The following is a 52,136-nucleotide window of genomic DNA, read 5'->3' as shown; positions in this document are numbered from 1 at the left end:
TGACTGCTGTAGATAAAGCTAAGTTAGTCCCCATGCCCCATGCCCCATGCCCAATGCCCAATAACTACAAAAATTGTATGAAATATTCCCTCGTGGCGAATGCTGCGCAAGCCCGTCAGACAAAACAGCGATTTGCTAAACCAGATGAACAACTATCTTATGAGTTGGGTAAAGCCGTTCAGGAATTACCGCCGCTATATACAAGATTGTTAGCGGGAACGATCAGCTTGATAGTATTTGGGGCGATCGCATGGGCAAATTTTTCGGAAATTGATGAAGTCGCGATCGCGCCAGGGGAATTAATAGCATCTACTCAAGTGCGTCCAGTCACATCTTTAGGTGGTGGGACAATAGTGAGAATCAAGGTTAAAGAAGGCGATCGCGTCACCAAAAATCAAGTCTTAATTCAACGCGATCCCGATTTGAAGCAAACTGATGTCAATCGCCTGGCTAAAGCTACTAAATTGATTCAGGAAGACTTACAGCGTTTAGATGCGGAACGGGTGGGAGTAAAAAGTACTGGTACTAAACTCCAAGATGAACTGTTAAACTCCCGTTTGGCTGATTATCAAGCACGCCAAGCTACAGCCGAAGCCGAAGCCAATCGCCAACAAGCGATCGCGAATCAGGCCAAAGTGCGACTAACAAGATTACAAGAAAATTTAGTCAATGCTAAAAGCGCTTTTGTGAACGCCAAAACTAATCTCGCTAACGCCCAAAGCATTAGTGCGAAAATGCAAAACAATTTGGAAATTGCTGAAAAAAGAGAACAAAGTTTACGTACCCTTGTATCTCCTGGTGCTGTACCTAGAGTTGATTATCTAGAAGCACAAGAAAGATTAAATCGAGCTATTACAGACATCACCAGATCTAAAGATGAAATCACAAATGCTCAAAATAAAATTATTGAAGTTCAAGACAGAATTACATCTTTAGAAAAAGATATTGCAGCCCAAGTTCAAGAAATTCGCCAAGCCCAAGAAGCCTATCAAGCTGCACGCAATCAAGCGCAACGTGTCGCATCAGAACGGCAAACGGAAATCCTCACCCAAATCAACAAGCGTAAAGAAGAATTAGCTAATGTTTCCGGTCAATTAGAGCAAGCTAAAAAGCAGGAAGACGAAGAAACAATTAAATCTCCTTTTGCCGGGACAATTTATAAAATCAAAGCTACAAAAGGCCCTGTACAAGCTGGTGAAGAATTACTTTCTATTTTGCCAGAAGGGGAAGAAATGCTGCTAGAAGTTAAAGTCCTCAATCGCGATATTGGATTTATTCGTCGGGGGATGAAAGCTAAGGTAAAAATGGCAACTTTCCCATTTCAAGAATTTGGCGTAATTAATGGTGAAGTTGTTCACGTTAGCCCCAATGCCATTACAGATAAAGATTTAGGCTTAGTATTTCCTACTAGGATAAAGTTAAATAAACACTCAATTAATTTCCGTGGGCAAGAAGTTCCTTTAACTCCTGGTATGACAGCAAATGGCGAAATTGTTACTCGGAAGAAATCAGTTTTGACCTTTATTATGGAGCCAGTGACGCGCCGATTTAGCGAAGCATTTTCTGTGAGATAGAGGAATGCAATTCACGTAGGGGCATGGCAATGCCATGCCCTCTTGAATTAGCTAACAGTATTAAGCAGCATTAATATCTAGCTCCCATGCTCTGCGTGGGAGCGTAGATTTATGAGGCTCTGCCTCAATTTATCAGAGACGAGGCGGAGCCTCGCAATCCGCATTTCCAGCCAGAGGCTGGAAACGAGATAGAGAAAGTTTTTTAGCTTAATTTGATACAGGTGGGCAATGCCATGCCCTCTTAAATTAGCTAACAGTATTAAGCAGCATTAATATCTAGCTCCCATGCTCTGCGTGGGAGCGCAGATTTATGAGGCTCTGCCTCAATTTATCAGAGACGAGGCGGAGCCTCGCAATCCGCATTTCCAGCCAGAGGCTGGAAACGAGATAGAGAAAGGTTTTTAGCTTAATTTGATACAGGTGGGCAATGCCATGCCCTCTTAAATTAGCTAACAGTATTAAGCAGCATTAATTATCAGAAAATTATTGCGGAAATCATTGTAAGACAGAGTTAGAACACCATTAGTTTCACCTTGTCTTGTCACACCCCAAGGATTATAGAGAGTTAAAGTTCCATTTGTGGTGTCAGCACTAATAATAGTGTACTCATGTCCGCCAACAATATTTAATCCTGGATTAGAAATAGTATCGGCTGTCATTGCTTTTCCAGTAGTTAACATAGTAGCTATTTGCGACAAACTTAGAAAAGCGCCCGAACGAGTTCCTGTATTACTCCAACTTGTATCAGCATAGTAACCCCCACTGATACCAGTAAGAGATGGCATTACCCGATAACCCCAACCGCCCTCAATGCTGCCATAACTGTTAGCATTAGAATCACGTTGAGATAGCCCAGATTCAGCAAATTGAGCATAAGCTTTTTCTGCTAAAGCTACCCACAAGCCTAGATTGAGATTGTCGTATTTAGCAAATCTTTGTCCGGTGTAGCCCTCACCTGAGACATTGGTTGGTAACCAGCGATCGACGGTGACATAATCACTAGCTGTAGTAACTTTACCATTGTATTGACCGTAGAATCTGACTGTAAAAGTCCCGTCACCATTGTCAATAAACATATTTGTAATTGCCGATGGTTGCTGGCGTGCTGTTGCGCCTAAAGAAGCTAAGAAGTAACAGTCACCTAAGAAACCTTGCTTAACATCTTGGTAGTTGAATGTACCATCGCTACCAAATAAACTACCTGAAGCTTGCTGATAAGTCATTGTAAATCCAGTTGGTGCGGTTGGGCGATCGCCTCCTAAAAACCACTTATCAATTAGCCGATCCATTTGCGTGGCGCTGCTACCAGCATACAAGTTACCTAATGCGCTACCCTTGTAATTTTTATTTGCAACATCACTATTAATAACTTTGTTAGATAACACACGTACATGATCGTCTATATTGAAGCGGCTAGATTCACTGACAATTTTCCGCAAATCCTGTAGTTCATTGCTATCAATTAAACCGCCATCTCTCGCATCACGAAAGATATCAATCATATCTTGGCGGCTTAATTTATTATCAGCTGCACGCAGTCGCGTCAGATCGATTATTTGTTTATCTATGAGATTTTGGCTAAACCAATCACTAGTAATCTGAATTGTAAATTCACGTTCAACTACATCACTTTTAGCACCTGATTTATCGTAAGCTAATGCCGAGAGGCTATATTTTCCATTCGCTAGGTTTAAATTACTCAACGATAAGCTGTAGTTGAAACTTCCCAAGCGATTGTCATTAGTTGAAGGTGTGAAACTCACAACATCCACAACATCAACAAAAGTTCCATCGGATTTCTTAATGCGGAAATCTACGCGAGAGATATCTGTAACACCGTTAGCATCATAAACTAAGCCACTATTAATGCTGAGAGTATCTGTAGGTTTAAGGCTGATATTATTGAGGTTGAATTGTAATTGAGTAGGTGCGATGTTATTGGTGAAGCTAAATTCACGTTCAACTAAATTACTTTTAGCGCCTGATTTATCGTAAGCTAATGCCGAAAGGTTATATTTTCCATTTGCTAAGGTTAAATTACTCAACGATAAGCTGTAGTTGAAACTTCCCAAGCGATTTTCATTAGTTGAAGGTGTGAAATTTACAACATCCACAACATCCACAAAAGTTCCATCGGATTTCTTAATACGGAAATCTACGCGAGAGATATCTGTGACACCGTTAGCATCATAGACTGAGCCACCATTAATGCTGAGAGTATCTGTAGGTTTAAGGCTGATATTATTGAGGTTGAATTGTAATTGAGTAGGTGCGATGTTATTGGTGAAGCTAAATTCACGTTCAACTAAATTACTTTTAGCGCCTGATTTATCGTAAGCTAATGCCGAAAGGCTATATTTTCCATTTGCTAAGGTTAAATTACTCAACGATAAGCTGTAGTTGAAACTTCCCAAGCGATTTTCATTAGTTGAAGGTGTGAAATTTACAACATCCACAACATCCACAAAAGTTCCATCGGATTTCTTAATACGGAAATCTACGCGAGAGATATCTGTGACACCGTTAGCATCATAGACTGAGCCACCATTAATGCTGAGAGTATCTGTAGATTTAAGGTTAGTATTATTTAGGTTGAATTGTAATTGAGTAGGTGCGATGTTATTGCTGAAGCTAAATGTCTGTTCAACTAAATTACTTTTAGCGCCTGATTTATCGTAAGCTAATGCCGAAAGGCTGTATTTTCCATTTGCTAAGGTTAAATTACTCAACGATAGGCTGTAGTTGAAACTTCCCCAACGATTGTCAGTAGTTGAAGGTGTGAAACTCATCACATCAGCGACATTAACGAAGGTTCCATCGGATTTTTTAATGCGGAAATCTACCCGTGCAATGTTTCCCACACCATTGTCATCATATACCCAAGCATTATTAATGCTGAGAGTATCTGTAGATTTGAGGCTAGTATTATTGAGGTTGAATTGTAAATTATTGGGAATACTGTTAATTACTTGAGCAGAAACACTCAAATTATACTTAGTATCACCCTTGGCTGAGTAAACTCTTATGAAGTATGTACCACTCTCTAAAGATGTTTTGAGCGATTCAGGAGCCGTTCCTGTAGTATAACAACCAGTAATAATTTCACCTGTATCAACTACACCATTTAAGTTATAGTCGCGAATTATTTGTACATTTGCATCAGCTAATAACTTATCGAGAGAGAGGCTAAAACTACTGCGGCTACTAAGGTTGAAGCGATAAAAGTCGTTTGGATCTGACAAACCCACCAAGTTGTTGAAAGTTTGAGGGTTAGAATTTAAATTTATATTCAAAGCTGTATTTAGCGTGTTATCTGAAATATCAAAAGTCATAAATCCTCTTACCAATTGCTAAATTAAAGTGCTTGCTACCTTGTGTAGCAAAGGTTTTTTAAATAGAATTGCCAGCCAAATACATATTGATTACATTCTGCATTTGCTCATGCAGAAATAGTAAGGGTATACCTGCGTATTTTTTTGTGAAGTACAATTAAAGTTAAAATGATACTTATAAAAAAATATGGCTTCATGCGTGTTGTTCTAGATGAAAACACCCTTTTTTAAGTCGTGATGATGAATAATATGGAATTTAGAGATTCCATGTGCTATGGCAATAATTTTCCTATACAAAATAATGAAAGCTCGATCGGGAAGGAATTTAGGGGGATTTAGAATGACACCAATTTGAAAAAAGAATGCGACAGATACACAACCTCAACGCCTTGTTCTGTCTGGATTCTTAATTTTGAATTTTGAATTTTGAATTGGTATGACATACTTTAATAAAAGTGGCTGTAAAATTTATTTACAGCCACTTTGAAGCAAAATTAAAAGATTATTTGACAGAGATGCGATCGCTCTATAAGCTACCCTCATCACCCAGTGCTAGAGTCTGGTGTGGTTGAGATTTATGGGTTAGCAAACCATTGGCGCAATTCATCCATTTGTTGTTGAAATCTTTCCAGGATGCTTTGTATATCTTGTGTCTGATCGTTTTCGGGGCTATTGTTATTGTCTGTTTGCAGACTGCTATCATAATAGCGGTATTGAGAATTGATGTTTGCATTGCTGAATAAATCGACGCTTGAGGCTGGTGTGGAACTATTCGCGCTTAAATCTATGGTCTGATTTTCGGCGATCGCGCTATCATCAAAATTGACTGTCGAAAATTTAGCCGGATTTCTTGCTATCTCTGCAATAAATTCATCGGCTAACCAACCAGCACTTAATCCAACGTCTGGATTTTGTCCCCCATTACCCGCAGTTTGTGTCATAAATTGACGTACTTGGGCATCAGTTAGGCTAGGATTAGCACTGAGCATTAAAGCTACTACCCCAGCAACATGAGGCGCAGCCATAGATGTGCCATTATAACTACCATATTGATTGCCTGGTAATGATGAGTAAATACCCACTCCTGGCGCTGTCACGTAAGCGAGTTGACTGATTCCTGGTGTATTAGAAAAATCTGCAATCTGATTATTGCGATCGACTGCGCCTACAGCCAATCCCCATCTATTTGCATAACTAGCAGGATAAGATAGGATCGGTAACCCATTATTACCAGCTGCCATCACAACTACTACACCTTTGCTGCTAGCATATTCAATAGCTGATGCTAAAGAATTATTAGGAAAATCGCTACCCAAGCTGAGATTAATTACTCTAGCTCCTTGATTGACAGCGTAGTAAATACCTTGAGTAATTGAACTAATAGAACCAGAGCCAGAATCATTTAAAACTTTCACTGGCATAATTCTGGAATTATAGGCAATACCTGTCACACCAGTACCATTATTTTCACCAGCAATAGTCCCAGAAACGTGAGTACCGTGACCGTTTCTATCTATGGGATCGTTGGAATTTTCTACAAAATTCCAACCGTGAATATCATCAATATAACCATTACCATCATCATCTATATTATTATTAGCAACTTCGCGAGTATTAGTCCAAATATTATTTTGTAAATCTATGTGATTATAGTCAACTCCCGTATCAATCACAGCAACAATAATATCTTGTCCTGTGTATCCTCTAGCCCACACTTCTGGGGCTTTTACCATGTCTACATTCCAACTATTACCACCTAAATCGGCAACATCAGTAAAGGTATTTTGTCCAATTCCTCTAGCAACTCCGGCTGCGGCATTCACTAATCCATATCCAGTGGTAGAGTCATAACTCATAGTACTCATGGTATCTTCACTATTTAGCGATTGAGCCTGAGTAGAATTGGCGTTTACAGCATTGATATTATTATCAAAACTACTTCTGCCACTGAGATTAAAATTGTAGTCATCTTGAGAAGTAAAAGTATCTGCGGAGGAAATAGGATTAATATTTAGCCCGTTATTAGTCAATGTGCTGTTGTTACTGGACGCATGGGGCATAAGTATTTTCTCCTCAAAGATGACATTTTTGTGCAGCCGGAAATTGCGTAACTTTGATGATACGAAGTAATGCAGTCAAGAATAAATTTCTCTAATTATAGGACTTACGCAGTGTCAGATATTTTTCATGCTTTTTGTCAATGGTCAATAGTCCATAGTCCAAAAACATGAATTTTGACCATTGACTTTTGACCACCCTTGTGAGGATTTTTGTGTTCGGTGCGTAAGTCCTAAATTAATAATTACTATAAAATTAATCATAAATATGATATCTTAATCACAAAAGTAGTAACTAAAACTGTTTGCTGAATTTTAATTTTCGCGATAATAGAGAGGGTTTTAACAGCCTAAAAATCTATCTGTGTATTTGATTACTGAAAAATTAAATCTAGGCGTTGCTGAGTAATTTTGAGAGCTTCTGCTGGTGAATTTTTACCTAATAATACAGATTCAATCGCTCTACCTAGATTGTCAGAAATGCGTGAATAATTAGGAAAAATAGGACGCGATCGCCCGAATTTTGCTTGGTCTAAAAATACCTGTATTTGAGGGAATTTCTGAATAAATTTTTGGTATTTACTACTTTGGCGCGATCGCACATTTACAGGTAAATAACCAGTTCCTAAAGCTAATTCGGTTTGAAATGCTTCACTGACAGCATATTCTGCAAATTGAAAGGCGGCTTTTTGCTGTTCTGGCGTAGTTTTAAATAAGAATAAATTCTCGCCACCAATACTAGTAGCCGGATTTTGTTGCTTGGGAATGGGGAAGACATCAAAATCTACACCACTTTGTTGAAATTCTCCCAGACTCCAGGGGCCAGTGACTTGCATTGCAACTTTACCATTCACCAGGTTATTAACTTCATAACCTCGTTCTGGTTCGGATAACATCGCCGAACCATCGGTGATTAAATCGCGCCAAAATTGTAAAGCGGCGATCGCGCCTTGATTTTCTGTTAAATTCACAGCAGCAGCTTGCTGTACATCACCACTGACAAGTTCACCACCACCACTCCACATAAAGGGTAACCAAGTAAACACGGTAAATTCGCTTTTACCTAGAGGAAGAAGCATTCCGTATTTATCTATTTTGCGATCGCCATCGCTATCTCTGGTTAATTTCTTGGCTACTTGGCGCAACTCTTCCCAAGTTTGCGGTAACTTGTCAATTCCGGCGGCTTTAAACAGACTAGGACGGTAAAAAACGCCGACATTATTTGTTGCAAAGGGTATTGACCAGATTTTACCCTGATATTCCATCGATGCAAATAAAGTCGGGTCAATTTCTGCTTTTACTGGTGATTTTGCCAGCATTTCATCTACAGAAATGATGGCATCAAGTTCCACTAATTGACCGGCGATGGTTGGGTTGTACCATAATAAATCCGGCGGTGCATTGCCGACTACAGCCGCCAAAATTTTGGGCATTTGCTGATCCTGTTGCCCAACATACAACGATTCTACTTGAATATGCGGATGAGTTTGATTAAATTTATCTACTAGCTTTTGCAATACATCCCGATTTTGCGGTGGATTCACGCCTTGCCACAAGGTAATATGAATTACCTTTGCTTCTGGCTGGCGGAGAATTGCTTGACAGCCAGTAACAACTAATACCGCCACAAATAACATCAACAGCCAGTATTTCAGGTAGCGGGAGAACTGTCTGCTGTGACGCTGGGGATAGTGCTGGGGCGAAAAAAATTTGGACACGATCTACTCAATCAGCAATTCCAGAAAAGCGATCGCCTCAACTGTCTCACTTTCTGGAACTGTCGCGCAATTATCTTTAGGAAGAGTTAGTTGTCAGTTGTCAGTTGTCAGTTGACTGTTGACTGTTGATGGTTGACCGTTGACTATTGACCATTGACTTTCAACTATATCTTAATCTGGAAATAGAGTTGAGATGAAGTTAAAGTTATGGCGGGACATAGTAAGTGGGCTAATATTAAGCGCCAAAAGGCTGTGGTGGATGCAAAAAGGGCAAAAACCTTTACTCAGCTATCACGGGCGATTATTGTCGCAGCCAGAAGTGGAATTCCAGATCCAGCAGGTAATTTTCAATTACGTACAGCAATTGATAAGGCTAAGGCTGCGGGAATTCCTAATGATAATATTGAACGAGCGATCGCTAAAGGCGCAGGTACATTTGGTGGTGATAACAATAGTTTAGAAGCAATTCGTTATGAAGGTTACGGCCCTGGTGGTGTCGCAATTTTAGTCGAAGCTTTGACAGATAACCGCAATCGCACTGCGGCTGATTTACGGGCTGCTTTTAGCAAAAATGGCGGAAATTTGGGGGAAATGGGCTGTGTAAGTTGGATGTTTTCCCAAAAAGGCGTTTGCACTGTTGAAGGTGTAGTTGATGAAGAACAGCTTTTAGAAGCTTCTTTAGAAGGTGGTGCTGAGTCTTACGAAATGACTGAGGCGGAAATAGCGGAAGTATTTAGCGCTGTTGAAGATTTAGAAACGCTGAATAAAACCCTGAATGAAAAAAGCTTTCAGGTAACTGATACAGAATTGCGCTGGATTCCTAGTAATAGTGTAGAAGTTACCGATGCCGATCAGGCGCGATCGCTTCTCAAATTAATTGATACTCTAGAAGGTTTGGATGATGTGCAAAATGTGACATCTAACTTTGAAATGTCGGAAAGTCTCATGGCTTTGAGTATTGTTTAGGAGAATTTGGATAATTTGTTGTCTAATATACATCTGCGAAAATAGACATACAAATTTCATAAAATTTACAAACTATTGACATACGGCTATGAGATGCTGGAAGTTTTCAGGCTTTATAGTTAAATTCCAATAAATTATTTGGTAAAGCCTTATTTCTATGATTAATATTGTCTGGCATCTATAGCTGTTTCTCTAGTTTCCCTGTGTTAGCTGTGATGATAATTTGCTGCGGAAGTTGTAGCTAGGTATAGATGATTTACAAATTAAAAAACAATTTGCCCAGAGAATAATATAGAAATCTACACAGAAAGTTTATATAACTAATAACATAATCACACACTCTTTTGCGATACTATAATAGTCTGCTATTAAATGATATGGACAATCTCAAAGAGATGAAGTTAGATTGAACTCGCAACCCTGGCTCTATGGCTAGCTGCCCTAACCCTAGACCTATGTGATAATCGCCTGTTTGAGATGGCTATAACTGCTAATTTATACATTTTATAGTAGATAATCAATTAATTCTTTGATTTTCCCGTAACTACACACTATACCATTCAAGCCTGCTGCCTTTGGTAGCGGGTTTTTTGTATTTCTGATGGATGCAATCGCATTTCATCGGATTTATGCAACGCCGATTTTCTCATAGGCATTGCTGAATTAGGGGATGGATTTTGAGCTATTGAAATTTTCCACTCCTTATTCTCTCTGCGTCTCTGCGCCTCTGCGTGAGATAAATCATCCCGCAATTATGCAACGCCTTCTCATACTATTTATGAAGTTGCAGGAAATTATATCTTTGGGAAACGCAAAGGGGCGCTAAGGTTAACGCAAAGGTGCGCAGAGTTTTTTAGTTTCATCATTTTGAGCTAAGTAAAAAAAGGTAACGAAAAGGTAGGATTTACAAATATATGTATACTTTGACAAATTAAATTATCTTGATCTATAACAGGGTTTTAACATGAAAAATATGATGCATTAATCGGTGAATACGCCTACTTTGATAGTCAATTGTGACTCAATTTTTCTAAAAATTCTAAAAATAAATACTGAAAAATTAAATTAAGTTTTTAATTAAATATTGGAGTTACGAAATTGTACTTAAATAAATATAATCATCATCCCTCGTTTCCACAAAGCCTGGATTTGGTACATGATTTTCAAGAAAACAGGCAAAATCAACCTGTAGCGGTAATTTTAGAACAACCATTACCGTTGATGACAAATATAGTTAATGATGGGGAAGATTGCCTGAATTGGCTGAGTCTGCATGAACTTTGGGGGAAATTGTCACAATCAGCAAGAGAAGCGATCGCGCAATCGTTTCATTGTTTTAATGTAGAACCGGAAACTTTAATCTACCAGGAGGGACATACCCCTATAGGATTATATCTTTTGCAGTCGGGAAAGGTGGAGATTTTTCGGCGATCGCTAATTGGGCAATCATTAATTCGCTATCGACATGCAGGAGATTTATTTGGCTATGTTTTGATTGCGAATGGCGTAGAAGGAACATATCAAACTAATGCGATCGCTCTGACAAAATGCCAAATATTATTTTTACCAAAGGCTGCATTTCAAAAGCTGATTGCAGAATTCCCCGAAATTGAACGTTTGATTCATTCTCAACTATCGCAAGATTTGTATGAATATACTAGTCGGATTGCTTGGGAACAAGAACGGATTCAAGCTTTACAGGCTTATATTCAGCCATTACCAACAAATACAAGCATTATTGGTAATAGTAAAGGCGCACAAAAACTCACAGAACAAATCAATCAAGCCGCAGCCAATCTTCAGCCTGTGGTGTTACAGGGACAAGCAGGTACGGGGAAAACCTTCTTTGCAGGTTTGATTCATGCTGGTTCTAGTTTGGCTTCCCAAACCTTTGCCGAAATTGACTGTGGGGCGTTACAGCGCGCGGAAGATGGGCGGCTAGATACGGATGTGCTGTTTGGTAGGATAGGACAGCAACGAGGGATTTTAGAACTGTTAGAGCGAGGAACCCTGCTATTAGATAATGTACATGTTTTGAGTCTAGGCGATCGCGCTCGTTTAAGTCACTACATCAAAACTGGATTAATTCTGCCAAACCAAGGTATTATCGGCAAAATTAATCCGATTACACAACCTGCACCAAAAATTGAATCTCAGGTACGTCTCATCCTCGCATCGCCAAATAAACTAGATTTACCGGATATTAAAGCGATTACCATTAAACTCTTTACCCTACCTCAACGCAAAGCCGATATACCCCACTTTGCTGAGTATTTTTTAAAGCAGTTTTGCTGCGAACAAAACCGCCCCTTGTTAAAACTCGATCAATCAGATCTCCGCCGCTTAATTAGCTATGACTACCCTGCAAACGTGACAGAACTGGCAGAGATTTTGCACCGAGCCACGATTATGACGCCACCGGGGTATTCTGTGATTCCAGAACAGGCATTATGGTCAGTAGAATCAACTAAAAACGCTTTTCGCTTGGATTTGTTAACTCATGTACCCTGGTTGCGACAAATTTTGTTGAGTCGCTGGTATCCCAAGGGTATTTGGGTAATTATGATGGCAATTTTTGTCCCTGTGGTAGTTTGGGGTTTTATAGGGCCGCAAAATCGGGATAGCAGTATTACCCTAAATTTATTTTGGGCTTGGTGGTGGCCTGGTTATCTATTTCTGTTTGCCTTTGTGGGTAGGCTTTGGTGTGCTGTATGTCCATTCATGATTACCGGAGCCGTAATTAGGCGCATTTCTATGTGGCTATTTCCCCGCCAGCAACTCACTTGGAATAGCAAATGGTTGAACCGTTGGGGCGGTTGGATTGTCTTCGCCGGTTTTGTAGCTATTTACCTATGGGAGAAACTCTGGGACTTACCGCACCATGCTTACCTGTCTGCTTGGTTACTGTTGACAATTGCCGCCGGAGCCGTCATTTTTAGCCTCATCTACGAACGGCGATTATGGTGTCGGTATCTTTGCCCCATCGGTGGAATGAATGGTTTATTTGCCAAATTGTCGGTAATTGAATTGCGATCGGCACAACAGTTATGTGGTAGTCAATGTACCACCTTTGGCTGTTATAAGGGCACTAAACCAACCCCCATTACCTTTGCTGAAGCTTTAGCAAGCGAAGGACAGCAAACGGGAGGTTGTCCGCTTTATTTACATCCAGCGCAATTGCAGGATAACCGCGACTGTGTGCTGTGTATGACTTGCTTGAAAGGCTGTCCCAATCGCTCTGCACAATTGAATTTACGCTTCCCAGCTTCAGATTTACTCGATAACCACAAAGGATTTTGGGCAGAAGTCGCGCTGTTGCTGCTGCTGTTGGGTGGTGTATTCATGCATAACGGGCAGAAAATTCTCAGATGGTTGGGATTTGGTGATATTTCCCTTGATTCCGAGCATTTACTCATTAGCCTGCCGATTGTGCTGGCGCTTCTGAGCATTCCCGCCATTTTGACTTATTCCACTCATGCGATCGCGCGTTTTTTCGATAAACAGCAACCAGACTATCTCACCGTGATTTATGCCTACCTACCTTTAACTCTAGCAGCTAATCTCGCTCATTATATTCCGGCTGCTGTGACGGAAGCTGGGCAAATTCTGCCAGTTTTAGCACAAACATTGGGCTACAGTGGCGCTGGCTTACCCTCTCTCAGTTGGAGTTTAGATGTAGCGCAATTTTTGCAAGGCGTTACCCTAATTTCTGCAATGGTGTTTAGTCCCTATCCACTGCTACGCATGACTAAGCGATCGCTTTTGCAAAATCTGCCACATTTGTTGCTAATGTTAGGTTTTACCGCCTTCTTTTTTAACTTGATGTTTTAGGGCATGGGGCATTGGGCATTGGGCATTGGGCAAAAGTCAAAAAGAATTCTTAATTTTGAATTTTGAATTTTGAATTTTGAATTGTTTGTCCCCCTTTTCCTGTTCTTTGACTTGCTCTAAACAGGGCGATCGCGTCAAAATAATATTAAGATGCTGTAATTTCTCGTAACAATGCCCTTAACACAGCCTTTGCAAACCCTCAACTCTTCCCCAATAGCCACAGAAAAGCGGGGATACGATTACGATTTAGTTATTGTCGGCGGCGGAATTGCGGGATTAACCCTCGCCGCAGCCTTAAAAGATTCCGGCTTAAGTATCTTGCTGGTGGAAGCGAAAGTAGCATCAGCAGCCGTAGCCAAAGGGCAAGCCTACGCCATTCACATGCTTTCGGCGCTAATTTATCAAGGAATTGGCATTTGGGATAAAATATTACCGCAAATCGCCAAATATGAGCATGTACGCCTATCTGATGCCGATTTTTCGGAAGTGGTGGAATTTAACACCGCAGATTTAGGTACACCAGAGTTAGGTTATGTAGCCGAACATCAAGCACTGTTAGAGCCGCTACAAGAATTCGTCCGTAATTGTACTAATGTAACTTATTTATGTCCCGCAGAGGTATTGAAAACCGAGTACCACAAAGACATAGCAACCCTTGATATTAAAGTTGCAGAACATACAAGAACTATACGCAGTAAATTATTAGTCGCCGCCGATGGTTCGCGATCGCCAATTCGTCAAGCGGCGGGAATTAAAACCCACGGCTGGAAATATTGGCAATCTTGTATTGTCGCCTTCGTCAAACCAGAAAAACCCCACAATAACACCGCCTACGAAAAATTTTGGACTAGCGGCCCGTTTGCGATTTTACCGCTACCGGGAAATCGTTGCCGCATCGTCTGGACAGCACCCCATGAAGAAGCGAAAGCTTTATGTGGTTTAGATGACGAGCAATTTTTAAGCGAACTCAGCCGCCGCTTTGGTAATCAGATGGGTAAATTAGAATTATTAGGCGATCGCTTTATATTTCAAGTGCAACTCATGCAAAGCGATCGCTATGTCTTACCGAGATTAGCATTAATAGGCGATGCAGCCCATAATTGTCATCCTGTTGGCGGACAAGGTTTAAATCTAGGTATTCGCGATGCAGCAGCATTGGCACAGGTAATACAGACAGCCCACGCTAAAGGCGAAGATATTGGTAACATCAAAATTCTCAAGCGCTATGAAAACTGGCGTCAGCGAGAAAATTTGACAATATTAGGTTTCACCGATTTGTTAGATCGGATGTTTTCTAATAATTTCTTACCTTTATTATTGGTGCGTCGTTTAGGTTTATGGATTATGCGCCGAGTACCATTGCTTAAAGTTTATACTCTCAAGTTGATGATTGGGTTAAAAGGGCGGACTCCAGAACTGGCGAAAAGATAAATGGAATAGCTAGTTCAAGGTGAGTCAAAATTTTGGTGAAACAGTCCTTTTTTCCTCTCTTTCTCTGTGTCCTCCGCGTCTCTGTGGTTAAATAAATTATTTTTGAACCGCAGAGGCGCAGAGAGCGCAGAGAGAATACTTATTCCATCGCTGTAATCTCCTGATTCGCCGCATTTTCTGCCCGCACCATTGCTTGCTTTAACGGCTGCTCCCCTAACAAAGCGCTAATAAATTGATTATCAAAATTATTCACAATAGCGGCGGGATATTTGCCTGCTTGCCAAGGCGTAGCGTAGGACACACCGCTTACAAAAGGCGATCGCAAAGTATCTCTGTCATAACCTAATTTCTCTGCTACAGATTTTCGCGTCGGTAGCGCAAACCCGGTTCCCGTCCACTTTTCCATTCCGGCTTTACCTGTGAGATAAGAAATTAATTCCCAAGCCTCAGCTTTGTGTTTGGCTTGTTTATTCATTACATAGGCGACGGTAAAAACCATTGTATTTTTTTTATCATTAATAGTTGGTACTTCTGCGGTAGCAAACTCCAAATTGGGGAAAGTTTCCTGAAGATAAGTCAGCGCCCAATTCCCCTCAATTACCATTGCAACTTTACCCTGTCCAAACATTTCGCTACCTGAGTTTGTCCCTACATCGGATTTTTGGGCAGAGGTACGATCTTTTTGATACTGATCGATAACTAATTGCAAACCCTGTAAACCTGGTTCCCTGGCAAAGGTAGCATTATCATTTTTACCAATAATTTGTCCGCCAAAGGCTTTAATTTTATACGCTTGACGGGCTAATTCGGGAACTTCTCCAAAGCCATATTTATTCAACTTACCTGTTAATTGCCGAGAGTAGCTGCGTAATTCTTCCCAAGTCTTGGGTGGACTATTTAAACCCAGGTTAGCGAAGGCTTTTTTGTTATAAAACAGCGACAGGGTTGAGTAATCTTTGGGAAAGCCGTAAATTTGGTTTTGGTATTTGAAGCTATTAAGTAGGTTAGGTTCAAAATCGGCTAAATCAAATTCGGGGGTAATATAACCATCTAGCGGTTCGAGGACGTTTTGACTCATCAAAAAAGGAGCTTCCAGCGCATCTAGATAAAATACATCTGGTGCGGCTTCTCCGATTAAGCGAGTTTTAATTACATCCATGTATTGATCGGAAATTACCTCATACTTAACTTTAATTTGGGGGTGCTGTGTTTCAAAATCTTGGATTACCTGTTTGAGGAGTTTTTGCTCAACTTGATTACCTCCCCAACCGCTAAGTTTCACAGTAACCCCTGTAGATATCTGGGATAGTGATAAACTGTGCCAAATAATCATGGCGATCGCGATCGCTATTGCCAATCCCAAAAACTTGTACAATTTGCTGCTAATCACGTAATTATCACAGTCACTCTTTCTTTACTTATATCGTCTGTCGCCAAAACCCGATATTTCCCCATCTGAATTTTTGTTGCAATCTCTATTCCCTAGTCCCTAGCCCCTAGCCTGTGTTAACCAAGCTACAATGGCGAGAAATTATCGGCAACGAGACAATTCTACGGTTCATTATCCGTATAAATTTAATTTATGACTTTTGTTCCGATTGAAACTGTTGCGCCTGTGAGTTTGGAAATTACCCAGATTCCCGCGCCACAATCAGCATTTATTTCTCCGACAAAGCCCAATCCGCAAGATTATAAAGATGCTATTCGCACCAGCTTGCGAGCTTCAACTCTAGATGCGGTTTTCGCCGCCGTTTTCGGTGTAGCTACTGGTGGTATTTTACTCAGCAATTTTCTATTAGAGTTGGGTGCGAGTCCCGTGGTGTTTGGGATGCTGTCATCTATTCCGATGTTGGTAAATTTGGTTCAACCATTAGGTGCTTTATTATCCGAACGCAGCAGCAGCCGTTTCCAATATTCGCTGAAAACTCATGGAATTGCGCGGTTACTGTGGCTCATTCTCGGCTTTAGTATTATTACTTCACCCTGGATTGGGATAAATTCTCAACAGTTAATATTATTAACCCTGTTAGTTGTACTGTTCAGTGGCTTATTGGGGGGTTTGGGAAGTGCATCTTGGCTAAGTTGGCTAGCAACAATCGTTCCGCGAAAGTTACGAGGTAGGTATTTTGGGATTCGTAATAGTGCATCTAGCTTGACTAATTTGCTGTGCGTACCTTTAGCAGGGCTAGCGGTATCGCATTGGTATGGTGGCACTTTACAAGGTTACGGGATAATTTTATTTGCAGCGATCGCTTGCGGGATAATTAGCATCTGCTGTCAGTACTTTCAAACTGACATGAATCCCGCATTACAAAACAGTAGTCTTGTAAAGTACCAGCAAACTAGTGAATCTGCGGAAACTGTTACCGTCACGGAAATAACTAGTCCACCCAATGATTTGGCAAGTATCGGCAGTAACTGGAACTTTTTACGGTTTCTGCTTTATTTCGGCTTTTGGACGCTGGCTTTTAATATCAGTGCGCCTTTTTTCAACTTCTACATGCTAGATAAGCTACATCTAGATGTCAGTTGCGTAACGCTTTACGGTAGTCTCCAGGCGGGAGCTAGTATGTTATTGATTGTCTTGTGGGGTAAATTAGCCGATAAAATCGGTAACCGACGGATTTTAATGATGATTGGCAGTTTAGTAGCACTGACACCGTTATTGTGGCTAGGTGTCAGTGCGAATAGCTGGAATATTTGGTTATGGTTACCGCTATTACATATTTTTACAGGCGGAACCTTGGCAGCAATTGATCTATGCAATAACAATTTGCAATTAGCGATCGCACCACTGAAAAATCAGTCTATCTATTTTGCGATCGCTTCTGCTGTCGCTGGTTTTAGTGGTGCTTTAGGTACAACTATTGGCGGCTTCATCGCCGAATTTGCCGGACAAGGCGCTTTACTCGGCTTATTCGCCCTATCTAGCTTATGTCGCCTAGCAGCAATTTTACCCCTGATATTTGTTGAAGAATAGGGCATTGGGCATTGGGCATTGGGCATTGGGCATTTTTCATAGACGCGATGAATCGCGTCTCTACAATGTCTTCCTTGTCCCCCTTGTCCCCCTTGTCCTCCTTATCCCCCTGCCCCCTGCTCCCTGCCCCCCCTAGCCCCTCACTTACTCAGCAGCGCTAGAACTCAAGCTCATGCTTTCCCATAACACCACGTGTGGGGCGGTGGGTATGGGTTGGTGTAAACCAATCAGCTGGGCGAGAGTGTTCTTTAACTGGGTACGGGAAACGATTTCGTCAACAAAACCATGCTTGAGTAAATCTTCAGCAGTTTGGAAATCTTCGGGTAGTTTTTCGCGGATGGTTTGCTCAATGACTCGTCTACCGGCAAAGCCAATGGTAGCTTTGGGTTCTGCGAGGATGATGTCGCCTAACATGGCAAAACTGGCTGTTACACCCCCGGTGGTAGGATGAGTCAAAACAGGAATATATAAAAGTTTGGCGTCGCGATGGCGTTGTAAGGCGGCGGAAATTTTCGCCATTTGCATCAGGGAAAGCATACCTTCTTGCATTCTCGCCCCCCCCGAAGTGCAGACGATGATTACCGGGTAACGGCGTTGGGTGGCTTGCTCAATCATCCGGGTGAGTTTTTCCCCGACGACGGAACCCATGCTTCCACCCATGAAGCGGAAATCCATTACTCCTAAAGCTACGGGTAAACCATTAATTTGACCAAAACCAGTTTTTACTGCATCAATTAAACCAATTTTTTCTTGCATTTCCCGCAAGCGATCGCTGTAAGGTTTGCGATCGCGAAATTGCAGGGGATCGGTAGGACGCAAATTCTCGTCCATTGGTCGCCAAGTGTTAGCATCAATTAATTGGCGAATGCGTTCGTCGCTATCTACCCGATTATGATGACCGCATTCCACACAAACCATCTGATTTGCTTTTAGGTCTTTTGTATAGGTGAGTACACCACACTTAGCACACTTGTGCCATAACCCATCAGCAATTTCTCTTTCTTGACGTTCTTGATTAATAGTGCCTGGTTTTCGGCGATTTGCAAACCAATCCAATAGTGACTTTAAACCGCGTGATTCTTCGTTGTTTGCCATTTTTATCTTATTAATTGGGTAATGAGGTCGAAAACTGAGTCAAGAAGCTAGAGGGATTACAGGGTAAAAAGTCCTCATTCCCCAGTCGTGATTTGGGACTGTGGACTGGATATGGTTTGTGTGGTGGCTCCGCTAGGGGAAAGACACGTTTGTTCATCCCGTTTGGCTCTTGACTATATGACTAATCGTCAAATTACGCTTCTTAGCTATTCAGACCTTATTTTGCATCTTTGGTTGCCAGCTTAACGAAAATGCTGATGCCAACACAACTGTGTTATCAGTTTTATCTTTGTGAAAGTATTGGCAAAGGTCTTACATATTAATCCCCCCAACAGGACGCTCTTCCCCAACCCCTCAAGGGGACACTTGCTCCCACATCAAGACTTCGTATTGCTAGGTTATGAGCAGTTAGCTCGTTAAGAGGGTAATACTGGTCACAGGATGATATTACCAAAATCTGAAGAATTAATGGCGTAATGACAGTTACAGTCATGGGGGTAGAAATTTCTTATGATTGATTAATGGGGTTTAAAATGGGATTTTAAAAAACTCCAAAAAATAAATTACTCCGTTCAAGTTGTTGACTGTTGACTGTTGACTGTTGACTGTTAACCGTTAACCGTGAACTGTGAACCGTCAACACTGAACAATAGCAATGGAATATTTTTTTACTTGGAAGTCCCTTAAGTTGTCCATGTGCGACTTTGTTTTTGCCTCCTTTATTTAAATTACTGGAAAAAATAGCCGCAAGTACGCCGATAAAATCGCTTCACCGCCAAATAAGGCGATCGCTGCCCCAATCGCCAGAAACGGGCCAAAGGGTATTTTTTGACCAAATCTGCGCTTTGAGAGTGTAATTGAGGCAATCCCCACTAAGGTTCCCACTCCACAAGCGATAAAAGCCGCTAGCAGCAAATATTTCCACCCCAGCCAAGCCCCCATCATGGCGGCTAATTTAGCATCGCCTGCGCCCATTGCGGTTTTACCCAGAGCAATGGAGCCAAAAAGCGCGATCGCATCAAATAACCACAATCCCACCACTGCGCCAACTATTCCCATCATTAAATGTCTAATAGCTCCCACAGAACTACCTTCAGGAAACAATCCAATAACTATTTGAAATATTATTCCCAATACCAAACCCGACTGCGTCAGTTGGTTTGGTAATGTCATAGTATCTAAATCAATGAGGGATAAGGCCAATAACCAGCTACAAAACGCCCAATAACCAATTGTTAAAATAGAAACTTTAAATAAGAGAAAAACTAGTAAAAATATTACGCCCGTTAACGCTTCCACTACAGGATAGCGGGCAGAAATCTTGCTTTTACAATAACGACACCGACCTTTTAACCATAGCCAGCCAAAAACAGGCACATTATCATAAGCTTTTAGTTGGTTGAGGCAATGGGGACAGCGAGAAGGCGGCCAAAGTACCGATAATCCGGCTGGTAACCGATACACCACAACATTGATAAAACTACCGATAGATGCACCTAAGGCGAAGACAACAGCACTCGCCGGTAGGATTATGAGAATATCCATAATTAGTCATTAGTCATTAGTCCTTTGTTATTTGTACTTTGTCAGTCGTCAGTTGTCAGTTTTTAAGTATCATCTGTCCCTTGTCATTCCTCATTTGTCTAGCAACCAATGATTAATGACTAGTGACTGTTGACGGTTGACTGTTGACGGTTGACTGTTGACTAATGACTTTTGACTAATACATTTGGGATTCAATTTGACTTAACGGCACAAAACATTCTTGCGGTAACAGAACTGGCTGATTAGTAAAAATTACCTTACCGCGATGAGTAACGCGATTAATAGCTACACCTGTAGGCTGTCCAGTAACTTCTGGATGTGCTTCGCAGAGAGTGTAGTAAATCTGACCAGCAGCCCGGATAACAGCAGGATCAGCCAAAGGTGGCTGAGAATGCTGACTGCGGGGAGCAGTATAATTTTCGTTTCCTTGTCGTAAAGCGTACACTATGGATGTTATTGCTTTCTAGATTTGTCTCTAGTTTATATGAAACTTTCCGTAACGGTTGCCAAAATGATCTAGATGTTGGGCATGGGGCATTGGGCATGGGGCATTGGGCAGGGAGCAGGGAGCAGGGAGCAGGGGGAAAAGGAAGAATAATGACAACTGACAACTGACAACTGACAACTGACAACTAACTAATCGCTTTAATTAAAGCTTCACCCATAGCGCGACAGCCTAAAAGATTGGTACCGGGGGAGAGAATATCGCCAGTGCGATCGCCTTGTTCGAGAACTTGGAATACGGCGTTTTCGATGGCGTCGGCGGCGGCTGGTTGATCTAGGGCGTACCGTAGCATCATGGCTGCACTTAATACTTGTGCTAGGGGGTTGGCTTTATCTTGTCCTGCGATATCTGGGGCGGAACCGTGAACCGGTTCAAAGACGCCGGGGGCGGAAGCACCTAAACTAGCTGAAGGGAGCATTCCAATACTACCTGTGAGCATGGCAGCAGCATCGGAGAGAATATCGCCAAATAAATTACCTGTGACGATGGTATCAAATTGTTTGGGGGCGCGGACTAATTGCATTGCCGCATTATCGACATAGAGGTGCGAGAGTTCCACATCAGGATATTCTTGAGAAAGTTTGGTGATGCGATCGCGCCACAGTTGAGATACTTCTAAAACATTGGCTTTATCGACTGAACAAAGTTTCTTACCGCGTTTTCTGGCGGTTTCAAAGGCGACTCTGCCAATGCGATCGATTTCTGATTCGGTGTAAACCATTGTATTTACACCCCGCTTCTCTCCTGTCTCCGTTTCAAAAATCCCCTTGGGTTTACCGAAGTAAATTCCTCCAGTGAGTTCGCGCACCACCATAATATCTACGCCTTCGACAACTTCCCGCTTTAAAGTTGAGGCATCAATTAACTGGGGTAAAATTTTCGCTGGGCGCAAATTGGCAAATAATCCCAACCCCGCACGTAATCCTAATAACCCTGCTTCTGGGCGGAGATGAGATGGTAAAGTATCCCACTTGTAACCACCGATAGCAGCGAGTAATACTGCATCGCTGTTGCGACAAGTATCTAAGGTTGCAGCCGGTAGGGGTTCGCCAGTAGCGTCAATAGCTGCACCACCAATTAAAGCTTCTTGAAAATCAAAACTTAGATCAAATTTGTTCCCCACGACTTTCAGCACATCTACCGCTACGGCCATAATTTCGGGGCCAATGCCATCGCCGGGGAGTAAAGTAATGCGGTAGTTTTGAGTCATAGCTAGTTTTTACTGAGTAAATGCTTGCAGATTAAATATCATACCTAGCAACGTGTACTCATGAGTTAGTAGATATGCGGTAAAAATTCTTTTTATCGGCAAATTGACCTACAAGACTACAATTAAACTAAATCTCTGGTAAGGGACATCCAATTTTTTAAATACCTAATAAATTTGTAGTGCGAGCGTCTCGCTCGCTTTTGAACACCAGCGAGCAAGATGCTCGCACTACGAAATATGGGTAATTTATTTTTTGTAAGTCCCTAAAAACAGGAGAAAAAAGGCTAAATCAAATGCCTTCACCAACCTCACTCTTGAAGGGTGAGGATTGTCTAAACCAATTTAGGCAACGCAAGAGGTGAATACCGCATTGAGACACAGGTTGGCACGCACTTCCAGATACTTCCCTAGTCTGGACTATCTACAAGCCTAATTGGTTAGGTGCTGTTAGACAGGACATCTTATCTGTGTTGCGGGAAGGGACTTAAACAAGTTTGCTGGTTCTTGGGCTTATCGCCATTTAAAAACCAGTCCCCGTAAGGGGCTTGTAAACCGGTACTAAAGGACGGGGTTTCTACCCATTTTTCTGATGACCGTAACTACTTATAAATGGTCACTTGAACGCTATCACCGAGCAATAGAAGCAGGCATTTTTGACGGACAGCCGATTGAACTATTGCGTGGCGATCTTATTGTTATGCCCCCAGAACGCGAACCTCACGCCTATTACAACACAGAAACTGCCGATTATCTCCGCGCACTACTGGGTGAACGGGTAAAAATTCGCGATGCAAAACCTATCACTTTACCCAATGATTCCGAACCCGCCCCTGATATCGCAGTTGTTAAACCTTTAGGCGAAATTTACTTGCAACATCACCCTTACCCGGAAGATATTTTCTGGGTAATTGAATTTTCCCAAGCTACCCTCAGTAAAGATTTAAACGAGAAAAAAGAAATTTATGGGGAAGCAGGAATTATTGAATACTGGGTTGTTAACCTCAAGACTCCGCAATTACAGGTATTTCGCGACCTCAATAATGGAGAATACAAAACTGAACTAACATTCACTACAGGTACTATTTCCCCCTTGGCTTTTCCTGATGTATCCGTACAAGTTCAGCGTCTTATCGGTTTACCAAAATAAAATAGCCAAAAAATAAACAGACGCGATCGCTCGCGCCTGGTTACTAAGTTAGGAGTGTTAAATGAACAAGTTTTGACTTCTTGCTCTTAGCTACTACAAACCCCCAACACTCAATTCCAGATTCTCATTAGTCAAATTGATATCGTTTTGATTGTCGTCAACGTTGCGTTGATTGTCGTCAATGTTGTGTTGATTGTCGTCAATGTTGTGTTGATTGTCGTCAACGTTGCGTTGATTGTCGTCAACGTTGTGTTGATTGTCGTCAATGCTGTGTTGATTGTCGTCAATGCTGTGTTGATTGTCGTCAATGCTGTGTTGATTGTCGTCAACGTTGTGTTGATTGTCGTCAATGCTGTGTTGATTGTCGTCAATATTGTGTTGAAGAACTGTAATAATCGGCTTTTTCAGCTTAAACCGACATATGGTAAAGGCGATCGCACTCACGGGAAATACAGCAGATTACCAGTTCCTCAAGTATAAATCATCGTAGGGGCATAAGCACCGCTTTGCCCCCACCCGGCGACATCCCCCAGGCTACATCATTTCTCTAAAGTCAGGCGATCGCATTTAATGAAAAATAGCACAGGCGATCGCCTTTATCCCAAATCACCGATTTTTCTATTTGCTCTAAGTAAGTAGGCAGGAAAAAACCAAACCATATAAAGATAAGTAAAATTGGTTTTAGTGGATGACACGAATTTGTCATTGCTACTCTCAAAATGCAAATTTCACCTTAGACGATAACAATTTGTCATAACGACACGAATGTGTGACCGACGACAGATAATTAGTCACTGTACAAAAAAAGAAAAAGACCGTGAAACATAATGCTTCACGGCTTTTCGTGTGGTGTGAGGAGCTTAACTACAAATCATCATAAAGTAGCTCAATTGTGAAAATAATCCGGTTACACTTTTGGTAACCAAAAATTTGCTAAACCCAATACAAAATTACCCTGCTGGCGACGGAAGGTTTTCCCTGCTTGAGGCGAGTGGCGTTTGCAAACACACCCTACCCCTACTTATACTAAGCTGTGACGCATTTAAACTTTATATTTCCCACTAAGGTTGTCAAAAGTCCAGAGTCCAGGGTCAAAAGTCAGCTTGGACTTTTGACTCTTGACCCTGGACAGCCCTAACACGAAGATATTTGATCTGGGCGCGTAAAAACTTAATCTTGCTTAATAGTGCTTAAGCAACGTCTTTTGCTATGCAAGTGAAATTAAACAAGATATTTATAAACTTATTTAAAGAAATATTAAAGAAAATAGTACAGACAAAAACCACATTTTTGCTAAAAATTTGGAGCAAAAAAATTTTGCTTAACCCAATTGTTGACAAATATTGCTGAATGTAACGATAATTTAAATCTAAAGACAAGATTAAAATAAAATAAATCCTTGACTGTACAAGGTTTGCGGGTTTTCTTAATATTTCGTAACTAAATCTTTGAACCCAAATAAAAAATTGCACAAAATTTGCACAATTGGATTGCTTTAATCAATTGCAGGTTCAAAAAACCGCTGAACTCTTTAACCTGGATGGAAGAGTTCAGTTTCTGAAAAATTGAGGCTCAACTATTTCACGATCTGAGCTTGTGAGTCTTAGAGAAGTAGTTGTAATGGATATTCGCAGTATTGAATTGATGGATAACTGTACCGTTAGTTAACTTTAAATAGCTAACAGTTTCGGGTGGAATTTGCCCGGATTTGCAAGGGATTAAAACTTGCTAGTTACTGTTTGCTGATTTACTGATGATAGCGTGGTTATCTTTCAACAAATTATGCTGCTCGTTCACATCAAGATTCAGAATTTTGAACCTAATTTGAATCCACAGCATAGTAATTATTTAGGAGATGCTGGAATGCTTGACGCTTTTACCAAAGTAGTTTCCCAAGCTGACACAAGAGGCGCTTACGTTAGCGATTCTGAAATCGATGCATTAAAAGATATGGTATCTGCTGGTGCTAAACGGATGGATGTTGTAAACCGCATCACCGGTAATGCATCCACAATTGTAGCTAATGCAGCTCGGGCACTATTTGAAGAGCAACCCCAGTTAATTCAACCAGGTGGTAATGCTTACACCAACCGTCGTATGGCTGCTTGCTTGCGCGACATGGAAATCATTTTGCGCTATGTAACCTACGCTGTATTTGCAGGCGATGCTAGCGTTTTAGACGATCGCTGCTTAAACGGTTTGCGCGAAACCTACTTGGCTCTGGGCGTTCCTGGCGCTTCTGTAGCGACTGGCGTTTCTAAGATGAAAGAAGCAGCGATCGCGATCGCAAACGATCCCAACGGTGTTACCCGTGGTGACTGTAGCTCCTTAATGTCTGAATTAAGCAGCTACTTCGATCGCGCTGCTGCGGCTGTAGGCTAGAAAAATCCTCGGCTAGCTCAATCTTTCTTATTTCTAACGCACACCTTTACATAATTTGTTGAAAGGATAATCAGCATGAAAACCCCTTTAACCGAAGCAGTCGCTACCGCAGATTCTCAAGGTCGGTTTCTGAGCTCTACAGAAATTCAAGTAGCATTTGGACGTTTCCGTCAAGCATCTGCTAGCTTAGATGCAGCTAAGGCATTAAGCGGAAAAGCTTCTAGCCTAGCTTCTGGTGCTGCGAATGCAGTATACCAAAAGTTCCCCTACACCACCCAAATGCAAGGTAAGAACTTTGCTGCTGACCAACGCGGTAAAGACAAGTGCGTCCGCGACATCGGTTACTACATCCGGATTATCACCTACTGTTTAATCGCTGGTGGTACAGGCCCTCTAGACGACTACTTAATTGGTGGTTTGGCAGAAATCAACCGTACCTTCGATCTATCTCCTAGCTGGTATGTTGAAGCTCTCAAGTACATCAAAGCTAATCATGGCTTGAGCGGCGACCCAGCTGTTGAAGCTAACTCCTACATTGACTATGCAATCAACGCTTTAAGCTAAGAGTTGATTTTTGCCCAGAACAACTAAAGGCTGTGGATGCTAATTTTCTAGCATAGGCAGTTTTATGGGGTTCTGGGCATGTTTTTTCTGATTAAAATTCAGGAGAATGGTCATGACTAGTTCCCAGGCCGCCAGTCAGTTAGGATTTGAGCCATTTGCCAGCACAGCTCCTATAGAATTAAGAGCAAATGAAGACGTAAAAGCAGTAATTAATGCTGCCTATCGTCAAGTGTTTGGCAACGATCACCTCATGCAAAGCGAACGTCTCACCAGCGCCGAATCGCTATTGCAGCAAGGTAACATTAGCGTTCGCGATTTTGTGCGGGCATTAGCACAATCCGAACTATATCGGCAAAAATTCTTTTACTCTACACCTCAAGTCCGCTTCATCGAACTCAACTATAAGCACCTCCTTGGTCGTGCTACCTATGATGAAGCAGAGATTGCCTACCATGTCGATCTCTATACCCAAAAAGGATACGAGGCAGAAATCAATTCTTATATTGATTCTTTGGAATATCAAGAAAACTTTGGCGAATCAATTGTCCCCTATTATCGCGGATTTGCTACCCAACCAGGACAAAAAACAGTCGGTTTTAGCCGCATGTTTCAAATCTATCGCGGGTATGCAAACAGCGATCGCTCCCAAGGGAAAAATAAATCTGCTTGGTTAACCCAGGATCTCGCCTTGAATTTAGCTACAGCGATTCAAACCCCGAACTTTGGTAAGGGACTAACTGGAACAGTCGCAGGCGATCGCGGACAGCTTTACCGAGTGCGCTTTATTCAAGCAAATAGCGGGCAGAATTCTCAAGTCCGCCGTAGTATGAGAGAGTCTTTGGTGGCTTACGATCAACTCTCACCCACCCTCCAAAGACTGAATCAAAGAGGGAACCGGGTAGTAAATATTTCTCCTGCCTAAATCAATTCCATTTGCAATATCCAATCTATAAGGAGAGCTATTAGTGGCAATTACAACCGCCGCGTCTCGTTTGGGAACTTCGGCTTTCGATCAAACACGCCCAGTTGAACTGCGGCCCAACTGGACAGCAGAAGATGCCAAGGCTGTCATTGCAGCAGTTTATCGTCAAGTATTAGGTAACGACTACCTAATGCAGTCAGAACGTCTCACCAGCTTAGAGTCGTTATTGACCAATGGTAAACTCAGCGTCCGGGATTTTGTCCGCGCCGTGGCTAAATCCGAACTATACAAAACCAAATTCCTTTATCCGAACTTCCACACCCGGGTAATTGAATTAAACATTAAACACCTGCTAGGACGCGCACCCTACGATGAGTCGGAAGTAATCGAGCATCTCGATCGCTACCAAAATCAAGGCTTCGATGCAGACATCGATTCTTACATCGACTCTGCTGAATATGATGCTTACTTTGGCGATGCGATCGTTCCTTACTACCGTGACTTTGTAACCACAGGCGTTGGTCAAAGAACCGTTGGTTTTACGCGCATGTTCCGCCTCTATCGCGGTTATGCTAGTAGCGATCGCTCTCAGCTTGCTGGTACTAGTTCTCGTCTGGCTGCTGACTTAGCTAAAAACAGTGCCTCTGCGATTATCGCTCCTTCTGGTGGTTCTCAAGGTTTCTCTTACCTCCCCTCCAAGCTAGGAACAGCACCCAGCCGCACCTTTGGCAGATCTTCCGCTGGTTCTACCTCAGGTTTATACCGGATTGAAGTGACCGGTATCAGCTTACCCAGATATCCCAAAGTTCGTCGGAGCAATAAAGAATTTATCGTTCCCTACGAACAACTATCTAGCACCCTACAGCAAATCAATAAGCTGGGCGGTAAGATTGCTAGCATTACCTTGGCACAATAGGAGATAAAACCATTATGTTGGGTAAATCTGCATTGACAAGAGGGTCAAGCACCAGCTCAGAAGATCGCGTTTTTATCTACGAAGTAGAAGGATTGCGCCAGAGCGAGCAAACCGACAACAATCGGTATCAAATTCGCAATAGCAGCACAATTCTCATTCAAGTGCCTTACAGCCGCATGAATGAAGAAATGCGACGCATCAGCCGTTTAGGCGGTAAAATTGTGGGCATTCGTACTGCGTCTGCTGAAACTTCATCGGAAAACTGAAATCGCATCGCATATCTGACAGCAATAGTATTTAATTTTGGAATGTAAGGGCGTGGAAAAGTTTACCTTTCTCCGCCCCTTTACTGCTATGAAAAATAAAAGCTAAAAAATAAAATATAATGATTAAATTTTAAATTATCCCTGCTGTTTGGAAGATTTGTTGAGGTGTAATTTGTAGCCCTGGAAAGAGAGAATCTGTCAAAATATCGCGATCGCGCTTAGTTTGGGGAAGAGTATTCGGGCAAAAAATCGTAATAGTTTTGGCTTTGGTATCTACAATCCAAACTCTTTGAACTTGAGCTTGTAAATAATCAGTGGCTTTTTCTGTCATTTCTCCAAAAGTTTGACCAGGAGAAATAATTTCAATTACTAATTCAGGTGCAACTGGACATGCCTCATCCTGTAACCAATCGGCAGGAAGACGATTATAAGAAATATAAGTCAAATCTGCTACTGGAACCCAGTCTTGTTGATTTCTGATGAGCTTAATTGCCCATTCAATTACTATCCGTCCTTTTCCTTGCGCCCATGCAGACAATAAGATAAATAGCGCACCTGTTACGGAACTATGAAAATATTTTGGTGCCATATCATCATTAGGAAATTTAGGGACAGCTACGCCATCAATTAGTTCGTAAATGATATCACCTTGTGGAAGTGCAAGGAATTCTTCTAACGTGAGTTGGCTGTTTAATTTAATCATGATTGGTTTTGGTCTTGCAGGGTAACTCTAGTTTAAATTTTTCGTATTGCTTGATAGAGAACAACACTAGCTTGAAAATAGGGGCTAGGGACTAGGGACTAGAGATTTTCATGTTTGGTTGTGTGTTTTCCCCATGAAGGACTAACTTGAAAATAGCGTTGACTGTTGACTATTGACTGTTGACTATTGACTATTGACTCTTAAGAGATATTTCCATATTTGGTTGTGGGATTTTCTCGCCAATGATGGCTACTTATTTGAGTTGTGGCTAACTTAGCAACGGGCAACTATAATGTATCCATGCTCTTACAACAATTCAAAGCAATAGTCTAGGAGTCTTGTAGCAAAGTTGACGTAAATTAATATTGAGAATCACGGAATTCTGGCAGAATTTGGCAAGTTTTTGTTTGCACTATATTTAGGAGAACAACATGGCTGAAATTCCCACTGGCGGTCAAATGCTCTGGAAACTTGAAGGAGATGAGCGCGTTTTGTACCTGCGTCATAACTCCTCAGAGCCGTGGCGGCCTTATGAGGAATTTCCCCAGTATGTTTTACCTGACCCCCAAGGATTTTCTAAAGGAATTGCCACCTTTCTCGCCTTGCTCAAGAAAGATTGGACAGCAACTAAATCGTGATAAATTACACAACTACTAAGTAGGTCGGCGTAATTAAAGACAACTGGCGAGGTTTGTCATTTGTCATTGGTCATTGGTAAGGGTTTCAAGCATGTTTACATTGCGCAGCATAGTTTGGTTTATTGCCGCCGACTTACTGAATCAGGGCTGTTAACTTTTATGTGGGCGGGTTCAGGGATATCCGCGTTGATCGACAAAGATCTAAATAAACCCGCCCCTACGGTCAACAGTCAACAGTCAACAGTCAACGGTCAACAGTCAACAGTCAACGGTCAACGGTCAACAGTCAACAGTCAACAGTCAACAGTCAACAGTCAACGGTCAACGGTCAACGGTCAACAGTCAACAGTCAACAGTCAACAGTCCTCATGATGGATTGTGCGACTTAAAAGCAGAATAGCTTACTTATTGCAGACATTAATTGCCTATTGCTTGCTTGAGCGTTGTACGCTCATAACACTTATATGAGAAAAACTCAGTTTTTTTAATATTTATTAAAATTTTATTCATTTTTAGCTCGGCTGTAGAGCAGCAATATCTACCTGTAATAGCAGTAGAGCTAGGTAGATTAGCTAGACAAAACTGAGGGATGATTAAGAAATGCTAAGAAAATTATAAATACTAATAAGAATGAACAGCTTGATGAATAAGCGTTTCCGGTCATGACACCATGAAGTTGACAATTTGTAATAAACAAACGATCCAACGATATAGTATAAACAACATTGAAGAGATCAACAGACCAGGCGATCGCCTAGTCGTTCATCCCAGATGAGAAAGCTCTTCAATTATTAAAGAAATCAGAAATCTTCCCAACTTCCTCAGGGAAACAATCGGAAAGGTTTCAGCAGTTATTCAACCTACTGCTTTGAGTTGATTAGGCTATTAGCCGAATCAAATTGGGTTGTAACCTAATCCAAGCCATACTCGACTAAACGAATTAGGACATAGAGTGTATGTTTGACGCATTTGCAAAAGTAGTCTCCCAAGCTGATGCACGCGGTGAATATCTGAGTGCTTCTCAAATTGATGCCCTGAGCGCTATGGTTGCTGATGGCAACAAGCGCATGGACGTTGTCAACCGCATCACCGGCAATTCCTCCACAATCGTTGCTAATGCAGCTCGTTCTTTGTTTGCAGAACAGCCCCAGTTGATCGCTCCTGGTGGTAACGCTTACACCAACCGTCGTATGGCTGCTTGTTTGCGTGACATGGAAATCATCTTACGCTATGTAACATACGCTATCTTCTCTGGCGATGCAAGCATCCTCGACGATCGCTGCCTCAACGGTTTGAGAGAAACCTACTTGGCTTTAGGAACCCCCGGTGCTTCCGTAGCAGTTGGCGTTCAAAAGATGAAAGACGCTGCACTAGCTATTGCTGGCGACACCAACGGTATCACCAGAGGCGACTGTGCAAGCTTAATGTCTGAAGTAGCTAGCTATTTTGATAAAGCTGCTGCTGCGGTTTCATAACCACAGACTTACCAGTTTTTTCTGATCGGCTGCACATAGCTGACAACAATTGCTAAAAGCTCTTTCATCAAAATAAGATATTGGGAGAAAATCTGACATGAAAACCCCTTTAACCGAAGCAGTAGCTGCTGCTGATTCCCAAGGACGCTTCTTAAGCTCCACCGAAATCCAAACCGCATTTGGTCGTTTCCGTCAAGCTAAAGCTAGCTTAGAAGCTGCAAAAGCTTTAAGCGAAAAAGCTTCTAGCCTAGCTAGCGGTGCTGCTAACGCTGTTTACAGCAAATATCCCTACACCACCAGCACTCAAGGCCCCAACTTTGCTTCTACTCAAACAGGCAAAGACAAGTGCGTTCGTGACATCGGTTACTACTTGCGCATGGTTACCTACTGCCTAGTTGTTGGTGGTACAGGCCCAATGGATGATTACCTCATCGGTGGTCTTGCTGAAATCAACCGTACCTTCGATCTATCTCCTAGCTGGTACGTTGAAGCTTTGAAATATATCAAAGCTAACCACGGTTTGAGCGGCGATCCTGCTGTTGAAGCTAACTCCTACATCGACTACGCCATCAACGCATTAAGCTAATTTTTTAGATGGTTTGACCCGGAGGGGTATACAATGACTGACAGAAGTTAGTGATTGTTTACCCCTCCGGGTATTGTTTTGGTCAGAAAAGCGATGAATCAGAGACGCAATGAATCAGAGACGCGATGAATCGCGAGAGACAAGAGACGCGATGAATCGCGTCTGTACAAGGCGTCAGCAATCTAAAGTTTCCTAACCCTTCATCTCGTTGAGAGCGATTTTCTATGGAAAACAAAGCTAATATTCAGGATGATAGCCAATTAACTGTGGAACAGGCGATCGCTAATCTCCAAGGTGAAGATTTGGGATTACGGGTATACGCCGCTTGGTGGTTAGGACGCTTTCGGGTGGATGCTCCAGAAGCCATTGATGTATTAATTACTGCCTTAGAAGATGAGGACGATCGCACTCATGCTGGTGGTTATCCCCTACGTCGCAATGCAGCTAGAGCCTTGGGTAAACTAGGCGAAAATAGAGCAGTTCCCGCTTTAGTCAAAGCGCTGGAATGTTCTGATTTTTACGTCCGGGAAGCTGCAGCCCAATCTCTAGAAATGTTGGGGGACACATCCTGTATTCATCGGTTGATTGATTTATTGAGCGATCGCATTCCTGGAACCTCACCCGCACCAGAACCGCCCCAGTTAGCCCAACCTTTTGACGCGATTATTGAAGCCTTGGGAACTTTGGGAGCAGTTGAAGCCATTCCTGCAATTGAATCTTTTTTAGATCACCCCATTCCCCGGATTCAGTTTGCAGCAGCTAGGGCAATGTATCAGCTTACCTATAAACCAACAGAAACATCAAATCAGTATGGCGATCGCTTAATTCAAGCATTAGCTAACGATGATTTACAATTACGTCGAGCCGTGCTAGCAGATTTAGGAGCGATTGGATATTTGCCAGCTGCTGATGCGATCGCCGAAACTTTAGCAGAAAATAGCTTAAAGCTGATAGCCCTCAAAGGCTTACTCGAAAAGCAATTGCCACAAACCACAGCAACGGATTTATCTCCTGGGGCGATTAAAGTAATGCAATTAATGGATGCGCTATTGTAGCAGAAAGAGGGACAATGTAAAAGGTAGAACTTATTGCTTCTCTTCTCCCTCATGCCTGATTACCTTAACTCTCTAATTCGTGCAGTAGAAGACGCAGATTCTTCTCTCCGGCTACAAGAAGCTGTGAAAAACTTAGCAGCATCTCGTTTAGAAGGAGCCATCCCCACCTTAATTGCTTCACTCAGCTATAACAATCCAGGTGCAGCCGTCGCCGCTGTTGATGGACTAATCCAAATCGGCGAACCCGCAGTACCAGCACTGTTAGAGCTACTGGATCTGCATAACTACACCGCTAGATCTTGGGCAATCCGTGCCTTAGCAGGAATTGGCGATCCGCGAGGATTAGTCACCTTGTTAGGTGCAGCCACAGCAGACTTTGCCCTCAGCGTCCGACGGGCAGCCGCTAAGGGTTTAGGAATGATGAAGTGGCATTGGTTCCCCGAAGATTTGCTAGAAATTGCCCAAGCAGAAGCAATGGATGCCTTGCTATTTGTCGCCAAAGAAGACGACGAATGGGTAGTACGCTATTCAGCAGTCGTTGGTTTACAGTTTCTCGCCGATGCTGTGGCAACTAATTATCCAGATTGGCGATCGCAAATTCAGTCCCAATTTGAGCAAATAGCTGCCAAAGATGATAGCTGGGCAGTTAAAGCACGTGTCTTACTGGCGCAGCAACACCTCCAGAAACAGACTGTGATTGAGCAACAGCACAATGTAGAAGATAGCCCTTCACCGTTATCTTCTATGGACTGGCAAAAAATCATGGAAGGTTTGTATGGGCGTAAAGGACAAGAGCGACAGGTATTTGCCGAAGGCGATCCTCGACGTTATGAAAAACTCGCAGTAGCGATCGCTGAAAATTCGGATGATTAATTTTCTTCTCAGGAATTCAGTCTTGAATTTTACTGTTTATGCAAACTCAACCCGACATTTATGCATGATAGTGTCGGGTTTATTTCTGAGATTATATCCGCTTGATTACTTATACCAATTTCAATAATGTTTGCGGCACATCAATATATTCATATTCCAGAGGGCATGGCATTGCCATGCCCCTACCATTTGTCACACTCTTTTTTCAAATTGGTATTACTAAACCGCAAGAACCCCACCCACCAAAGCGATACTTTGTCTCCCCCTCTCCCTGCTCCCTGCCCCCTGCCTTCTTGATGATGCCTTCACTACGAAACAGCACTAATTGCTAGGCTAGAAATGGCCGATTTTAAACAGAGGGAATCAAGAAAATGCCACATACAATTGTTACCGATGTCTGTGAAGGCATTGCTGACTGCGTAGAAGCTTGTCCAGTAGCCTGTATTCATGACGGGCCAGGTAAAAACGTCAAAGGAACCGATTGGTACTGGATTGACTTTGCTACCTGCATTGATTGTGGCATCTGTCTCCAAGTATGCCCAGTAGAAGGCGCGATCGTTCCCGAAGAACGACCAGACTTGCAAAAAACGCCAGAATAGTCCATAGTTCAGGGTTAAGGTAAGGCAGAGGGGCGTGGGATATTGGGAAGGGAGACAAGGGAAAACGCAAGAGGGCAGAGGAAGCAGAGGAAGCAGAGGAGGCAGAGGGGGTAACTAAATAAATACTCAATGCCCAATGTCCAATGCCCCATGCCCAATGCCCCATGCCCAATGCCCCATACCCAATAACAAATGACTATTGACAAATGACTATTGACTATTTATTAGAAGTTCAAAATGTTCATGCTGGATATATTAAAGATGTAGATATCCTGCAAGGTGTAAATTTTCGGGTGGAAGCGGGGGAATTAGTCACCGTAATCGGCCCTAATGGTGCGGGTAAATCTACCTTAGCAAAAACCATTTTTGGATTATTAACTCCCCATACAGGCACAATTACCTTTAAAGGTGAAAATATTGCTGGCTTAAAGTCAAATCAAATTGTGCAACGGGGAATGTGTTACGTTCCGCAAATTGCCAATGTGTTTCCATCTTTAAGTATTGAAGAAAATTTAGAAATGGGGGCTTTTGTGCGGAATGTGCCCCTAAAGCCCCTCAAAGATAAAATATTTACCATGTTTCCGCGATTAAGCGATCGCCGTCGTCAACGCGCTGGTACTCTTTCTGGTGGAGAACGACAGATGTTGGCAATGGGTAAAGCTTTGATGCTGGAACCAAGTCTACTGCTTTTGGATGAACCTTCCGCCGCTTTATCGCCCATCCTGGTAACACAAGTATTCGAGCAAATTAAACAAATTAACCAAGCTGGTACAGCCATTGTCCTCGTAGAACAAAATGCCCGTAAAGCCCTAGAAATGGCCGATCGCGGTTATGTTCTAGAATCAGGACGTGATGCTATCACAGGCCCCGGTCAAGAATTGTTAAACGATCCCAAAGTCGCAGAACTGTATCTAGGTGCTGGGAAGCATTAGATGCAAGGGAGCAGGGAGCAGGGGGAAAAATAGCAAAAGATCAATGCCCAATGCCCAATGCCCAATGCCCAATGCCCAATGCCCCATGCCCAAAACTTAAATCACTCTTAAACAGTGTCAGCGAGTACTCTTACATCTGGCTGAATTTTGCTATCTTCCAGGCAACAACGAAACGTTGTCAGGTAGATGAATGGCTAGAATTAATGGATTTATTGGGCGGCGTAATTTTTTACATTTAGCTGGTTTGGGTAGCATTGGTCTTGGGGCTATTATTGGTACTGGCGGTGTACTCTGGAACAAAGAACCATCATTAGCTGAAGATCCATCTAATGATGCTGTCAAAAAACCAAAACCAGTTAATCCCCAAACAGCATTAAATCGGTTGCTAATAGGAAATCAACGATTTGTTAAAGGGAAGCGTCTTCTTCCTCGCCAATCTAAATTTCGCTTGCAAGAAACTGTTGCAGCTCAATATCCATTTGCAGCTATATTAGGCTGTGCTGATTCGCGAGTACCCGCAGAAATCGTTTTTGACCAAGGATTAGGCGATTTATTTGTAGTACGAGTTGCTGGGAATGTGGCTTCTTCAGAAGCTATTGGTAGCTTGGAATATGCGACATCAGTATTAGGTACGCAACTTATTTTAGTTTTAGGTCATACAAAATGTGGTGCAGTTCACGCAGCCGTTGAAGGTAAACCACTTCCTGGAAGAATTGGTGCTTTTGTCGAAGAAATTAAACCTGCTGTAGAAATTGCTAAAAAGAAAAACGGTAATTTAGAAGCAAATACTGTTATTGCTAATGTGCAATATCAAGCCGAACATTTAGCTGAACGCTCGGCAATTTTAGGTAATTTAATTCAGCAAGGTAAACTTAAAATTGTTGGTGGTTATTATAATTTAGCTACCGGGAAAGTGACGATCCTTTCCTAATAAAAATTCCATATAAAGATGCAGAGAATTAGGTCTAAATTGAGTAGTTAAGCAAGTCGGTGTAAAAAACAAGCTAAATTAAGCAATGTAAAAATTTAGAATTCATTCTGTAGTGAGGATTTCAGTCCTCAAATAAGAAATAAAGTCCTCACTACGGAATTAAAATAATATGCCATTCCCATAAATGCTAAAAAATGTGTCATTTTTTTAACATATATAGAATGTGATTAAAATATGTATCTGAATATAAATGCCTAATTAACCATGCGTGTCATAGTGTTAATCTGGGTATTATTAGTACGGAGAATTTCGTAGCCAAAAATAAAATACCGTGTTTTTTAGTACTAGCATGACTCACATTATCAACCATCAGTTTTAGTAAATTTAAGATGTCAGAATTTAGAACTCTTCCAGAATGGGATAAAGCCCACGAACTTACAGTAGCAATTTATGATTTAACCAGAAATTTCCCCGACGATGAATTACTGGGTTTAACGCAACAAATACGTTTAGCTTGTTCTGCTGTGCCGATTAAAATTGCTCAGGGAAGCCACCACGATGAAATCGAAGCAAAACTAGATTTTCTGGAAATGGCTAGAGATTCAGCCATAGAAGTAGAATATTACCTGCTGCTTTGTTATGAGTTAGAACTGGTGCAACCTTCAGATTACGATCGCCTTGTCAGCAGTATCGTGGAAGTGAAAGAATTACTAGAATATACGATTGAGAAACTTAGCCGCAATTATTAATGATTCTGCGAGTTCTTCCCCAACAAGTAGAAATTATCCGCAGCCACGCCGAAAGTACTTACCCCGATGAATGTTGCGGTATAATCCTGGGTCACGGGCTGAGTGAGAGCAGAACCGTAGTGGAAGTGATACCCACAGAAAATGCCTGGAATAATACAATAGATGATTTCCCAGGCGATCGCACTCAGGATACCCCACGCCGAAGATACGCGATCGCACCTCAAGTTATGTTACAAGCACAAAGAACAGCACGCGATCGCGCTTTGAATATTATCGGGATTTACCATTCCCACCCCGACGCACCCGCTATACCTTCAGAATGCGATCGCCTCTATGCCTGGCCGGAATACTCGTATATAATAGTTTCCGTTCTCAAAGGCAAAGCGGAAACACTCCAAAGCTGGAGTTTAGATGACAACCATCAATTCCAACCAGAAGCAATTAACAACATAATTTAAACAATCGATCGATACGGATATCATTTTTCGCTACGATAAATAATCCGCCCTCCACTGAAAATTGCTATGCTCAATCCCAATCTGGAAGAAATCCAGTTAACCAAAGACGATTACGAACGCTACTCTCGGCACCTAATTTTGCCGGAAGTAGGATTAGAAGGGCAAAAACGCCTGAAAGCCGCCAGTGTACTCTGTATCGGTACAGGTGGACTCGGTGCGCCCCTGCTATTATATTTAGCAGCTGCGGGCGTTGGTCGCATTGGTATAGTTGATTTCGATGTGGTTGATACATCGAACTTGCAACGCCAAGTAATTCACGGTACATCCTGGGTAGGTAAACCGAAAATTCAATCAGCTAAAGATAGAATTCTCGAAATTAACCCCTTTTGTCAAGTTGATTTGCATGAAGTTCGCCTGAGTTCCGAAAATGCTCTGAGTATTTTGGAACCCTATGATATTGTCGTGGATGGAACTGATAACTTCCCCACCAGATATTTAGTTAACGACGCTTGCGTACTGCTCAACAAGCCTAACGTTTACGGTTCCATATTCCGCTTTGAAGGACAAGCCACCGTATTTAACTATGAAGGCGGGCCGAATTATCGTGACTTGTATCCCGAACCACCACCACCAGGGATGGTTCCTTCCTGTGCAGAAGGTGGGGTGTTAGGCATATTGCCGGGAATTATTGGCGTGATTCAAGCGACAGAAACTGTCAAAATTATTCTTGGACAAGGTAACACCTTAAGCGGACGCTTGCTGCTATACAATGCATTGGAAATGAAATTCCGCGAATTGAAACTGCGTCCTAACCCAATTCGCCCAGTAATTGAAAAACTCATCGACTACGAAGAATTCTGCGGTATTCCCCAAGCGAAAGCTGAAGAAGCCAAACAGCAGCAAGAAATTCAAGAAATGACTGTGACAGAATTGAAACAGTTATTAGATAGCGGTGCAAAAGATTTTGTACTGTTAGATGTGCGTAACCCGCATGAATATGAAATCGCCAAAATACCTGGTTCAGTATTAGTTCCATTACCAGATATTGAAAATGGCAATGGCGTGCAACAAGTCAAAGAAATCCTCAACGGACACCGCTTAATTGCTCATTGTAAAATGGGCGGGCGATCGGCAAAAGCCCTGAGCATTCTTAAAGATGCGGGAATTGTCGGCACAAACGTTAAAGGCGGAATCACCGCTTGGAGTCGAGAAGTAGATTCTTCCGTTCCTGAATATTAAATTCTGGTTGACTGTTGACGGTTGACTGTTGACTGGGAATAAGCTATGAGACATCTAATTTGCAGATTCAATTTTATCAGTCTCTTGTGGGGTGGGCATCTTGCCCGCCCAAATCATGCAACTTAAATGCTGATTAGCTTATAGATTTCCGCCCCTTAATTGTGGTATTTTTCCGTAATTAAGTGACCAGCATAAAATATAAAAGATTCATAAGGGCACAGCAATGCTGTGTCCTTATTTCGTCGTAGTGGACTGACACAACTAAAATAGTGCATTAGAAAAACTCTTGTGGGATGGGCGTCTCGCCCGTCCTGGGCGGACAAGATGTCCACCCCACAAGAAAATTATATTGCCACATTTTAGGCGTGTCAGACCACTACTGGCGCGACAAGGCTAAAATGGTGCATTAATAAAACTCTTGTGGGATGGGCGTCTCGCCCGTCCTGGGCGGACAAGATGTCCACCCCACAAGAAAATTATATTGCCACATTTTAAGCTTGCTACGCCACTACGAAAATATATTAATGAGGCTTTTTTCTTCATTAATGAGGTTCTGAGGCTCATTAATGAGGCTTTTTTCTTCATTAATGAGGTTTCGAGGCTCGTTAACGAGGTTCTGAGGCTCATTAATCAGGCTTTTTTCTTCATTAATGAGGTTCTGAGGTTCATTAATGAGGCTTTTATCTTCATTAACGAGGTTCTGAGGCTCATTAATGAGACTTTTTTCTTCGTTAATGAGGTTTCGAGGCTCATTAACGAGTATTAGGGACTATTATCGTGATTATAATAGGCAAAATTGCCATATTTAATACTTATGCTTAATAATCCTGACTTACTTACCAAACTCTATAACGCCTTTAACCCCTTTGAACCCTTACCCGCCGATGATACAAGGTATGTTGATTGTCAGGATGTGCGGGGAGATGCGGATATTTTTCAAGAGTTGGGAAATCGGATGCGATTGGCAAATACTAATACCTGCCAATTATATTCTGGACATCGGGGTGCTGGGAAATCTACAGAGCTACTCAGGTTAAAGAAGTATTTAGAAAATCGGCAATTCTATGTTGTCTATTTTGCGGCTGATGAAGAAGATATTGATTCTGAAGATGCTCAATATACAGATATTCTCCTCGCCTGTACACGCCGCTTGCTCAAAGATTTACAGAAAATTGCCAATCCTCGTCCTATACTCAACTGGTTAAAAAGTCTGTGGGGTGAGTTGAAAGATTTGGCACAGACTCCCATAGAGTTTGAGAGTCTAGAAATAGAAGCGCAAATTGCTCAATTTGCCAAACTAACAGCAAATTTAAGAGCCGTTCCCCAGCTACGTCAACAGATTCGCCAAAAAATTGATCCTCACACTGTAACTCTAATTCAGGTATTGAATGAATTTCTGACAGATGCCAAAAAGAATTTACCTAATGGCTGCAATAAACTAGCGGTAATTGTCGATAATTTAGACCGGATGGTATTAGTTAAGGACGGAGATAACACTAACTATGAGGAAGTTTTTGTAGACCGTAGCGGACAACTCAAAGGTTTAGATTGCCATTTGATTTATACTGCACCTATTTCCTTACTGTATTCTAAACGCGGTACAGATATTCGGGATATCTATGGTGAATGCCTAATTTTACCGATGATTATGGTGAAAACACCCGATGGAGCAATTTATCAGCCTGGACTGAAGAAAGTTAAAGAATTAATTAGCAAGCGAGTTCGGCAAATTGCACCGGAAGTTTCACCAGAAAAGGACATTTTTGATAGTCCTGAAACCTTAGAAAGACTGTGTTTGATGAGTGGAGGTCATGTGAGGAATTTGCTATTGTTAACTCAAGATGCTATTGGACGGATTGATGAGTTACCTATTACAAAAAATGCCGTGCAACGTGCAATTACTCAAGCAAGAGATACCTATCGCCGCACTGTAGAAAACTCACAATGGCATCTTTTAGCTGAGGTGTCCCGTTCTAAAAAACTTCCTGGTGATGACCTGTATCGCAGTTTGATGTATAATCGCTGTCTTTTAGAATATAAATATATTGATGATGAGGGAGAGATGCAGCGCTGGTATGATATTCATCCATTAATTCAAGGAATTGCCGAATTTAAAGAAGCTGTAGCAAAACTTCCATGAACCCAAATGTAGATGATTGGGATGACGATTTACCCCCAGAACCAGAAGCAGCCTATCAAGATTTAGTTCGCGCCCTCAAGCGCAAATCAGGATTTGGCTTATTTTTTGTGCAATGTACACCTGTGGAAGCCGAGAATTTAATTGCTAAACTTCCACAGGATATTCCCCAGAAGCAGATAGAAGCTTTGCGCTTAGTTGAATCAATCGATAATTTATATGCGCGAGTGGCTGAGTTTGTTAAAGATAAACAAATTGATATTTTATTAATTAAAGGTCTGGAATATTCTTTATATAAATACGAAAAAAGAACTTTTGGTGAAATTACAGAAGGACAATTCAGCAATTTAACCAGCGTACCGCATATTTTAAATCATCTAAATCAACAGCGAGAACGGTTTAGAGATGATTTACCATTTTGCTTTGTGTTTCTTTTGCGGTCATTTTCCATAAACTATTTTATCCACCGCGCCCCAGATTTTTTTGATTGGCGTTCGGGAATGTTTGAATTACCAACTACACCAGAATTGGTAGAACAGGAATCAACTCGTTTGATATTGTCAGGAGACTATGAGCAGTATTTGAAACTTAGCCAAGAACAAAAAATTGAAAAAGTCTTAGAAATTCAAGACTTATTGGCAGAAAAACATCAGACAGAAGATAGTAAGGTAAGTTTACTATTTGAACTGGGAAATTTGTTGGTTTCGGCAAAAGAATATGAAGCGGCGATCGCATCCTACGACAAAGCTTTAGAGATTAAACCTGATGATCACGAAGCTTGGTACAACCGGGGGATTGCGCTAGGGAATTTGGGACGCTATGAACAAGCGATCGCATCCTATGACAAAGCCTTAGAGATTAAACCTGATTACCACCAAGCTTGGAACAACCGGGGGAATGCGCTATTTAATTTGGGACGCTATGAACAAGCGATCGCATCCTACGACAAAGCTTTAGAGATTAAACCTGATTACCACCAAGCTTGGAACAACCGGGGGACTGCGCTAGGGAATTTGGGACGCTATGAACAAGCGATCGCATCCTACGACAAAGCTTTAGAGATTAAACCTGATTACCACGAAGCTTGGTACAACCGGGGGATTGCGCAATTTAATTTGGGACGCAATGAACAAGCGATCGCATCCTATGACAAAGCTTTAGAGATTAAACCTGATGATCACGAAGCTTGGAACAACCGGGGGAATGCGCAATTTAATTTGGGACGCAATGAACAAGCGATCGCATCCTACGACAAAGCTTTAGAGATTAAACCTGATAAACACGAAGCTTGGTACAACCGGGGGATTGCGCAATTTAATTTGGGACGCAATGAACAAGCGATCGCATCCTACGACAAAGCTTTAGAGATTAAACCTGATTACCACGAAGCTTGGTACAACCGGGGGAATGCGCAATTTAATTTGGGACGCTATGAACAAGCGATCGCATCCTATGACAAAGCTTTAGAGATTAAACCTGATGATCACGAAGCTTGGAACAACCGGGGGAATGCGCAATTTAATTTGGGACGCTATGAACAAGCGATCGCATCCTACGACAAAGCTTTAGAGATTAAACCTGATAAACACGAAGCTTGGAACAACCGGGGGTATGCGCAATTTAATTTGGGACGCAATGAACAAGCGATCGCATCCTACGACAAAGCTTTAGAGATTAAACCTGATGATCACGAAGCTTGGAACAACCGGGGGTATGCGCTTTTTAATTTGGGACGCTATGAACAAGCGATCGCATCCTACGACAAAGCTTTAGAGATTAAACCTGATATACACCAAGCTTGGAACAACCGGGGGTATGCGCTTTTTAATTTGGGACGCTATGAACAAGCGATCGCATCCTACGACAAAGCTTTAGAGATTAAACCTGATGATCACGATGCTTGGAACAACCGGGGGTATGCGCTATTTAATTTGGGACGCAATGAACAAGCGATCGCATCCTACGACAAAGCCTTAGAGATTAAACCTGATGATCACGATGCTTGGAACAACCGGGGGTATGCGCTATTTAATTTGGGACGCAATGAACAAGCGATCGCATCCTATGACAAAGCTTTAGAGATTAAACCTGATGATCACGATGCTTGGTACAACCGGGGGATTGCGCTAGGGAATTTGGGACGCAATGAACAAGCGATCGCATCCTATGACAAAGCCTTAGAGATTCAACCTGATTTCCACCAAGCTTGGTACAATAAAGCTTGCTATTATGCACTTCAAAATAACATTGAGCAGACATTAAAAAATCTGCAACAAGCAATTAATCTCAGTCCTGAAGAAGTTCGAGAAATGGCAAAAACTGACTCTGATTTTGATAGCATTCGGGAAGATGAACGCTTTCAAGCATTGATTCAATAAAAGATGTTGCTACCACAGAGTATCGTAAAAATAGAATCACAACAAAAAGGCAGACCTTATGACTGTACATGATGAAACCATTGCTAAGATTCGCCTACTTCCAGATTCTCTGGTTCAAGAGGTGAGTGATTTTATAGACTTCCTTGTTTGGAAATATGGTAATAAAGACACTTCGTCCTGGCTGCAATCGACTGAATCTTTAGATCTAGTAGAATCAGACTTTTCCGACTACCTATCTAATTTAGAAGACTATGAGAATCGTTTAGCTCGTGGGGAAATTAAGTGGTAGAAATTAGGCGGGGGGATGTGATTCTTTGCGATCTAAATCCAGTAATAGGTACGGAACAAGCAGGAATTAGACCTGTTGTGATTCTACAAATCGACCAAGCGAATTCTGTTAGCCCTCACACAATAATTGCACCTTTTACATCTAAAATCCGCCGCGCTCTTTTACCATCTCATGTGTTTGTTCCTTCAGGAGTTGCTGGATTAAACCAAGACTCCGTAATACTTTGCGAGCAAATTCGAGCTATTGATAAATCGCGAATAATCAGAGTAATCGGTCATCTAGATGATAATTATATAGAGCAATTAGCATTAGCATTGTCTACAATTCTCGGTTTGTAGTGAATATTCGTAGCTTGGGTTGAGGCTTTGGGAAACACCATACCAATCATTAGGATTGGGAATTGTGAAGTTAATTGTGGAAGGTAAGCAAAAAGCACAAGAATCAGTCAAACAACTAGTTAATCAAGCTAGAGAAGAAGTCAAAGACACAGCCATCCAAAGAAAAGTTTTAGAATTAATAGAGGCGATTCTGGTAAACAAGTTTCCTAATTTGAGCAGGGAGGAGGTAAAAGCAATGTTGAGTTTGGAATTAATCAGAGGTACAAGAGTATATGAGGAGTTAAAAGAAGAAGCTAGAGAAGAGGTGAAAGAAGAAGTTAAGCAACAACTCAAAGAAGAAGTTCAACAAGAAATCGAGGAACAAGCCAAAAGAAAAATGATTGTAAAACTTCTGCAACGTGGAATGACTGTGCAAGAAGTAGCTGAAATATTAGAGTTAGATGTGGAAGTGATTAGAAATGTAGCAGGGAAACAAGTTTAAACTAATAGTAATTTAAATCATATTTGCGCTACATCAATATATTCTAGAGGGCATGGCAGTGCCAGTGCCCCTACAGACTGTCGCATTCTTTTTTCCAATTGGTATAAGATAAAACCTTCACAATACTAGGCTTTCAACTCTGTCAACAGTCAACAGTCAACAGTCAACAGCTATAATAAAAAACTCCATCCGAAAAAAGATGGAGTTTGCTGTTATTGAGGATAAATTGATGATTTTAATATTCAATTCCTGGTTGAGCTTTTACACCTTGATCGCGGAAAGGATGCTTAACTAATGTCATTTCGGTGACTAAGTCGGCACGTTCAATTAAAGCTGGTGGTGCGCCTCTACCTGTAAGAATTACGTGAGTACCAGCAGGTTTTGCAGCTAAACCGGCTAATACTTGCTCAACTTGTAAGTAACCCATTTTCAGAGCAATATTAATTTCATCTAATAAGACTAATCTAAACTCTGGGTTGCGAATATATTCTAAGGATTTTTCCCAAGCTGCTTGTGCTTTATCTAAATCGCGATCGCGATCTTGGGTTTCCCAGGTAAAGCCTTCGCCCATAGCATGAAATTCTAACTGGTCTTGCCAACTACTAAACACCCTTTTCTCTGAGGGTTCCCACGCACCTTTGATAAACTGGACGATCGCCACTTTATACCCATGACCAAGCGATCGCAATACCATCCCTAAAGCCGCAGTGGTTTTCCCCTTCCCGTTACCAGTATTTACAATCACTAATCCCTTTTCGGGGACAGCTTGTGCTATCCGCTTATCTTGGACTTCTTTACGTCGCTGCATCTTTTGGCGATACTGTTCGTTACTCAAAGATGAGGACATTACCTCGTCAATTACACGTGCAATCTCTTGATCTGAATCTAATTGTTGTGGGTTATCGTTTTTCATCAATTATTATTTGTCAGTTGCTAGAGACGCGATGAATCGCGTCTGTACAAGAATGCCCAATGCCCCATGCCCCATGCCCCATGCCCATTAATTAAGAATACGCAGCTAGATTCCTATATATGTCTACTCAAATTACACTAAAAAATCTGGAAAATATATTAGGTTTTGTCACATTATTGACGAATCAAGAAGTTAAGCTATATGACATCCAAACTGAACCATTGACTTTTGAACCATATTGCTATTCTAAAGAATTTAACGAGCTTATTACAGCACTTTATCAAGAAAACTTTATCATTTCTTTTGATTGGTTAGCTTGGAAACAATCAGCAGATAGTTTTATTACTAATCCTGAACTATTAAATGTAGCAGATATTTCTACATTACAAAAATTGTTTACAACGCACATTCGCCAAGAGCGATTTTGTAGCGGTCATTTAGCTAAGATGATTGACAATAAACACCTATTAGCAATATTCCAAAGATTACAAGCAATTTATGCGGCTGGGATGTTAGAAAATAATCACAATCATGGTGAAGCGAAAATGAGCCAGCAAACATCAGTTATTCAAGGTGATATCACCCAGCTACCAGTCGATGCAATTGTGAACGCTGCAAAAAACTCTTTATTGGGTGGTGGCGGTGTGGATGGCGCAATTCATCGCGCTGCGGGGCCGGAATTATTAGCTGAATGTCGCCTGTTAAATGGTTGTGCTACTGGGGAAGCGAAAATTACCAAAGGTTATCAACTTCCCGCAAAATGGGTAATTCACACCGTCGGCCCTGTGTGGTATGGTGGCGATCGCGGTGAAGATGAAACGTTAGGGCGATGTTACCGCAATAGCTTGACTTTAGCAGCACAATATCAAATTAAAACCATTGCTTTTCCGGCGATTAGCACTGGCGTTTATGGATTTCCTCTGGAACGCGCCTGTAAAATTGCAATTTCGGAAGTTAACAAGTTTTTACACAGCCATAAGTCCATCGAACAAGTGATTTTTGTCTGTTTTGGACAAAGTGCTTACGATTGTTATCTAAAAGTTATACGAGAATTAACGTAATCCTAGATAACATTAGATTCGGCGTATTTACTTTTCGGGATTCTCAGAATGTCAAAAAAACTAGGTCAAAAAATTGCACCGATTCCCATGTCCACCGATATCGGCGTAGTTGATTTGATTGATAATTACTTTACCGCTTACAACTCCGCGCGGTTGCGGGAAATATGTCAACTGCTGAGTCGTGAGGTGTTAACCCCTGGTGTCACAGTCGGTGTAAGTCTTTCTGGGGCGATGACACCAGCCGGATTTGGGGTTTCCGCCCTTGCGCCGTTAATTCGCAACGGCTTTATTGACTGGATGATTAGCACTGGTGCAAATCTTTATCACGATATGCACTATGGTTTGGGTTTTGAATTATTTGCGGGTAATCCCTTTTTGGATGATGTGAAACTACGTCAAGAAGGAACTATCCGCATTTATGACATTATTTTCGGCTATGATGTGCTGCTAGAAACTGATGCATTTATCCGCAAGATACTGCAAGCAGAAGCTTTTCAAAAGCGCATGGGAACGGCTGAATTTCACTATTTGCTAGGTAAGTATGTCTGGGAAATTGAAAAGCAATTAGGGGTGAAAAATTCCTGCTTGCTAGCAACAGCTTATGAATGTGGCGTACCGATTTACACTTCTTCTCCTGGGGATAGTTCTATTGGGATGAATGTCGCCGCTTTAGCTTTGGAAGGTTCGCAATTAATTATCGATCCTTCTATTGATGTTAACGAAACAGCTGCGATCGCCTACAATGCACGAGAAGCTGAAGGTAAAAGCGCAGCTGTGATTATTGGTGGCGGTAGTCCGAAGAACTTTTTGCTACAAACCCAACCGCAACTTCACGAGGTACTAGGCTTAGAAGAACGGGGACATGACTACTTTGTCCAGTTTACCGATGCGCGTCCTGATACAGGTGGCTTGTCCGGGGCGACACCTTCAGAAGCGGTTAGCTGGGGTAAAATTGACCCGGAAGAGTTACCTAGCACAATTGTTTGTTACACCGATAGCACGATCGCTTTACCATTGGTAACCGCTTATGTGCTGCAAAAAAACCAGCCACGCCAATTAAAGCGGCTATACGACAAGCGAGAAACAATTGTCGAAAAACTCCGCCAAGATTATCTTGCAGCAAAAGCGCAACCATCAGATAAAATTCCTGCGGCTGTCGTCGAAAGTGCAAACCAGCAAGCAGCTACCTATCCTTGCGGTAGGTTAATTCCTAACACGCCATAATTAAGTTTTGGGGCGGGGTTTTCCCGTCCCAAACTCAGATAACTGTGTTGAAAATAGCGTTGACTGTTGACTGTTGACTGTTGACTGTTCAGAGAGATTTTCATACCCTCGTTGTGTGATTGATCGCATGACCGTCTAGCTTGAATATCAACTAAGCGATCGCCTTTTACAATTAAAGTATTAAAGTTTGATTTCTCTTCACTTTTATGAACGTTCCTCCCCAACTGCAACAAAAAATTGAAAAATGGGCAAATAGTCAAGGAATATCGACTGAAGAATTTATTTTGCAAGCCATTACAGAAAAAATAGAGCTTCTCAGTCAGGAAGTAACTGAAGAAAATACTCAGCAAAATTCCCAACTGAATAATTTATTGAATAATCAACCAGCAAACCTTTATCGCCAAGATGGAATTTTAGTTGTAGAAGCAGAATTAGCAGAAAATTTTGATATTAATAACTTTATATCTCAGTTGAGAGAAGAACGCATTCAGGCACAAATACTTTAGTAAATAATTTGATAAACCACATCTATTTTGAGAACCATAGTTTTTCATGGTAGTGGGAGCATCTTGCTCCCTGCTGGTAGTAGGGGGCTTTCCGTCCCGCTCCAGGTTTCAACATGGACGAAGTTTAACATAGAAAAAACAGTTCAATCGAACTACCAAAGTATTGAATCGCCCGATCGCATTCATCATGGCATTAATGGCAGCATATCTGCATGTTGTAATTAGCGATCGCGATCCGAAATGCTAATTTTTCATAAATTTTATGAAATTATGACAATTTATTCCGGCGATCGCTGGTCATCAGCTGTAATGATGGGTAAGTTCATAGTATTGTTGTTTGTCTGTCAGGCGGATACCATTGGTAATGCGAATCCGCCTATTTATTAAATTTTGTAAAAACTAAATTTGCAAAACCGTTTTAATGTTTTGCACAATAGCTTGGGGTGATTGGGCTATATCTATATATATGGTGTTTAAAGGCTCCTCTAAGGCATCAAACTGGCTCTGGAGAAGTATTTCCGGCATATAGTGATTTTGACGCTCTTGTAAACGTTTTTGAATCAAATCGTAAGAGCCTTTGAGGTAGACTAGCTTGATGCGTTCGCTATCCACTAGCAAAAATTGACGATAGCTATCTTTTAACGCCGAACAAGCCAACACCACATTTGTATTTTCTTGCAACCATTGTTTAATAGCTGCTTGTAAAGCTTCTAACCAGGGTTTTCTATCAGTCTCAGTTAGAGGAATACCACGCCGCATGTTCTCCACATTCTCTGGTGAATGGAAAGCGTCAGCATCGCTAAAAGTCCACCCTAAAGACTCTGCCAAAAGTTTGCCTACAGTGGTTTTACCAGAGCCAGAAACACCCATGACGATGATAATCATATAATTGGCAGCAAATTCTTAAGAAGGAATTTGTGTTTTAACTTTGGCAGCAACAGGGATAAAAATACTAGAAGTATTGACTAGAGGCAGTTTTGCGCTATCTAAAGTTTGTAAGCTTTCAAAAGCTGCTTCGCGAATTACTGCTTCTTTTTCCTGAGTTAATAACAATTGCAAACATTCAATTACATTTTGTTTTACACTTGCATCAACCCGTTTGCGGCTAACAAGTTTAGTTAATTGACGCACAGCAACCAAACGCTTTAAGGGGTCTGCTTCTGTTAAGTTATCTAACAAGCGATCGCATTGGTCTTCTTGACGAATTCCATAAAAATTGACGATTTGGGAAACCAGCAAAATTAAACTTAATAAAGTTCCTAAACCTTGGAAAATCACACCCGCAGCAATCCAAGGACTGTTAGAGTCAAACCAAATCGCTGCAGCGATGTAACTGGTAAAAGTCGCAATTCCACCGCTACTAACTGCCAAGATTAACTGACGGTTGGGGGCATTGACAAACCCCTGCATTTGAGACCAACGTTGTTGCCAGTCCCACTTCTGCATTGAGTAGACTGATAACATCACGCCAATCCCAATTAGCAGCGCCAACAGAAGTTTCCAGTTCCACAACAGCATCGCCACAATAATTGTCAGCAATCCTAGCACGCCACCAGGGCCAGAAAACTGCCGATATTTTCGTTGCTTTGAGGCTCCTGTCTTAAGATCTGGAAGCGACCAGTTAGAAAGCTGGTTAATTAATTGCTGCCATGAAGACAAAGCCTGCGCCACGGTTTTTACCTACTAGATTACAAGATTATTAGTTTATAGTTTTACTTTATATAAGGAAAGGATAGTACACCCATTTATTGTCAAGGCGTTCCATGCCTATGGGTATATAGATGGCAGCTATGAGAGTTGCCTCAAGCTGCCATCGAGAAACAATAATACCTTATTTGACCGTTGACTGTTGACTGTTGTACAGACGCGATTAATCGCGTCTCTAACAAATTAAACACAAAAGCGAAAATTATCTAGGGTAAATTGACCGTCAAATGCACTGAAGGTCAGATGATAAATATTATTTGCAGCTATAGATAATAAAGCGTTAGGCGCTATGGAAGAGTCAGAATTAGCGAGATTGGCTGCTGGTAAGACTGTTTGCGCTAGCATTTGGCGATCGCGATCGTAAGCTGTGAGTATTAGCCGTTGTGAACTGGTAACAAAAGCACTTACCCAATTCACGGGTTGCAAAAAACTTACTTCTAACGATCCACTTTTTGGCGATCCCATCAATACTGTTGAACCTGAATGTGCGGGAAATGCAGGATTTGATGGCTGTATAGCTATACAGTTAGTGAAAATTACACCCCAGGATTCATACTGGCGTTCTACTGTTTCAAAACATTTTAAATCCTCAAAGTTTAAAGCAATACAACTCGGTGTATTTGCTGATGCAGTTTCATAAACTTCTTTGACAGAACCTTGCCATTCTGTAGCTAGAGTTTGGTGATGAATCTGACTACTATCAACCGCAAATTCACTATTGTTAAACTTGGGGATTTTATCTGATTTGAGAATTGCCTCCTTTACCATCACACTCCGCCTTTGAATTTTCTTAAGAATAATTAATTTAATGATTCGTCATAATTACAAGCAAAGATTGTTTTTTGTTGCCAGTAATAAAGTTAACGTTTGTTGATATCAGGGTTTTAACTGAGAGTTAACTTAGAAAAAGTATCCGTAATCTTTCTGATAGATTACCATACAAAAGCCATGCCATAATTAACCTCTAAGTTATCCTGATTACAAACCTAAATCCTCATGGGGCAGTAAATACAGGCAAAAACAGCCCAAGTTTGTCATAAAAAAATCATCATATCTTCATAGATAATCTGGCAATTTTACATCCACTTAATCTGACGTTGGACAGAAGTCTAAGCATCATAGATTCATCCATAATGAAAGAGATTTGCAGGTCAACAGGTAATACCAAACTGCGATCCTAGATAGTCACGCATACAGGTATCTGGGGGAACGCTAATAAATTCTCTCCATACTTGTTGATTCTTTATGCTAATACTTGATTACTTAGTGCTATTCCGGAACTTAATTTAGTATAAATACTTAAAATTGACTAAATTTTAACCTTTTCCTAACAAACACAAACCTGAATCACAATATTTATGTTTCAGCCACTAGGATTTGAACAACGCTCGATAATTACCTCTCTAGGAAGAATAGTTTACTACACGAACACAGGTTCACTGTGGCAAGATGATACGCCTAAAGACGAAAGGGAAACTTTAGTGTTTCTTCATGGATTTGGTGGTGGTTCTTCGGCTTATGAATGGTCTAAAGTTTATCCAGGATTCGCTAGCGACTACCGAATTATTGCACCGGATTTACTTGGCTGGGGGAGATCTGAGCATTTAGGACGCAATTATCAAGTTGAAGATTACTTAAAAACGATTCAGGAATTTTTACAGCAGACTTGTACCCATCCAGTCACAGCGATCGCATCTTCTTTAACTGCAGCTATCGTAATTCGATTAGCGATCGCTCATCCCGATCTATTTAAATCTCTCATTCTTACCACTCCTGCGGGACTCTCTGATTTTGGTGAAGACTATTCCCGCAGTTTTTTTGCGCAATTAGCCAGCGTTCCCATTGTCGATCGCTTGTTGTATAGTACGGGAGTTGCAACTAGCAACGGCATTCGCTCTTTTTTAGAACAACGACAATTTGCCGAGCCTAGCCGAGTTTACCAAGAAATTGTCGATGCTTATCTCGAATCTGCACAACAGCCAAATGCAGAATACACAGCACTGTCTTTTGTGCGTGGCGATTTGTGCTTTGATTTATCGTTATATATTCAGCAATTGACTACTCCCACCGCCATTATATGGGGAGAAAAATCCCAATTTACGGGGCCAGAAATCGGCAGACGTTTGGCGGATCTCAATCCCCAAGCCATTAAAATTTTTCAACACATTGAAGATGTGGGATTAACACCACAGTTAGAATTACCAGCAGTCACTATTGGCTTAATTCGTCAGTTTTTACCTCTGCTGAATTCCTAAATTTTTACTCAGCATAGAGAAAGCAGAACAATAGGTTAATACTTGACTTGTGCAATATGGGGGGAGCATCCCAAATGTGCAAAAACGCCCTCACCCTATAAGGGTGGGGCTAGAAATACGAAGCCTGCCTTCGCAGGCTATCAAACTTTTAGCCTGCGAAGGCAGGCT

The 52,136-nt window shown here is 41.6% G+C and carries 49 protein-coding genes; 34 read left to right on the top strand and 15 right to left on the bottom strand.

Annotated features, from left to right (window positions below; all coding sequences use genetic code 11):
* The first annotated feature begins 77 nt into the window (after positions 1-77).
* Positions 78-1,574, top strand: coding sequence for a beta-barrel domain-containing protein (locus H6G08_RS30195; protein WP_190549853.1), 1,497 nt, complete (start codon positions 78-80; stop codon positions 1,572-1,574).
* A gap of 458 nt (positions 1,575-2,032) precedes the next feature.
* Here the strand turns inward: H6G08_RS30195 and H6G08_RS30190 are convergent, their stop codons facing one another.
* From H6G08_RS30190 to H6G08_RS30180, 3 genes are all read right to left on the bottom strand, one after another.
* Positions 2,033-4,906 (bottom strand): C2 family cysteine protease, encoded by a 2,874-nt coding sequence (locus H6G08_RS30190; protein WP_190549842.1) that lies wholly within the window; start codon positions 4,904-4,906, stop codon positions 2,033-2,035.
* Positions 4,907-5,481: 575 nt separating this feature from the next.
* Positions 5,482-6,966, bottom strand: coding sequence for a S8 family peptidase (locus H6G08_RS30185; protein ID WP_190549840.1), 1,485 nt, complete (start codon positions 6,964-6,966; stop codon positions 5,482-5,484).
* Positions 6,967-7,337: 371 nt separating this feature from the next.
* A complete protein-coding gene (locus tag H6G08_RS30180; RefSeq protein ID WP_190549851.1) occupies positions 7,338-8,600 on the bottom strand; it encodes an ABC transporter substrate-binding protein in 1,263 nt (420 codons plus the stop codon).
* A gap of 288 nt (positions 8,601-8,888) precedes the next feature.
* Between H6G08_RS30180 and H6G08_RS30175 the strand changes: the two genes are divergently transcribed.
* From H6G08_RS30175 to H6G08_RS30165, 3 genes are all read left to right on the top strand, one after another.
* Positions 8,889-9,647: a YebC/PmpR family DNA-binding transcriptional regulator gene (locus tag H6G08_RS30175; protein ID WP_190549838.1), complete on the top strand. Its 759-nt coding sequence runs from the start codon at positions 8,889-8,891 to the stop codon at positions 9,645-9,647.
* A 1,098-nt stretch (positions 9,648-10,745) separates the two neighbouring features.
* On the top strand, positions 10,746-13,478 hold the full coding sequence (locus H6G08_RS30170) for a cyclic nucleotide-binding domain-containing protein (protein ID WP_199322794.1): 2,733 nt from the start codon (positions 10,746-10,748) through the stop codon (positions 13,476-13,478).
* Positions 13,479-13,649: 171 nt separating this feature from the next.
* The gene (locus tag H6G08_RS30165; RefSeq protein ID WP_190549837.1) at positions 13,650-14,909 is read left to right on the top strand and encodes an FAD-dependent hydroxylase; all 1,260 of its coding nucleotides are present in this window, start codon (positions 13,650-13,652) and stop codon (positions 14,907-14,909) included.
* A gap of 139 nt (positions 14,910-15,048) precedes the next feature.
* On the opposite strand, the gene H6G08_RS30160 is transcribed toward H6G08_RS30165, so the two are convergent.
* Complete coding sequence (locus H6G08_RS30160) at positions 15,049-16,242, bottom strand: ABC transporter substrate-binding protein (protein WP_190549847.1); 1,194 nt, start codon at positions 16,240-16,242, stop codon at positions 15,049-15,051.
* A gap of 249 nt (positions 16,243-16,491) precedes the next feature.
* Here H6G08_RS30160 and H6G08_RS30155 point away from each other — a divergent pair, with 249 nt between their 5' ends.
* Positions 16,492-17,889 carry an MFS transporter gene (locus tag H6G08_RS30155; protein ID WP_190549834.1) on the top strand — a complete coding sequence of 466 codons (1,398 nt, stop codon included), beginning with the start codon at positions 16,492-16,494 and terminating at the stop codon, positions 17,887-17,889.
* Positions 17,890-18,033: 144 nt separating this feature from the next.
* Here the strand turns inward: H6G08_RS30155 and accD are convergent, their stop codons facing one another.
* The 4 genes from accD to leuB all read right to left on the bottom strand — a co-directional run bounded on the left by accD (position 18,034) and on the right by leuB (position 22,244).
* Positions 18,034-18,984, bottom strand: coding sequence for an acetyl-CoA carboxylase, carboxyltransferase subunit beta (gene accD, locus H6G08_RS30150; protein ID WP_190549833.1), 951 nt, complete (start codon positions 18,982-18,984; stop codon positions 18,034-18,036).
* Between the two features lie 723 nt (positions 18,985-19,707).
* Positions 19,708-20,529 (bottom strand): prepilin peptidase, encoded by an 822-nt coding sequence (locus H6G08_RS30145; RefSeq protein WP_190549831.1) that lies wholly within the window; start codon positions 20,527-20,529, stop codon positions 19,708-19,710.
* Between the two features lie 175 nt (positions 20,530-20,704).
* The gene (locus tag H6G08_RS30140; RefSeq protein ID WP_190549830.1) at positions 20,705-20,974 is read right to left on the bottom strand and encodes a hypothetical protein; all 270 of its coding nucleotides are present in this window, start codon (positions 20,972-20,974) and stop codon (positions 20,705-20,707) included.
* 187 nt (positions 20,975-21,161) lie between these two features.
* Positions 21,162-22,244, bottom strand: a complete 1,083-nt coding sequence (gene leuB / locus H6G08_RS30135; protein WP_190549827.1) for a 3-isopropylmalate dehydrogenase — start codon at positions 22,242-22,244, stop codon at positions 21,162-21,164.
* A gap of 589 nt (positions 22,245-22,833) precedes the next feature.
* On the opposite strand from leuB, the gene H6G08_RS30130 reads away from it, so the two are divergent.
* The gene (locus H6G08_RS30130; protein WP_190549825.1) at positions 22,834-23,391 is read left to right on the top strand and encodes a Uma2 family endonuclease; all 558 of its coding nucleotides are present in this window, start codon (positions 22,834-22,836) and stop codon (positions 23,389-23,391) included.
* 147 nt (positions 23,392-23,538) lie between these two features.
* Complete coding sequence (locus H6G08_RS30125) at positions 23,539-23,871, top strand: hypothetical protein (protein WP_190549823.1); 333 nt, start codon at positions 23,539-23,541, stop codon at positions 23,869-23,871.
* Between the two features lie 73 nt (positions 23,872-23,944).
* Here H6G08_RS30125 and H6G08_RS30120 read toward each other — a convergent pair whose 3' ends face one another.
* Positions 23,945-24,097 carry a hypothetical protein gene (locus H6G08_RS30120; RefSeq protein WP_190549821.1) on the bottom strand — a complete coding sequence of 51 codons (153 nt, stop codon included), beginning with the start codon at positions 24,095-24,097 and terminating at the stop codon, positions 23,945-23,947.
* A 1,157-nt stretch (positions 24,098-25,254) separates the two neighbouring features.
* On the opposite strand from H6G08_RS30120, the gene cpcB (H6G08_RS30115) reads away from it, so the two are divergent.
* The 5 genes from cpcB (H6G08_RS30115) to cpcD all read left to right on the top strand — a co-directional run bounded on the left by cpcB (H6G08_RS30115) (position 25,255) and on the right by cpcD (position 28,441).
* Positions 25,255-25,773, top strand: a complete 519-nt coding sequence (gene cpcB / locus H6G08_RS30115) for a C-phycocyanin subunit beta (RefSeq protein ID WP_190549845.1) — start codon at positions 25,255-25,257, stop codon at positions 25,771-25,773.
* 75 nt (positions 25,774-25,848) lie between these two features.
* Entirely contained in the window at positions 25,849-26,337 is a 489-nt protein-coding gene (gene cpcA / locus H6G08_RS30110; protein WP_190549819.1) for a C-phycocyanin subunit alpha, read from the top strand.
* A gap of 112 nt (positions 26,338-26,449) precedes the next feature.
* Positions 26,450-27,259, top strand: a complete 810-nt coding sequence (locus H6G08_RS30105; protein WP_190549817.1) for a phycobilisome linker polypeptide — start codon at positions 26,450-26,452, stop codon at positions 27,257-27,259.
* A 43-nt stretch (positions 27,260-27,302) separates the two neighbouring features.
* Complete coding sequence (locus tag H6G08_RS30100) at positions 27,303-28,175, top strand: phycobilisome rod-core linker polypeptide (protein WP_190549815.1); 873 nt, start codon at positions 27,303-27,305, stop codon at positions 28,173-28,175.
* A gap of 14 nt (positions 28,176-28,189) precedes the next feature.
* The gene (gene cpcD / locus H6G08_RS30095) at positions 28,190-28,441 is read left to right on the top strand and encodes a rod-capping linker protein CpcD (protein ID WP_190549813.1); all 252 of its coding nucleotides are present in this window, start codon (positions 28,190-28,192) and stop codon (positions 28,439-28,441) included.
* A gap of 130 nt (positions 28,442-28,571) precedes the next feature.
* On the opposite strand, the gene H6G08_RS30090 is transcribed toward cpcD, so the two are convergent.
* Positions 28,572-29,144, bottom strand: a complete 573-nt coding sequence (locus tag H6G08_RS30090; protein ID WP_190549811.1) for a Uma2 family endonuclease — start codon at positions 29,142-29,144, stop codon at positions 28,572-28,574.
* A gap of 431 nt (positions 29,145-29,575) precedes the next feature.
* Here H6G08_RS30090 and H6G08_RS30085 point away from each other — a divergent pair, with 431 nt between their 5' ends.
* From H6G08_RS30085 to H6G08_RS30000, 18 genes are all read left to right on the top strand, one after another.
* Complete coding sequence (locus tag H6G08_RS30085) at positions 29,576-29,782, top strand: hypothetical protein (RefSeq protein ID WP_190549809.1); 207 nt, start codon at positions 29,576-29,578, stop codon at positions 29,780-29,782.
* Between the two features lie 186 nt (positions 29,783-29,968).
* The gene (locus tag H6G08_RS30080; RefSeq protein ID WP_242046332.1) at positions 29,969-30,154 is read left to right on the top strand and encodes a hypothetical protein; all 186 of its coding nucleotides are present in this window, start codon (positions 29,969-29,971) and stop codon (positions 30,152-30,154) included.
* A gap of 584 nt (positions 30,155-30,738) precedes the next feature.
* Positions 30,739-31,257 carry a C-phycocyanin subunit beta gene (gene cpcB / locus H6G08_RS30075; protein ID WP_190549805.1) on the top strand — a complete coding sequence of 173 codons (519 nt, stop codon included), beginning with the start codon at positions 30,739-30,741 and terminating at the stop codon, positions 31,255-31,257.
* A 97-nt stretch (positions 31,258-31,354) separates the two neighbouring features.
* Positions 31,355-31,843, top strand: coding sequence for a C-phycocyanin subunit alpha (gene cpcA, locus H6G08_RS30070; RefSeq protein ID WP_190549802.1), 489 nt, complete (start codon positions 31,355-31,357; stop codon positions 31,841-31,843).
* A 224-nt stretch (positions 31,844-32,067) separates the two neighbouring features.
* Positions 32,068-32,898, top strand: coding sequence for a C-phycocyanin alpha-cysteine-84 phycocyanobilin lyase subunit CpcE (gene cpcE, locus H6G08_RS30065; RefSeq protein ID WP_190549800.1), 831 nt, complete (start codon positions 32,068-32,070; stop codon positions 32,896-32,898).
* Positions 32,899-32,949: 51 nt separating this feature from the next.
* Complete coding sequence (cpcF, locus tag H6G08_RS30060; RefSeq protein WP_190549798.1) at positions 32,950-33,771, top strand: C-phycocyanin alpha-cysteine-84 phycocyanobilin lyase subunit CpcF; 822 nt, start codon at positions 32,950-32,952, stop codon at positions 33,769-33,771.
* 371 nt (positions 33,772-34,142) lie between these two features.
* Positions 34,143-34,370 (top strand): ferredoxin family protein, encoded by a 228-nt coding sequence (locus H6G08_RS30055; RefSeq protein WP_096645224.1) that lies wholly within the window; start codon positions 34,143-34,145, stop codon positions 34,368-34,370.
* Positions 34,371-34,576: 206 nt separating this feature from the next.
* Positions 34,577-35,302, top strand: a complete 726-nt coding sequence (locus H6G08_RS30050; protein WP_096645222.1) for an ABC transporter ATP-binding protein — start codon at positions 34,577-34,579, stop codon at positions 35,300-35,302.
* Between the two features lie 71 nt (positions 35,303-35,373).
* Positions 35,374-35,541 (top strand): hypothetical protein, encoded by a 168-nt coding sequence (locus H6G08_RS30045; protein ID WP_190549796.1) that lies wholly within the window; start codon positions 35,374-35,376, stop codon positions 35,539-35,541.
* Positions 35,493-36,233 (top strand): carbonic anhydrase, encoded by a 741-nt coding sequence (locus H6G08_RS30040; protein WP_190549795.1) that lies wholly within the window; start codon positions 35,493-35,495, stop codon positions 36,231-36,233. Before H6G08_RS30045 ends, H6G08_RS30040 begins: the two co-directional genes overlap by 49 nt.
* Positions 36,234-36,622: 389 nt before the next feature.
* Entirely contained in the window at positions 36,623-36,982 is a 360-nt protein-coding gene (locus tag H6G08_RS30035) for a four helix bundle protein (protein ID WP_190549793.1), read from the top strand.
* The gene (locus tag H6G08_RS30030) at positions 36,982-37,440 is read left to right on the top strand and encodes a M67 family metallopeptidase (protein ID WP_190549791.1); all 459 of its coding nucleotides are present in this window, start codon (positions 36,982-36,984) and stop codon (positions 37,438-37,440) included. Before H6G08_RS30035 ends, H6G08_RS30030 begins: the two co-directional genes overlap by 1 nt.
* Before the next feature lie 66 nt (positions 37,441-37,506).
* On the top strand, positions 37,507-38,679 hold the full coding sequence (moeB, locus tag H6G08_RS30025) for a molybdopterin-synthase adenylyltransferase MoeB (RefSeq protein WP_190549789.1): 1,173 nt from the start codon (positions 37,507-37,509) through the stop codon (positions 38,677-38,679).
* Positions 38,680-39,493: 814 nt separating this feature from the next.
* Positions 39,494-40,819, top strand: coding sequence for an AAA family ATPase (locus H6G08_RS30020; protein ID WP_190549787.1), 1,326 nt, complete (start codon positions 39,494-39,496; stop codon positions 40,817-40,819).
* A complete protein-coding gene (locus H6G08_RS30015; protein WP_190549785.1) occupies positions 40,816-43,194 on the top strand; it encodes a tetratricopeptide repeat protein in 2,379 nt (792 codons plus the stop codon). The genes H6G08_RS30020 and H6G08_RS30015 overlap by 4 nt, the downstream gene beginning before the upstream one ends.
* A gap of 58 nt (positions 43,195-43,252) precedes the next feature.
* Complete coding sequence (locus H6G08_RS30010) at positions 43,253-43,483, top strand: DUF2281 domain-containing protein (RefSeq protein WP_190549783.1); 231 nt, start codon at positions 43,253-43,255, stop codon at positions 43,481-43,483.
* Complete coding sequence (locus H6G08_RS30005; RefSeq protein ID WP_190549781.1) at positions 43,477-43,821, top strand: type II toxin-antitoxin system PemK/MazF family toxin; 345 nt, start codon at positions 43,477-43,479, stop codon at positions 43,819-43,821. Before H6G08_RS30010 ends, H6G08_RS30005 begins: the two co-directional genes overlap by 7 nt.
* A 19-nt stretch (positions 43,822-43,840) precedes the next feature.
* Entirely contained in the window at positions 43,841-44,302 is a 462-nt protein-coding gene (locus tag H6G08_RS30000) for a DUF2887 domain-containing protein (RefSeq protein WP_277877847.1), read from the top strand.
* A gap of 235 nt (positions 44,303-44,537) precedes the next feature.
* On the opposite strand, the gene cobO is transcribed toward H6G08_RS30000, so the two are convergent.
* Positions 44,538-45,215, bottom strand: a complete 678-nt coding sequence (gene cobO / locus H6G08_RS29995; protein WP_190549779.1) for a cob(I)yrinic acid a,c-diamide adenosyltransferase — start codon at positions 45,213-45,215, stop codon at positions 44,538-44,540.
* Positions 45,216-45,334: 119 nt separating this feature from the next.
* On the opposite strand from cobO, the gene H6G08_RS37085 reads away from it, so the two are divergent.
* Complete coding sequence (locus tag H6G08_RS37085; RefSeq protein WP_199322793.1) at positions 45,335-46,276, top strand: O-acetyl-ADP-ribose deacetylase; 942 nt, start codon at positions 45,335-45,337, stop codon at positions 46,274-46,276.
* Positions 46,277-46,324: 48 nt separating this feature from the next.
* Positions 46,325-47,500 (top strand): homospermidine biosynthesis protein, encoded by a 1,176-nt coding sequence (locus H6G08_RS29985; protein WP_190549777.1) that lies wholly within the window; start codon positions 46,325-46,327, stop codon positions 47,498-47,500.
* Here the strand turns inward: H6G08_RS29985 and H6G08_RS29980 are convergent.
* A complete protein-coding gene (locus H6G08_RS29980) occupies positions 47,464-47,604 on the bottom strand; it encodes a hypothetical protein (RefSeq protein ID WP_190549775.1) in 141 nt (46 codons plus the stop codon). The genes H6G08_RS29985 and H6G08_RS29980 overlap by 37 nt on opposite strands.
* A 102-nt stretch (positions 47,605-47,706) precedes the next feature.
* Here H6G08_RS29980 and H6G08_RS29975 point away from each other — a divergent pair, with 102 nt between their 5' ends.
* Positions 47,707-48,006, top strand: coding sequence for a hypothetical protein (locus H6G08_RS29975; protein ID WP_190549773.1), 300 nt, complete (start codon positions 47,707-47,709; stop codon positions 48,004-48,006).
* A 399-nt stretch (positions 48,007-48,405) separates the two neighbouring features.
* On the opposite strand, the gene H6G08_RS29970 is transcribed toward H6G08_RS29975, so the two are convergent.
* The 3 genes from H6G08_RS29970 to H6G08_RS29960 all read right to left on the bottom strand — a co-directional run bounded on the left by H6G08_RS29970 (position 48,406) and on the right by H6G08_RS29960 (position 50,481).
* Positions 48,406-48,891, bottom strand: a complete 486-nt coding sequence (locus H6G08_RS29970; RefSeq protein ID WP_190549771.1) for a gluconokinase — start codon at positions 48,889-48,891, stop codon at positions 48,406-48,408.
* 18 nt (positions 48,892-48,909) lie between these two features.
* Complete coding sequence (locus tag H6G08_RS29965) at positions 48,910-49,677, bottom strand: armadillo-type fold-containing protein (RefSeq protein ID WP_190549769.1); 768 nt, start codon at positions 49,675-49,677, stop codon at positions 48,910-48,912.
* A 219-nt stretch (positions 49,678-49,896) separates the two neighbouring features.
* On the bottom strand, positions 49,897-50,481 hold the full coding sequence (locus H6G08_RS29960) for a hypothetical protein (protein ID WP_190549767.1): 585 nt from the start codon (positions 50,479-50,481) through the stop codon (positions 49,897-49,899).
* A 590-nt stretch (positions 50,482-51,071) separates the two neighbouring features.
* Between H6G08_RS29960 and H6G08_RS29955 the strand changes: the two genes are divergently transcribed.
* Entirely contained in the window at positions 51,072-51,968 is an 897-nt protein-coding gene (locus tag H6G08_RS29955; RefSeq protein ID WP_190549765.1) for an alpha/beta fold hydrolase, read from the top strand.
* The last annotated feature ends 168 nt before the right edge of the window (positions 51,969-52,136 follow it).

The organism is Calothrix anomala FACHB-343, from assembly GCF_014696435.1.
Taxonomy (GTDB): Bacteria; Cyanobacteriota; Cyanobacteriia; order Cyanobacteriales; family Nostocaceae; genus Aulosira; species Aulosira anomala_A.
Note: the sequence above shows the minus strand (reverse complement) of the source record. Positions and strands in the feature narration are given on the sequence as shown.

Coding starts and splice junctions, on each gene's coding strand:
- H6G08_RS30090 (WP_190549811.1), bottom strand. CDS start 29,144: ATGATTAAATTAAACAGCCAACTCACGTTAGAAGAATTCCTTGCACTT.
- cpcA (WP_190549819.1), top strand. CDS start 25,849: ATGAAAACCCCTTTAACCGAAGCAGTCGCTACCGCAGATTCTCAAGGT.
- H6G08_RS30020 (WP_190549787.1), top strand. CDS start 39,494: ATGCTTAATAATCCTGACTTACTTACCAAACTCTATAACGCCTTTAAC.
- H6G08_RS29960 (WP_190549767.1), bottom strand. CDS start 50,481: ATGGTAAAGGAGGCAATTCTCAAATCAGATAAAATCCCCAAGTTTAAC.
- H6G08_RS30045 (WP_190549796.1), top strand. CDS start 35,374: ATGCCCAATGCCCCATGCCCAAAACTTAAATCACTCTTAAACAGTGTC.
- H6G08_RS30175 (WP_190549838.1), top strand. CDS start 8,889: ATGGCGGGACATAGTAAGTGGGCTAATATTAAGCGCCAAAAGGCTGTG.
- H6G08_RS29970 (WP_190549771.1), bottom strand. CDS start 48,891: ATGATTATCATCGTCATGGGTGTTTCTGGCTCTGGTAAAACCACTGTA.
- H6G08_RS30015 (WP_190549785.1), top strand. CDS start 40,816: ATGAACCCAAATGTAGATGATTGGGATGACGATTTACCCCCAGAACCA.
- cpcB (WP_190549805.1), top strand. CDS start 30,739: ATGTTTGACGCATTTGCAAAAGTAGTCTCCCAAGCTGATGCACGCGGT.
- H6G08_RS30055 (WP_096645224.1), top strand. CDS start 34,143: ATGCCACATACAATTGTTACCGATGTCTGTGAAGGCATTGCTGACTGC.
- cobO (WP_190549779.1), bottom strand. CDS start 45,215: ATGAAAAACGATAACCCACAACAATTAGATTCAGATCAAGAGATTGCA.
- cpcE (WP_190549800.1), top strand. CDS start 32,068: ATGGAAAACAAAGCTAATATTCAGGATGATAGCCAATTAACTGTGGAA.
- accD (WP_190549833.1), bottom strand. CDS start 18,984: ATGGCAAACAACGAAGAATCACGCGGTTTAAAGTCACTATTGGATTGG.
- H6G08_RS29980 (WP_190549775.1), bottom strand. CDS start 47,604: ATGAAAATCTCTCTGAACAGTCAACAGTCAACAGTCAACAGTCAACGC.
- H6G08_RS29985 (WP_190549777.1), top strand. CDS start 46,325: ATGTCAAAAAAACTAGGTCAAAAAATTGCACCGATTCCCATGTCCACC.
- H6G08_RS30180 (WP_190549851.1), bottom strand. CDS start 8,600: ATGTTATTTGTGGCGGTATTAGTTGTTACTGGCTGTCAAGCAATTCTC.
- H6G08_RS37085 (WP_199322793.1), top strand. CDS start 45,335: ATGTCTACTCAAATTACACTAAAAAATCTGGAAAATATATTAGGTTTT.
- H6G08_RS30165 (WP_190549837.1), top strand. CDS start 13,650: ATGCCCTTAACACAGCCTTTGCAAACCCTCAACTCTTCCCCAATAGCC.
- H6G08_RS29955 (WP_190549765.1), top strand. CDS start 51,072: ATGTTTCAGCCACTAGGATTTGAACAACGCTCGATAATTACCTCTCTA.
- H6G08_RS30190 (WP_190549842.1), bottom strand. CDS start 4,906: ATGACTTTTGATATTTCAGATAACACGCTAAATACAGCTTTGAATATA.
- H6G08_RS30160 (WP_190549847.1), bottom strand. CDS start 16,242: ATGATTATTTGGCACAGTTTATCACTATCCCAGATATCTACAGGGGTT.
- H6G08_RS30010 (WP_190549783.1), top strand. CDS start 43,253: ATGACTGTACATGATGAAACCATTGCTAAGATTCGCCTACTTCCAGAT.
- leuB (WP_190549827.1), bottom strand. CDS start 22,244: ATGACTCAAAACTACCGCATTACTTTACTCCCCGGCGATGGCATTGGC.
- H6G08_RS29975 (WP_190549773.1), top strand. CDS start 47,707: ATGAACGTTCCTCCCCAACTGCAACAAAAAATTGAAAAATGGGCAAAT.
- H6G08_RS30030 (WP_190549791.1), top strand. CDS start 36,982: ATGATTCTGCGAGTTCTTCCCCAACAAGTAGAAATTATCCGCAGCCAC.
- cpcD (WP_190549813.1), top strand. CDS start 28,190: ATGTTGGGTAAATCTGCATTGACAAGAGGGTCAAGCACCAGCTCAGAA.
- H6G08_RS30120 (WP_190549821.1), bottom strand. CDS start 24,097: ATGACAAATTCGTGTCATCCACTAAAACCAATTTTACTTATCTTTATA.
- H6G08_RS30195 (WP_190549853.1), top strand. CDS start 78: ATGAAATATTCCCTCGTGGCGAATGCTGCGCAAGCCCGTCAGACAAAA.
- H6G08_RS30185 (WP_190549840.1), bottom strand. CDS start 6,966: ATGCCCCATGCGTCCAGTAACAACAGCACATTGACTAATAACGGGCTA.
- H6G08_RS30050 (WP_096645222.1), top strand. CDS start 34,577: ATGACTATTGACTATTTATTAGAAGTTCAAAATGTTCATGCTGGATAT.
- H6G08_RS30040 (WP_190549795.1), top strand. CDS start 35,493: ATGGCTAGAATTAATGGATTTATTGGGCGGCGTAATTTTTTACATTTA.
- H6G08_RS30145 (WP_190549831.1), bottom strand. CDS start 20,529: ATGGATATTCTCATAATCCTACCGGCGAGTGCTGTTGTCTTCGCCTTA.
- H6G08_RS30085 (WP_190549809.1), top strand. CDS start 29,576: ATGGCTGAAATTCCCACTGGCGGTCAAATGCTCTGGAAACTTGAAGGA.
- cpcA (WP_190549802.1), top strand. CDS start 31,355: ATGAAAACCCCTTTAACCGAAGCAGTAGCTGCTGCTGATTCCCAAGGA.
- H6G08_RS30155 (WP_190549834.1), top strand. CDS start 16,492: ATGACTTTTGTTCCGATTGAAACTGTTGCGCCTGTGAGTTTGGAAATT.
- H6G08_RS30130 (WP_190549825.1), top strand. CDS start 22,834: ATGACCGTAACTACTTATAAATGGTCACTTGAACGCTATCACCGAGCA.
- cpcF (WP_190549798.1), top strand. CDS start 32,950: ATGCCTGATTACCTTAACTCTCTAATTCGTGCAGTAGAAGACGCAGAT.
- cpcB (WP_190549845.1), top strand. CDS start 25,255: ATGCTTGACGCTTTTACCAAAGTAGTTTCCCAAGCTGACACAAGAGGC.
- moeB (WP_190549789.1), top strand. CDS start 37,507: ATGCTCAATCCCAATCTGGAAGAAATCCAGTTAACCAAAGACGATTAC.
- H6G08_RS30035 (WP_190549793.1), top strand. CDS start 36,623: ATGTCAGAATTTAGAACTCTTCCAGAATGGGATAAAGCCCACGAACTT.
- H6G08_RS30105 (WP_190549817.1), top strand. CDS start 26,450: ATGACTAGTTCCCAGGCCGCCAGTCAGTTAGGATTTGAGCCATTTGCC.